This window comes from Enterococcus sp. CWB-B31, from assembly GCF_020567645.1.
Classification (GTDB): Bacteria; Bacillota; Bacilli; order Lactobacillales; family Enterococcaceae; genus Enterococcus_L.
The window spans coordinates 173,014-225,498 of record NZ_JAJDJW010000004.1 but is presented as its reverse complement, the minus strand read 5'-3'; the positions used below and the strand labels follow the sequence as shown (position 1 = coordinate 225,498).

Below are 52,485 nucleotides of genomic sequence, written 5' to 3'. Positions count from 1 at the left end.
TCATTGAAGCGTTCATGTAATGCCTGAGGCGTAATCGACAAGTGGAGATGTCGCGCTAAATGAGCAGATAATTCTACCAAACTTTCTGTCGCAATTGACTGAGAGAAAAAAGCACAGGCAAGTAATTCATTGCCGCTGAATTTACTGTTTCTAACGGAAAAATGAGTATCGCGAGCAAGTGATTGAAGTTTCTTTGTATCAAACAGTTGATGGAGTGTCTCGCAAAAGTGTTGGAATTGTCTCTCTTTTGATGTTTTCATAATGAGTCCTCCTATCAAAAATTTCTATCCTCACCTTATTTTACTTTGTTTTTTGAGATTTTTGATAGAGGTCTCTTTCGAAAAAATAGTTATTTCTTAGCTTGATGGCTATGTGCATGTTACCTACCTGGTTCTTGAGACAGAACACTTCTGTCACAACCTCGATTAAATAAAAGCTTAGTTAGCTACACATTTAGCTTATCTCCTTCAGCAAGGGAACGACTCACAGAAGTAAGGAATTATTACGGAAAACGCTCTGATTCAGCATTTTTGGAAGATATCATACAGAAGTTTTGGACAGAATTAAACAAGGAGGGTGACAAATGAACGATAAGAAACTATTACTAGTGACAATGGTGATTTGTAGCTTATGTTTACTTGCAGGATATTTAGGAAGTATTCTCATTATTGAATCTAGAAGCTCTATCATACCGTCTTTTGAGTCAAATGAAGATACTAAGGAAGAAAACTATTCAATGAAAAGCCACAACACTGAAGAGAAGAACCAAAAGAAATATAAATGTATTAATGATAACTATTTTATTACAGCGACAAATCAATACACGGAAGAAACTTATGGTCATTCAATCAAAATTGAGAAAAATTCAATTTGGAAGTTAGTCTCTGAGGGTGATAATGAATACATGCGTTTGGAAAAATATCCTTTCGATACAAGAGAACTATTTTTCATTTGGGATCAGAAAAATAAAATTGAGGAACACTTTGAGCTGATAGAGGATTAACAAGAAAGGATGGTTGTCATGAATTGGGTGGAGAAATATGTTGAGATGCAGCTGAGCAATTTAGAAGATCCTATCATTAATAAAATGCCTTTGTTCATGAATGGCGTTACTGTGGAACAAAAAGACAGTACAATGCAACTGCTAATATATCAAGAACCATTTTCTAACATAGTGGTAATGACTGTTTACGATGAAAATCATGATGAGCTTTACACAAATAGAATGGTGTATAGGCAAGCGAATAATGATTGGATAGTACTTTCGACAGATGATGGACGAATTTATTTGGATAGAGTTGATGAATAAAAACGACCGCTTTTGAGAAGAAATATTTTTATGAAATGAGGTATTGAAATGAAAGATATTGATAAGGAATTAATCCAAGCTTTATGTAGAAATAACATAAAGAAAGCGAAAGAAATTGCCAAAGAGAAACTAGTTACAGATAAGGCACAAAAAGATGTTCACTTTTGCAACCAGATGATAGACCTTTAAATAGAACGGAATTCCGAAGGTTAGAAGTGCCTACAAATATTAGTGATCTGATAATAATGGAAAATATAGCAGATTCTTTCAATGCTGATAGATATTATTTAAGCAAGAGAGAACAAAAGCTTACTAATAACATTTTAAAAGTAAGCAGAGCTGCAGAAAAACTTTCAGGGTTGGGTATTAATTATGTAAATTCAACAATGTTATACGGAGAGAGTGGAACTGGAAAAACTACTTATGGTAGATATTTAGCGTATAAATTAGGAGTGCCATTTGCATACATGACTTTTGCGAAATTAATTGATAGTAAGCTTGGTCAAACACAAAAAAACATTAATAATGTATTTGAGTATATAAAAGAGCTAAACTGTGTTTTTATGATTGATGAAATAGATGCTATAGCTAAAAAAAGAGGTATGGATTCTGAGGTAGGAGAAATGGCTCGTATAGTGATAGGGTTAATACAAAACTTAGACGAGTTGCATAATGGAGTAGTTCTTTTAGGTGCCACAAATCGCATAGATGTAATAGATGAAGCGGTATTACGTAGATTTTCGAGAAAACACGAAGTAATTAGGTTGGATAAAGATGAGCGATTTAATTTAGTAAACACCTTTATTTCTAATGTAGAAGGTTATTCTATTTCTTCTGTATCTATGAATCGATTGGCAACTGTTGAAGCAACACAAGCTGACCTAATGCATAGAATTGTCATGTTGATGGTTGATGAATTTTCAGCATAAAGACTTGTAAATACGATTCTTAAAAACGAGTTTTTTTGAACAGAGAAAGGTGGAGTTAATGTGGTATGGGAGCGAAGTGGATATAAACATACTTCTTTAGGAGAAGGAGGAAGATTCAAAGGAATCTATGTGCATGTTTATAATAATCAAAATGGTAAATATGGATTTGTTGAGTTAGGAACAAGTCACGATTTACGAAAACTAAATAGAATAGAAGCAGAACTAATGGAATATTTATTCTACCTATCAATCGACAAATATACCAAAAATGAGGATGCAGCTAGTCATGAAACCTATAAATATTCTATCGACTTTGTAGATGTGTTTAAAGCAGCACTAGAAATGGTTTGAAAAAATAAATCTGGGAGGATAAACTCATGAAAGACTCAAGTATTGCAAGAGTAAGAAGAACTAGTATGTTAGAAAATAGAATAGATCCTTTTTCTAGCGAAGAAGAGGTTATAATTATTGATTCTAAAAATGATTTAAGAAAAGAAAATTTTGAAGCACAAGGGTATGAGGTACAGGTGCTAGACTTATCTAATGAGAAGTCACAAAATGTGTGGAATCCATATCAAGCTTTAGAACAGTTGGCAAAAGAAGATCCAGATAGATTTAAAGTAGTTGTTGAAGAGTTGGAAAAGACCATTATGCAAAAGAATGATTAATGAAAATAACAAAGTGACTGGGATATAACTCTCTGAGTTACATTTCAGTCACTTAAGATCCCGATAAACGGTGGAATCAGAAGTATCCTCAGCCGAAATAAGCTGAAATTCTTTGGGCCGAACACTTCTGTACCAATCTCTTTAACAACAGAATCCGCATCAGAGTAAATAAAATCAAAGCTAGAGCAACTCAAGTCTCTATTTTTGGATTTTATATACAGCTTGATTTATAGTAACGATTTTCTACTGTCAAATCAGCTCAGATTACATCACCTGATCTTTCTATTTTTGTGTTAACCTCATTTTTTTTAATCGAGAAAGAGATATTCATTTTTTCAGCCGTAACAGGTTTCTCTCCAGTTATTTTGCCGGCTGAAATTCCTCCATCATTTTTTTTATGGAAAACACATCAGTTTCTCCGATATAAAAAGCCATATACAGCTTAACTACTGCCATATAATTTGACGCTAAAGAAATTTTCCCATTTTCTTTTTTAAACGTTAAGTCTACACTAGTTTGCTCATTACTACTTTTGTTTTGAGAAATGACATTTGAAAAATAAAGATAGACATCATCTCCTTTTTCAGTTTCCTTTAAATTTTTACTCAGCTCCTTTAACGAAATCCCTGAAATTCCCACAGTATACGTAAAGGAATTCTTTTTTGTCTTTTTTAAATTGGCATCAAAAGAAGTTTTTTGTTTTACTGATTCGTAATAAAGCTCAAATAACTTATCGATCTGTTCATTGCTTAGCTTGGTATCAGATTGAATTTTCTCTTTCAATGGTCCAACCACAACAGAAAAATCAGAAGGTACATCACTAAATTCTATCTCCGGCTTATCTTCAAAATTGCCATAAATATATCGGTCTAAATAAAGTTCTGCATAATTCACTTCTTTTTCCCTCCCTTTCTTCACGGATGTATTGTTATTAGTAGCAGCAATGCCCATGACCACTGCTATTAAAAGCAATATCCCTCCGCCTATCAGTAACCCTCGTTGCCTATTCATATCTCAATGACTCTGCTGGATCAAACTTACTGATTTTTAATACAGGAATAATCGCTGAGATAAACCCAATCCCTAATGCTAATAACCCTGAAAACAGAACTGAATAGCCACTTAACTGAAATACTTGTGTTATATTAGGAAATTCTTCTTTTACCACAGCATTTGCTACTGTACCGATTAACAATGAGGTTGAAACCGCTATAACAAACGCCGCTACTGTAATAATCATTGCTTCATAGTTGAAAATAGACTTAATGTCTTTATTTTGGTACCCTACAGCTTTCATTACACCAATCTCTTTCGTCCGCTCAATAATATTAATATACAAAATGACTCCTATCATAACAATTGAAACAATAATTGCCTGAAAAGACATAACAACTAACAGTCCTTGAATGATTTTGATAAAGGTAATCACCATTTCTAACATATTACTTTGAGAAAGAGCTGTATATTTTTTCGTAGCATTCAGCTTTTCTGTAATAGAAGCCGTATCTTCTTTATCTTTTGGTTGAAGAATCATGTAGGGAACAATCTTAGTAAACTGATTTTCTTTAATGATGCCCTCTAGTTCATAAGAAGACATAAAACTGTTATTATCGTCAGCTTCATCTTTTATGATACGAACTATCTTTGTTTTAAACTGTCCCATTTTATTTCCTTCACTCGTGGATTCATTAATATTCGCTACAATTTCTTTACCTAAAAATTTATTATAATCCAGTTGAACATTATTTGCTTTTTTAAAATCATCCAATAATGTCGTTGTAACTGTAAGCCCTTGTTCTTGAGCATCTGTATAGAGCTTTCCCGAAACAACTTCCTTTGAACTATTCGCTGACACAGAAATTTCTGTATTTGTATATAAGCTGACTACTTGTGCATAACTAGGCATTGATTCCATGAATGATAGATTCCCTAAATCAGAAATTGTAATATCTGACATGGTCACTGAGAAAGGACTCTCAAAATACTTTATCTTCTCAGCACCTATTAAATCTTCAATATATTTTCTGTCATCTTTATTCAAAACACCTGTGGCACCGGTTGCTTTATTTAATGATATTTGGATTTGTGAAGGGACATCTCCACTATCCATGTCTTCTTCAATTAAATTAATAATTCCTGTTCCTAGCCCTAAAGAAATTAAAATCCCTGAGATACCGATAGCAGTCGCAAAGGCAATCATAATATTCCGAAACTTCCGCTGCATAAAATTAGAGATGGCCAATTTTAAAGTCGCTGATCTTTTCAAGCTTCGCTTACGACTTTTCTGTTGTGTTTTAACAGTGTTGTCAGCAGCTGTCGTTATAGCTGTGGTTTCATACGAGTGGCTTTCAACATAGCCATCCTTCATCTTTATGATACTATCCGCATAGTTCGATACCTCAGAGCTGTGAGTTACAACGATAACCGTTTTACCTTTTTCTGTAATTTTCTTTAGAATATCCAGCACTATTTCTGCAGATTTAGAATCTAATGAGCCGGTTGGTTCATCTGCAATTACCAACTCAGGATCATTTGCCAATGCTCTGGCAATCGCAACCCTTTGTTTTTGTCCTCCAGACAGCTTTGTTACATTTTTATTTTCATATTTCTCCAGACCAACATCCTTCAGTAATTTTCTTGCATACTCGAGATTTTCATGTGTTTTTTTCTTGTTAAGATGCATTGGCATCATGACATTTTCAATAACAGATAGATGGGGAATCAAGTTAAAGTTCTGAAAAACAAAACCTATATTTTCCTGTCTAAAGTTAGTAATCTCTACCTCGTCCATATATTTAAGCGACATTTGATTAAATAAGACTTCTCCAGAATATTGCCTGTCTAGCCCACTAATAATATTTAATAAAGTAGACTTCCCACAACCGGATGGTCCATATATTGCCGTTAAGGAACCTTGTTTAATTGTAATACTGATATCGTTTAGGACTTGTTCAGATTCATCACCATCAATTACAAATTTTTTATTCAGCTCTTTTGTTTCAATTAATCCCATATTAAATCTCTCCTAAATAAGTAGATAATCTTTTTCGTTCTACTACTACAGGTACTATAAATAACATTCCAACAGCAATTAAAATAATTCCCTCATAGTTTTGTTTAATGAAATAATTCCCAACAATGACAATAATGGATATATAAACATTAATCAGGTACTTTGGTATTCTTAATTTTAACGGAATCTTATAGGCCTCAAGCTCATTGGCCTTTCTAAATCCTAATTCTCTTATTTTTTCAACTAATAAAAGCTGACCGAAATTCAATAAATTAAAAGATAAGCATAACCCTACAATTACAAAAAGAAAATTTACATCTGTCCACTTAAAATAAACCAGATTTAACAACCACAGAACCATAGTAACAACAGCTAATTGAAATAAATTCAAATAACGAATAATTAAATTAGCATAGTTTGGCACTGACATTCCCAAGGACTTAAAGAAAGGAAAATCATGATTTAAACAGATAAAGCCAAAGGAATGATGCTTACTTTGAAAGAAAATACTACCTCCCAAAATTCCAATGATAAACGCTTGTAAATAGTTATCAATTTCAATTAAATTTTGAGAAGAAAAACTAAGAAGAACAAAAATGCCTAACGAAAATACAGGAGCAAATGTATTTTTAAGAAAAAAGGCTGGTCCCAAAATAGAATAGACATAGCTGCTGTTTACAATAATGCTGGGTAGACGATAACTAACTGTATTTTTGCTCTTTGTTCTCTTCCTTACTGAAAGTAGTTTGGGGATAAAAAATAAACTTAAAAAATGTACTATACAAAAAAACACAACTACTCTGATTCCCTGATAAAAAACTAAAAACAGTACAGCTGGCAACACAATAGCTAAGTTTTTCAAAAATACAATGAACCTTAACTGCTTTATAGAGACTCTAAAAAATATATACAAACTGTTAATCGTATTAGATTGAATAATAAAATAATTTTCATAAATAATCCCTAAAAATAAAATGACATACAGACCATATACGATCAATGTATAATAAGACACCATTCCTTTGTAAGTCATTGACTCGAGTAACTCTTTTATTTTCCCATTAAATGGCAGCATTACACAAAAAATGACAGCGCTGATTACCAGATATTGGTACGTTAAATAAAATAAGCTTTTGCTGCTTACTTCATCTTCCTTTGACCAATAGCCTTGTCTTGCTAAAAATACTAAATACATATTTCTCATCAATTCATCCATCATGTCATCAAACTCCTAAATCGTTAAAATACTCTCCACTGGAGAAAACAACTCTGCATCATCATGACTTATAATTATAAATTTTTTCCCAGCCTCTATCAGCTTATTTATCATTACAAAAAGAGCTGTCACTGCTTCATGATCTAGACCCGACAACGGTTCATCCATAAGGTAAATATCAGGTGAGATCAAAAAAGAGCCTATTAGCATTACTTTTTTCTGTTCTCCTAAAGAAAGTGAATCTATTTTTCGATGTAACAAAGCCTCTGGAAATGAAAAACTTCTAATTAGCTCCATCAATTGTTTATCAAAAGATGAACTGTTTTTAGCTGTCTTTCTTAAAAAATTGAAATAAACTTTTGGAGAAATGCCTACAAAATATTTTTCTGATGAATCTGGTACATATGCTACTGATTCTTCGTTTATGATTTTTCCTTTACTAGGTTTTATAATTCCGGCTAAGGTTTTTATTAATGTCGATTTACCAGAGCCATTTTTCCCTACAACCAACAGTTTTCCAGAATGCTCAAATTCAAAGTTTAAATCATCAATTACCTGTTTCCCTTGAACTCTTACAGATAAATTTTCAACCTTCATTTTATCCCCCTCTTTTCTGAATCCCCTGACAGCTCTTGTGTACAATCACCACCACCCTTCAAAAGGGTGGTTTGCTCTGAAGCTATAAGCCTCTATATACTAGCCAGCGCCTCAAGACGCTAGCTTTCACTTTGTTCAAGCCACATTGGTATTGCCACCTTTGCTTCCTCTGAAGAGGTCGCTCTACTACCCTCTGACCCTTAAAAGGGTCGCTGTATTCTCGAACACTCAATTTATCTAGCACCATATCATGTTTTTCTTGTTCTTTAATATATTTTTTTATGGTCGCTTCATTGAGGCCTACTGTGCTCACATAGTAGCCTTCTGCCCAAAAATGACGATTGTCAAATTTACATTTCAAATTGGCATGCTTTTCAAAAATCATCAGCGTACTTTTCCCTTTTAGATAACCCATAACATTTGAGACACTTATCTTTGGCGGAACACTTAGCAACAGATGTACATGATCTGGCATCATATGCCCTTCTATAATTTCTACACCTTTATAACTACATAGCCGGCTAATTATCTCTTGTAAGCTCGCTCTGTATTGATTATAAATGATTTTTCTTCTATACTTTGGAGTGAATACAATTCCTTTCGTTTCATGTGGCCTGAACAACTACATTATAACGCTTATAAAGAGATTTTTTTGTCTAACTTTTCCCTTTCCACCCACATAGCAGGTGGTTTTTTGTTTCGCACGCTTCGCTTACTCAGCTGGGTCTAAAGACATAAATAAAAATAGTTCCATATGTTTATAATTTTTGATGAAATACAGTTTCTTTTATGTAAAATTTATAATATAATTAAACAGATGGTATGAACAGCTATCCAAATGCGCAAGTTTGGTGCAGAACTTGTAGTGTAGATAAAAATATCTGCTTACAAATTCCGCTTTGTTCATACCATCTATAATATGATTGCTAAACTATCTTACCAACCAAACCATTTTTTAACCCAACCCCAGATTGCTTCCCAAAGCCAGTTAATGAAGATCCATTTAATAATTACCCAGATCCATTTCCACATACAGTATCAACTCCTTTACCTAAAATTTGTGATGCTAGGATGATTTCATAAACCTATTTATCATGAAAATAAGTCTATCAAATCATCCTAGCCTCCATTCATCCTAACCTCATTTATATCCAGCAAAAAACATTGCCAATATACTTTTTAAAATGGCCATTTATTTAAACGATAAGGAATAATTATTCCATTCTGAAAAGCTTCATCACTAGACATATAAACTTCTGAGCTGTTACCAGAAAGCTGTATAACATTACTAGTGTTCAGATCTTGCTCTTTTTTTTCATTTTCCCAGCTATTTTGAAATGTTTCCCATAATAATTGTCTTTCCATAATCAATCTATCTCCTTCTTTTATATTCACTATAAAATATCTTTTAACACTAGTAATGAGTATATTGTGCAAAATGCAAAAAAAAGATAAATCCCTCGTTGTTTTATGTATTCTCAAATGTCAAATTAAGCTAGACAAATCATCATCAGATATGTAGCTCAAGAATACTTCTAATGGTGTCTATAATGTAGTGATTTTCTTGGTATATTGTTTCTCTTTGATGCGACTGATTGGATGAAGGATTCATTGACTAAATTGAAATCCATCGCTTTAGGTAATCCATCTTTACGTAATAAACCGTTAGAGTTTTCATTTAATCCTCGTTGTGAAGGTGTTCCTAGATCCGCAAAATAGACAGCGATATCATTTTTATTACTGATCTGTTTCCAATTTGAGAATTCTTTTCCACAATCAAAAGTGATGGATTTAAACAGATTTTTAGGCACAGATTCAAACCAACTAGTCAATCTATCTTCTATATCAGTTGCCTGTCTACCGGAAGGTTTTAGTGTAATGATGACTTTAGATAAACGTTCAACTAAGGTAATGACAGCACTTTTGTGTTTCTGCCCTACGATAGTGTCACCTTCAAGGTGACCAAACTCTTTCGTAAAAGAAGGATGATCATTGGAACGTTCATGGATAGAGCGTCTAAATGTTTGACTACCACGCTTTTCTTGATAGCCATTTGGTTTTCGTTTCCCTTTCATGGGTAAGTCAGAAAGAGGAAATACGCCAGCTCTAAACATTCTATATAATGTACGAACAGAACAATCAATAGGAAACTCAGCACGGCCAATTATCCCATCAGGAGTCCACCCTTGACCAACCCTGGTTCGAACATACTTTTCTTGTTCCACTGGCAAAACGATAGGATTTCTCCCACATTTTGATTTATTTTTTTGTAATTTTGATAGTAGTCTAGTGCTATATGTACCTCTTTTAAATAGGAGTAGACATTATGAATCGTTTGTCTGGAACGTTGCAGTATCTGAGCTGTTTTAGCAACCGATTGATTTATTTTTGCATAAGATTCTATGAGAACAAGTTCATCTGGTGTAAGATGAGTGCAGGTCATTTGTACTCACTCCTTATAATTCTTTCGTCGGAACTATCTTGAGTGTAGCACAAATGACTTTTTTATTGTCTAGCTTAATTTTACAATTGGTGTATAATCAAATTGAGGTGACCATGCATGAATACTAAACTCTCAGCTCTTATTTTTTCAAAATTAGAGGCCAATACCACAATAAAGAAGTATAATGAACTACTTACTATTAATATTCTTGAAATAATGAACTACAAAAAAAAGATGAGCTATTTTAGCTGGGGCGTTTACTATGCTCATATTTCAAAACTAAGCAATTCACAAAAAACAGATGATTTGAAAGTTCTCTATTCTATAGAACTTCTAGGGTTGTCCGCCAGATTAATAGATGATGCTCTGGATAAAGATAGTCTGCTTTTTGAGCGTATGACAACAGAGTACCTATTTCTGCTTTCTACCGAATTAATTGTTGAAAGTCTGGATCAACTCTGCCACCAGCCTTACTGGGACTATAGTTATTTAAACTCAGCCTTAAACGCTGAAAGAATTGATTATTCAACAACATTAAATTCAAATAACATTTCAATAGATTTTTATTTTGAAAACATTATTCCAAAGTCAACAGCCAGCTTTCAATTATTCACAAAAATGGCAAGCCACAATAACGAACAACTTAATCTTTTTTCCATACACTTTGGCACTTACTTACAAATAAAAAATGATCTTCTGGGTTTCTGGGAAGATGATTCCTTTGATATTCACAACCTAAAATGTACACTGCCTTTACTTACCGGAATTCAAACACTTCATCAAAAAAAGAACGATGCGCTAGTCACCTTACTAAACAGCTCATCTGACTTAGAGCTGATACGTAAAAAAATAGTTGAGACTGGTGCTATCAGATTCTGTTCTGATTTAATGCATGAAGAAAAAAATAAGGCCAGTGCAATATTGACTCATTTTAAGGACCAGCCATATTTCAATGAATTGAAAAACTATCTCAGACTGGAGTAACTTTTAATGTCAAAGCAAACAAACTATATCTTTTTTTCTTTCTTTTTTTTACTGATTTCTTTAGTACTTATTCAACAATACGATCACTTAAATAGCGTTCAGGCAGCTATCCTTGTTCCTATTATTATATTTTTAATTATTTTTTCAGATATTATTATTCTGCTTTCAAAGGACCCAAAAACTTCCCTTTGGTTTGGAGGAATTCTGTTTTTAATTGCTTTCTATATGGTAGCAACCTTACTGCCCTTTCCCATTGTATGGCCAATCGCTTCTTCTGCGATTTCTTTTCTACCATATTTAATGTTTCGTTTTTTTATGCTATTTAACAGAATTCCAATAGCAGCTCTTTCTCAAAAAATCGATTACTTTTTGAGATCTCTGGCGTTAGTAAGTACCATACTCCTTATAACAAGTCTCTCAACCTTTTATTGGATTATTCCAGTAGAAATTTTTATTAGCATCGGAAGCTGTTCATTGGTCTATTCAAAAGCAAAAGACCATTTAAGTGCAGCAACGAGAAAAGAACAACGGATCTTAGCAAACTCGTTGGTCTTTGCTTTTGCTCCCTTTGTTCTAGCCTTTACCATTTTTATTAATTATTTACCAGGTACTTTAAAACTATATTCTCTAGTTTTTATTTTAATTGTCCCTATTACAGTAGGTATCCTGCTTGTCAGAAGGAAAGAAACACGTATTGATAACTATACGATCCTTATCACCGCTTTCACAGCAATTGAAGGTGTCATCATCCTTTTAGGGATCAATCATTTTTTCCTGAACCTTTCTAAGAAAAAATTATTGTTTCTATTAATTTTATGTCTTTTCCTACTATATCTCGTTTACTTTAGACATTTATATTTAAATAAAATTCAAGTTCAAAGAATCCAGCAGTCCAAAAATGCGTTTCAAAAAGAAAAAATTCAATTAACTCAGAGAATTACGAAAGAAGAATTTCTTTCTTCTATCAGCACTTTAATCAGTAATTTATTGTTGCAAATTCATTCGATTGACAGCCATTTAGTAGTCTGGAATGAAGGTGAGCAGCCCTATATTTTATCAAATACCGGTATCTTTTCAAAAGTAACACTCACAAATGATTTATTGGAACAGATGAAAACAAATAGTTCTTTTATTCACTTTAACCATAGTGACTTTCTGATGTTTCCCCTAAACAGCGAAAATAAATTCCTCGGCTGGTTTATCATCGGCAATAAGTCAGAAGAAAAACTGACTGCAATAGACTACGAAATCATGCAAGAGCTGGCATTTAGTATCGGTGAAATCATCTTGATAAATGAACAGATTTACAATACCAAGCACGAGACATTTTTCATTGACAGCTTGAAATACGATGACTATGTTCATTACGAGTATTTAAATATGGTACAAAACTTTCAAAAAGAGTTTACAATATTTATTCACGACAATATTTTACAAGATTTTTTAGCCCTAAAAAAATTGACCGAGTCATTGAAAACTGAGCAGCTGGAAACAAAAAAATTGATTCTGGAAACTTATAATTCTTTAAACAGAACTTTTCGGGATAAAATGTTTGAACTGTATCCTTCAACAATTGAGGAAGCTCCATTGTCACAAAGCATTGAAAATCTATGCACTAAATTTAATGCTGACTATCCGAATGTTTCCATCAGCTTCTATTGCCCTGTCGAAATTGATTTACAAAAAGAGTTAAAATTTCACTCTTACAGAATCGTCCAAGAGCTGCTGACAAATGCACTGAAGCATTCCGAAGCGCAGAAAATTACGATTTCACTGATTCAAATTGGTTCACATATACGAAGTATTATTCAAGATGATGGGATTGGATTTGACTTTAATCAAATAAAAACCAATCGATTAGACCACCAGCATTTTGGCTTGCTATCCATTAATCAAGAGATCAATTCTTTAAATGGGGAGCTGCAAATCTTTTCTTCAAAACCACAAGGTACAAAGATTGTTGTTACCCTGCCCATTCCAAAGGAGAACTAACGAAATGAATATTTATCTACTAGATGATCATATCCTATTTTCTAAAAGCTTGGAAATTACCTTTTCGTCATTGGACGTCTCATTAAAAAGCTTTACCTGTCCCGAACGTCTCTTTAAACAGCTTGAAAGTCAAAAGCCTGATATCATCATTTTGGATATCCATATTGGTGAATTTAATGGTTTTGATATTTCAAAGGAGCTTTTTGCAAAATATCCTGACAGCAAGGTTGTTTTCTTATCCGGATTTGATTTATTTGAATATAAGAATCAAGCATTAAAATCTGGAGCTCAGGGCTTTTTCAATAAAAATTCTACAATAGAGGAGCTATATGACAGCCTGTTTAAGGTCCATAAAGGTATTAATTTGCTGCAGAAATCTCAGGATGTTCATGATATTCTCAGTGAGCGGGAAAAGGAAATTCTAAAGTTTGCTGCCGATGGTATTAAACAACAGGAAATTGCCGATCTGTTGCAAATAAGTAGACGAACAGTCAACAATCATCTTCAGTCAATCAATCAAAAGCTTTACGTGAATTCTACTGTTTCTGCTATTTTACAAGCAATAGAGCTTGGCATTATTCGGGTAAAAGGGTATTAAACGACTTCATTTTTCTAAAGCAAAAAGACTCATTCATAACTGTCCTCCTCATCTTCAGAGTTGGATAATTATGAATAAGCCTTCTATGTAATTAAATAAAGAAAGAAAACTAAAAATAGGCAAAATACCAGCATAATCATTGCTACTGTCTTTTGATCCTGATTGATGAGCATCACCTGCTTTCTATCAATTTTTGATTTTCTGATTGTACCGCAAATAAACCAGTTTGCCATGAGTAATATGGGAAATTGGTTTATTCTTATGTGATAATGCCGGAGAAATTCTCAAAGCTTGAGTTTAGCATATAAAAAGTATTCAAAGTGAAAGGGAAGAACCTTGATACCCCAGCTTCTAAAATTCAACCAAGCCGTGAAAATAAAAACTGATTACTAAAAAAGCTGGTATTCACAAAAATTTGAAAAACAACTTCAGTGAATACCAGCTTTTTTATTGAGATGGAGTGCTTTCATCCAAGTTTCTACTGTTCTAACGATGTTTAGTTTCAAATAATGGACTGACAGGCTTATTCTCATGGATCCGTTTAATGGCATCTCCAATTAATTCGCCTACGCTTACTTCATCAATTTTGGCAATTTTTCTGTCATCTGATAAATAGATAGAATCTGTTACCGCCAGGCGCTTGATTGCAGACTCTTCAATTCGCTGAAGTGCCGGACCAGATAGAACCGGGTGTGTACAAGACGCATAAACTTCTTTTGTGCCAGCTTCTTCTAAAGCATTTGCTGCTAAAGAAATTGTTCCTGCTGTATCGATCATGTCGTCAATTTACGTAACTAACGAAACAAAACCACATAAGCTATAACAAGTATTACGCAAACTATTCCAGTTTTAAGTATGTTTTTAATAAATAGTTGATCTCGCAAATATTGTTCACTGTTGCGATCTTCTTCAGAAGCAAAATAATTTTTTTGTTGCTCAAATTTCTGTTGTCGATCTTCTTTGTAATGCTTAAATTTTTCCTTGATAGTAACTTTTGGCTTTTTTGGTTTGTCTTCTTTTTTTCTTCTTCGCTTAAACATTCCTAGTACCTCCTGTACTATTGCAATGATCCATATCTTGCTACTTCACTAGCCATCAATTGTTGATTAAATACAATGTTTCCCACACCTGCAATATTCATGAACAGTTGTCCCTGTGAAAGCTGTGGTAGTGTTTCCAACTCAGATTGATTCATTGACCCAGCTAGAGCATTTGCCAATAGTGGTATGTCTGTTTCAGACGTTTGAGCAAAAATTCGATATTGCATCAAGCCAAAAATTCTTTTAACTGCTACTACGTATGGATCATTATGAGAACCAGCTCCACTTTCAAATAGAATTCCCTGCAAGGAATTTACTGATAGAATCACACCAGCAAAATTATCGCCCATTCCATCCATCATATCTGCAAGAAGATCCACGCTTCGTTGATATTTTGGATTAATTAAATGCTGAGCGTCTCCTATGTTTACAATATAGTGAGGTAAATCTGCTTCTTTCAATTGAGAATTCTGTCGCATCAATTGTTTACATTTTTTCCCATTGTTTGTTACGTCAGCTGAAACCAGAGAAAGAACAGAAAATATTTGTGCATTAAAGATATTAGATTGCCCTCTCAATGCTGCAAAATCAAAGGTAACTACTTTTTCATTTGAAATGTCTTGGAATTCTGTAGTCCCTTCAAATATTCCTGCATATGATTGAAGCATCGTTTCAAAAGTCTGCTTGATACGAGTTAATGAAGCAAGAATGAATGTACTAACATTTCTTTTACTTGTAATTCTTCTTTCTGTGTCATATAAAAAATTGACAAAATCAGATAAAATCGGACATTCTTCTTTAGCTATTCTTGTAGCCCTCAACTCATTTTTGTGGACGATTGGATTTCTGTACCAGATATGTTTTGAAATGTAAAAATCAGTTAGTACATTTTCAAATACTTTCATATCATCTCCTGTAGCCTCTTCATTTAGCATTTTAAACATGTTTTTCAATTTCTCAATATGAAGTTGGAAGCTTCGTATTTCATCTACTTCAGTTCCTGTTTCGTTTGTCATTGTAGGGAATACTTGAAATGGGTTGATTCTATTTTCATTTCCAGCCAAATTGAGAATTAGCCCATGTTGCTGCTTGGTTTGATTCATGAATGTTCCACTAGCATCAAAGTTTCTAACATAGTTTCCTTTAGCATATAACTCATCATTCAGTTTCAAAGAGAATGTCTTTTGTCCCATTTTTGGATTTCCACTAATAAACATAAATGAACGGGTTCGTTTGTGATCTCGTTCCAAAAAGTTAAAATTCACAGCACCATTGGTTGGAGTCCAGCCAAAGTAGCTTCCGTGTTTATCTTCTAATTTAGTGTGATTAAAGAAGTACCCACCAGCTAAATCGTATGCTCTAATAACAGTCCCTCTCCGTTTATTTGGCAGCTCAATTTGTTTAGAGGGTGGAATAAAGGGTGCTAAGTATTCAAAATCTAATTCCCCAATGAGAATAGTCATTTTGAACTGAGACGTGCGTTCCTTAATCTCATCAACTTTCTCAAACAGTTTCTCTTCAGTAGTGGCAGTTACAAAAATACGAACATAGAAACCTAACATTGCAATATTTTTCTTATCTATTTCTCGGTAAAGTTGCGCCATATCCGTTATTTCATCAACTTCTTTTTGATTTTGAGTGTGTTTAGCATTACCTGAAATTCGAGTTTCCTTTTCTTCAATTGACTTGTCCAATTTATCCTTTAGCATGTGATTATTTTCGTGATATTTCGATAAAAAAGCTCTAGTACCTTTGATTTGCATAACATCTAAAAGCCAAAAATTCTCTAATTCCTCTGTTGGATATTGATAAACATTTAATATAGTGTAGTACCCATCTCCACCATAATAATAGCGATCGGGTTTAAAACTCATATTCCCTTGAGGCTGAATGGTTTTCAAAAGCTCTAAATCATATCCTTCTGCTACTAACTCTTTTTGCTTTCGTTTTGATAATATAGCCATCTGCTTTGTAACGTAAGCGAGAAATAAACCAACGCATATCAATTGAAAGAAACAATCTCTATACTAAGATTATCAAGGAAAGAGATTGTTTCTTCTGTTTTATATTCTCCGTGTTCTCCCTCCTCTCCGCTACTCTTTTTTCTCCTCTGTGAAACAATTCTTTCTCAATTTAAAGGAGTGAATAACCTATGTTCGTTGATTTTTCCCGAGTAGATACTTGTTATGTAGTTTGTGGCTATACGGACCTTCGCAAAGGAATTGACGGTCTTTCTGCGATCGTTTCCGGAAAATTGGCACTCAATCTGTTTGAATCCTCTGTCTTTCTCTTTTGCGGAAGACGACCTGATCGTTTCAAAGCACTCTGGTTTGATGGCGAAGGCTTCTATTTACTTTATAAACGCTATGATCAGGGACGACTGGAATGGCCACGTTCAACAGAAGAAGCTCAGAAGCTTTCTCCTCAGCAGATTGAGTGGTTGTTTCACGGCTTCTCCATTTATCAGAAAATTCGTCCTGCTAAAATTGGGATACTGACCTAAAAAAATGTTTCTTCTTTTCTCTCTATGATATAAATAAATAGAGACCTTGGAGGAGCAGGAGGGCAGACCTTGACCGAACTGGAAAAACAACTGATGGTTCAAGTGGAACGTTTGACCATTCAAAATGAAAAACAGGCACAACAGATTCAGGAGCTGATCCATCAGTTAACAACGATGAATCGCCGGATGTTTGGCGTTTCCTCTGAACAGACACCTTCGGATCAGCTTTCTTTATTTGAGGACGAGTCTTCTTTTAAAGAGCCAGAGCCTACTGAAGAAAAAGCCGTTGAAATGGAGACTGTGTCTTATCAGCGTAAAAAGTTTAAAGGCCAACGGGCCTTTCTAACCAAAGACTTGCCCATTTTGAGGAAGACCATGAGCTTCCCTGTCATGAGCAGGTCTGTTTGTGTTGTGCTTCAACACTTCACTCTTTGGGGAGAAAAGAAGTACGGACAGAGTTGGAATTTATTCCCACACATTTGATTTTGCATAAGCACTACGAACATGCCTATGAATGTCTGAATTGCAAGAAGCAGGGACAGAATCAGATACGACGCCAAAAGGCGCCGGTCCCAGCCCTGCAAAAAAGCCTAGCTGGACCGAGTGTGCTGGCGTGGAATCTGTATCAAAAACTGGAAATGGGGCTGCCTTATCATCGACAGGAAAAGGAATGGCAACGATATGGCTTAGCTATTTCAAGAAGGACACTAAGCAACTGGTCAATTCGAATCTGTGAGGAATGGCTCTCTCTTATTTACGAGGCGATGCGACAGACATTAGTGACGGAACAGGTGTTGTCTGCCGATGAAACGGTCTATCAAATCCTTCATCGGGAAGATGGAAAACCTTCAACGAGTGATGCCCGAATCTGGGTCTTCCGCACCTCAGAAAAAGCAGTGCATCCGATTATCTTGTATCACTCCTCTGAAACGAGGAAATATGAGGTGGTGGAGAGCTTTCTAAAAGGTTTCAAGGGCTTCCTGCATTGTGACGGCTACTCGGCTTACAAAAAGTTACCGGAAGTACAGCTTCAGCTTTGTTGGGCACATGTCCGAAGAAAATTCTTTGAGACAAATGATCTCTATGCAAAGGAGCAGTAGGGGGTGATTTCTGTAATCAACTGTTCCACTTGGAAGCCTTATGGAAAGACCTGCCAGCAGAGAAGCGGTTGAAAAAGAGACAAGAGCATTCCGCACCTGTCGTGTCAGAGTTTTGGTCGTGGCTGGAGGAACTAGAAACGATGAAAGGTGGGCTGCAAAAAGCAGTGACCTATGCGATGAATCACAAAGAATCGTTGAACACTTTCCTGACAAACGGCGAACTGTCTCTGTCGAATAATTTAGCAGAGCGGAGTATTCGGCCAGTGACAGTTGGCAGAAAAAATTGGTATTTTTCTGCTAGTGTAGCCGGAGCTAAAGCCAATGCGCTTGGGTACAGCCTGATTCAAACCGCTAAAGAAAATGGATTGGAGCCCTATGCTTATTTGACGTGGGTATTAAATGAACTTCCGCAAGTAGATATTCTGCGACATCCCGATCGAATCCGGGCCTATCACCCGTGGAGTGCAGAGTCCCAGAAGGCTGTTCCTGCACTGAAGAAAGCAAACTAACCTTGGTATCTTCTGTTTTAGTATAAGATACTCAAGGTTAGTTGTCGTTGCGTTAGATTATTTCCCGCTTACTTTGTAACACTCCTTTACTGTAGTTTGTCATTCATGTTGTTGTATTGTTTTAGAATCTGAATTTTCTTCTCTCTAGTAATTTGTTCAGGGAAAAATTCTCCACTACCATAACTGCGAGCTTTCCTCACAACCTCATCCAATTCCTTTACTGAAGGTGCAAACAGAAACAAAATAAATTCTCCATTGTAAATTTCTTTTTTTATTTGTTCTTCAGTCTGTATAGCTGATAGTAGAATTTTTTCTCTATCTAGCAGCTGATTGTATTTTCTGCGATCACGACATTCTCTCATCTCTTTACGACATTCATTTAAACATCTCTTTTGATAAGCAATTTGTTCTTCCGTATTTGTTGGTAGATTAGTTGTGTAAATTGTCCAATCTGAGGTAAATTGTGTAACCCAATCATGAAAATTAAGTAACGTTCGTTGAACTTCGGCTTGTCCTAAAGAATTTAGATCCTTCCCTTGAATTTCTAATAGTTGTAGATAGCCATATTCCTTTAGTTCCACGTACTCTTGTTTGTTTTTCATAATTCGTTTAATAGGCGATTCTTCCACCCAAGAGTTAATATCTGTTGGAGAAAAATCATTAGCAGATTTATCTTTCTTTTTACTTTTTTTCTTTAGCCTAATCATAAGTAGTCTCCTTCTCTTCTCCAATCAAAACTTACCCAACGTTTCTTTCTACGCTTTATAACAATGAGTAACGAATGCCAATTCTTTTTCCCACCGTTTGCTGGTAGAACTAGATAAAAGGCAATAACTGCTGTTAAAATGACAAATACAACCATTTGAATAATTTCTGGAAGTGTTGTCATAGGAAAAAATTTTGGGGCTAGTAAAAATGCTAAAAAGCCTGATCCAAAAACAAAAAGTATATCCCAAACAATAAACCCTACTATTTTTATAGAAGCGAATATATCTCTTGGTACACCATAGTTTCCATTCACTAAAAATCTTCCTTTCTAATTTTTATTGTAATTTTAGTCTATTAGAATTAATGTACAGAGAAGAATTTGGGACAGTGTAAAAAAGAGTAAGAAGAATGATATGTAAAATGTTACGAAAAGAAAAGGAAATAAAATTTTATACCAGTGAAGAAGTACAACAGGTTCTTTCTTATTTGGAGACTAAAGTTAAACAGGTCAACAAAAAGAATTTACTCTATAAATATTTTGCGGAGTGGGACTTAACTATGTATAGGTTATTAGCATTTAGTGGTATCCGTGGTGGAGAAGCTTTAGCATTAACTTGGAAAGATATGGATTTTGAAAAAGGATTGCTAACAATCAATAAAACATTATCACTAACAAAAAATGGTTATTCTGTCTTACCTCCTAAGACAAAATCTTCTTATTAGGGTAATTTCTATTGACGATAAAACATGCAAAATTTTAAAACGATGGCAGCTTAGACAAAAAGAATTTTTTTCCAAGCTAATACAAAAAACAAGAATATCATATTCTCCGATTACAAAGGACAATATTCACAACGTCAAGCATTACATCAGCACTCTTCTAGATTATCTGCTTTTGTAGGATTGCCGAATATAGGTACGCATGGCTGGAGACACACACCTGCTTCCATGCTTTATGAAGCAGGTGTGCCTACGAAAGAAACACAAGAACGATTGGGACACGCTAGTTTGGAAATGACTAACTCTATATACACTCATTTAAGCAGCAAACAAAAAAATACCACAGCCGAAAAACTAGCTAAATTTGCTAATTTCTAAGCTGATGGCATTCAATCGCCTTATTATAAAAAGAAAAAGGCTAGAATCCTTATCGCATAAGGGTTCTAGCCGATTAAATAAAAGCTTAGTTAGCTACTGGATAAACGGATACTTGCTTTTTGTCACGGCCTTTACGTTCGAAACGTACAACTCCATCAACTTTTGCAAATAATGTATCGTCTCCACCGATTCCAACATTTACACCTGGATAAATCTTAGTACCGCGTTGACGGTATAAAATAGAACCACCTGTAACTGTTTGACCATCAGCACTTTTCGCACCTAGACGCTTAGATTCTGAATCACGTCCGTTGGAAGTAGAACCTCCACCTTTTTTATGGGCAAAAAATTGTAAATTCATTTTTAACATTTGGTTGCACCTCCTAATTTTCAGTAATAATTTGAACAAAATCAGAATACTTTTCCTGAATCCCCTGAAGACCAAGCAACAGGTTTTCCAATAATATCTGAGAAATATTCGTCTGCTCCTGGTTCACATCAAAAACTGTTTCAACGTACATGTATCCTTCTTCAACTTCATCAATATCAACAATCGGCTGAAATCCAGCTAATGCTTCAATTCCATTGACTGTATTAATTGTTAAAGCTGAAACAGCTGCACAGATGATATCTTCACCATACTCTGCTGCCGAAGCATGTCCGCTTAATTCAAATGAAACAATCATTCCTGTTTCATTCCGTTTGAAAGAACCTTTAATCATAAGTTACGCCTTCCTTCCTATTAATGAGGAATTAAGCATTGATTGCATCGATAACTACTTTTGTATAAGGTTGACGATGACCTTGTTTACGATGAGAATGTTTTTTAGGCTTGTATTTGAAAGTTACCACTTTCTTTTGTTTGCCGTGTTTTTCAACAGTTCCTTCAACAGTTGCACCTGCAACTGTTGGAGCGCCAACCTTTGTTGATTCGCCACCAACTAAGATTACTTCATCAAAAACAATTTTTTCTCCAGCTTCTACATTCAGTTTTTCAACATAGATTGCTTGACCAACTTCAACTTTTACTTGTTTACCACCAGTTTTAATAATTGCGTACATGCTATACAGCACCTCCTTCGTTTAGACTTAGACTCGCCATCCCAAGTGACAGATTGTTGTGCTTAAAAACTTGTTCAGAGCGGTTGTAGCTGTGAAGACCACAATTACAACATTAACATCATACCAAAAACAGGAATCACAGTCAACGAAAACTTATATAAACCATTCTATTTTACCGCTCTCTGACTCTATTCCTCCAGGTTTCCTTTATCTATAATTTCCAGGCACATAGTTTCTGTCATTATTTGAATCCCCGTACGAAACAGATGTTCCGTAACAGTAATTTTTTTGTCAAGTCAAAGTCAGACGCAATCTTATCTGCCATTTCAACTACAATGACCGTTCCTCCAGAAGATGTTGCCGTTTCAAGCTCAACCAGTCAGACGCCGACCACAATCATTTTTCCCGATAATTGTTGCATGCCCATAAGAATCTCTGCATAGCTATAATCATGAGTTTGATCAATTCCTTTGGGAGCATATGTCCTTATTGTTCAACTTTCTTTAGAGCACAAAAAAATACATTACACTTTCTAACCATTATTCACGAAAATGCTCTAAAAGATATTTATCAAGAGAACATGATTATCTCTGAATTGACAAAGATCACCTTGTATTTTAAACAGACTGCCTGCCGTTTGGAAAGTCCTACAATTTATGCAGCTGTTATTTTAATTAAGAAATTGATGCAAAGATAGTTGCTCGGCAATTCTATCTTTCCGTGGCTATATTGCCAATTATGTACACTGCAATACTTTACGAAGCTCCAACTAAAATTTTAAGAACTCTGGGTATTTCACCAAGACAGTCCCGAAAGGAAACCAGTGCACTCAGTAAAATCTCCTAAAAACTGCAAATATATACAGGGTTGCTTATATATACATTATCGATTCATTCTGCACCAAAAGTTGAGCTGTTCGAATGTTCATCAAAGCTGTAAACAGTCAGACTGTTTACTTAAGTTAACCACTAAGCCAAGTAAAGCATTCACAGCTTACAGAAATATTTTTGCTCCTTCGGCGATTTATGGTAGGATTAAAATGAATCACTAAAGGAGGGGAAAGATGAAAGACTCATACTTTGACGGAGGTCTGGCGACTTATATTGGAACAGCTATTATTGCATGGCTAATCACAGCTCTTACATTTGGTATCTGTGCACCATGGGGGATTTGTATAATGTATCGCTGGAAAATTGAACACACAGTCATAGAAGGCAGACGTTGTCAGTTCACAGGAACGGCAATCGGACTGTTCGGAAATTGGATTAAATGGCTGCTGCTGACTGTTATCACCTTGGGTATCTATGGATTTTGGTTGAATATCAAACTGGAACAATGGAAGGTCAGTCATACACGTTTCTACTAATTCGTTAATTAATCTGTTATAGCAAGCAGATCAGACTTATAAATACTCGGTCTGCTTGTTTTCAAACAAAGACTCTGATAGCGATTCGCAAGAGTTCCTTTAATCGCCCAAATCGTCTTTATTTCCACTCTTTTCTAATAGTTTCAGCTTCTTTTTTTAGTCTGTTTTTCCTTATCTCACTAAAGAATCCAACAGTTATTTTTAAACTTCATTTTTCTCTTGCAACTGTCTTCGTTTTCTGATAACATATTGATGTTGCTGATTTTGAGAGAGCAACATATTTAAATAGTTTTCACTCAACTGTCACAGTAGCTCAGCTGGATAGAGCATCCGCCTTCTAAGCGGACGGTCGGGGGTTCGAATCCCTCCTGTGATGTATTTTTATGCCAAGAAACCTTGTTATTGTAGGGTTTCTTTTTTATTTTGTGCCAAACACTGTTTTTCTATTTTTTTTACAACTGCTCCACAATAAACACTGATTTTTGACAACCACCATACCACAATGTTAACACTTACCTTTTTGATGAAAAAATGTAAATAAAAATAGAGGTAGTACTTCGTTTCTTATTTAATATTTTTGAGCTTTCTGTATTTGGACATTATAATTCTTGATTTGTCAAATTAAACTAGACAATTGTTTCTCATTTATGTAGCTCAAAAATACTTCCAATGGTGTTCGATAATTTAAGGATTTCCTTGGTATGTGATTTCTCTTGGAGGCGACAGCCGCAACAAACGCTTGGTCAACTTGATTAAAATCCATTGTTTTAGGCAACCCATTTTTACGTAATAGACCATCGGCGATATATAAAATGGTTTCCTGTAAGTTTTCTGTCAACGTCATTTTCTCATTCTCCTTATCTTTTCATCATTAATTTATGTATTCTACTCAGTCGTTCGAAAATTCTTTATTGATGAAAATCAGCTGTATTAAGAAAAATTTCCACACATTACCTCTCGCCTTCTCCATAAATTTTTCTAACCAAATTGCTGTAGACAACATCCACCATGACGGCTATAAGCAAACCATATGCATACATTCCACAGGCAATACATAGACCAATAATAATCGGTCTATCTCCTAAAAGTCCTTGACCAATAAATGGTACTGGCCGTCCCCATAACAAAACAGTCACTGTTAACCCAGTAAATGTTGCCGGTAAGCGCCCAGGTAATTTTTTATCAAACAAAATCAGCGCCCCAGCGCTTAATAGGAAGATGAGTATGCCACCATCAATAAAATTGATAGCAAAATAGGTCAATGAATCAGAAAAATAATGCCAAAGCATATTGGAAAGCTGCCCCCAAAAAAGTCCCACGGTAAACGAAGCAAGTAATTCAAAACAAGCTCTCTTTTGCATAGCAATATTTCCTATAAAATAAAATTGTAATGCAAGGAAACTGATCCAAATAAATTGACCGATAGCTAACTTTCCAATCAACAAGGTGCCTATCAAGTTTATTGAAGCGATTACAATACATAGTAATAGATTGTTTTTCATTAAATCCTCCCGCCCTTTCCCACAGCTCTGCTTTTTGTTTTTATTTCTTAATCAAATTGTTTCATCTCTTTTTCGGTTGGCATTCCACCTTGTGCGCCTTTTTTGGTTACTGAAATAGCTGCCGCTTTATTAGCCAGTTGAATAGCTTCTGCAATTGATTTTCTGCGAATTATTTCTAGCGCAAAAGCGCCATTGAAGGTGTCTCCAGCACCCGTTGTATCTATTGCCTTAACCTTATACGCTGGAATCTGACGAATTGTTTGTCCATCATGAAAGATAACGCCCTCAGAGCCTAGTGTCACCACCAACTGATTCGGAAATTTCTCAACAGCTTCTGTTATAGTCAATTGAGGAAAGATTTGTTTACACTCATTCTCATTAGGTGTTAAAAAGGTTAAGTCATCCATCAAAGCTCTCGCTGTTTTATCAGCTGGGGCTGGGTTATATAAAACAGGGACATCCTCTTCTTTGCAATGCTTCACAATAAAATGAATCGTCTCATTCGGAATCTCATTTTGTAGAATAACCATTCCGTAAGCAGAAAGCGGCTTGGTTAATTTCTCTTCAACAAATTCAGGCGTTACCTCATTATTTGCTCCGGGAACTACAACAATACGATTGTCATGATTAATTAAAAATATGTGAGCAGTTCCCGTTAAAGCCGAAGAACTCATACTAATCATCTCTGTATCCACTTGATTTTCTCTCAGATTTTCCACTACCATTTCACCATGGGCATCTTGACCGACACAGCCAAGAATGTCCACTGCCCCACCTAAACGAGCAATTGCGACAGCTTGATTTGCTCCTTTCCCACCACAAAATAGTTCAAGAAAATCAGCTTTTATCGTTTCACCTTGTTCTGGCATACGATTTGTTTCAATCGTTAAATCAACAGACATTGAGCCGATTACAAGAATTTTCTTCATTTACTTTCCTCCTATGCATCCAATCTATCTAATGCGTCCATCAACAGTTTTACAAATTTTTCTCGGTCAACTTCCTGTAAAACAAGGGTATTCTTTGGTAAATCAAAAGCACGTCTAAAATCACCATAAGTCAACCCTCTAGCTAGCGAATCATCTGTAATTACATGGATATCAGCAGCTGTACCCGTAAAAATTTCAGGCATCAATAAATACGCAATTGTACATAAATCATGAAGAGGTGAGTCAATAAACCCAAATTGACGGCCAGAGGTATTATAAAATGACAAAAGTTCATAAGCCAGTTGATTGACACGCCCTCGACCGTGTAACTGATCAATTTCAGCTACGGTAATGACTGCTTTTTCTGTTACATCTAACCCTGCCATAACGATTTGTAAGCCACTTTGAAAAACAATCTCAGCTGCTTCAGGATCAACATAAATATTAAATTCAGCTAACGGAGTTTGATTGCCATGACTGATTCCCCCACCCATCAACACAATCTCTTCTATCAACGGAAGAACCTCTGGATGGCTTTTAAGAAGTAAAGCTATATTAGTTAACGGACCTAAAGCCGCAATCATCACTTTCCCTTCTGCCTGCATTATTTTTCGATAAAGAAACTCTACACCATTCATCTGACTTACAGGATACTCTGCTCCTTCAAAATAAGGTCCTTCCATTCCACTTTCGCCATGAGCTTCAGGTGCCGTCTTCAATGACTTTACCAACGGCCCTTCTTGTCCTGCTGCTAATGGGATTTCTGAGTGCAGAAAATGTAAGATATTTCGCGCATTCTTTGTCACCTTGGCTAAAGTCTGATTTCCACCAATCGTTGTTATGCCTAAGACCTTTAATTTTTCAGCATTAGCCAATGCCATTATAATCGCAAGCGCATCATCATGACCAGGATCGCAATCAATCAGAATTTTTTTCATGTCCAAGTACCTTCTTTCCTAGTTCTTCCATCGTCAAAATATTCTTAAATCCTAACGCTTTGGCTAATTGACAAATATAAGGCTGCTTTAGTCCACTCAAAGTCAATAGACTTTCATCCCAAAATACGTCTCTAGGTGTTCCTTCTTTGCGTAATTGTTTATCTGCAAAAACCAATACACGCGGAAACTCTTTTACTACGAACTCCATATCATGAGTAATCGTTATGACAGCTTTATTTTTAGCAGATAATTCTTTAATAATTCTGCCCAAAAGCTCAGTGGATTCTCTATCTTGCCCTGCTGTTGGTTCATCCAAAACAATAACCTCTGGATCCATCGCTATGATTGCAGCAATTGTAATAAACTTTCTCTTAGAGTAAGACAAATTATAAGGATGCTCATTTAAGACCTCCGTCAATCCACATGTCTCAGCGGCCTCCTTAACTTTCTTTTTGATAACCGAAACAGCTAATTTTTGACTTTTAGGACCAAAAGCAATCTCCTTTTCGATAGTCTCTTGAAAGATTTGGTCATCGGGATTTTGAAAAACATAACCCACATGCTTCGACATTTGAGCTGCAGTAAAGACATTCGTTGATTTCCCATCAATCAAGACTTCCCCTTTCGTTGGCCGTAACAAGCCATTCATCAGCTTAACTGTGGTCGTTTTTCCGGCACCATTTTGACCAATAATTGCAACAGCTTCACCTAGTTGAAACTCCATTGAAACCTTTTGAGTTGCTTCAAAACCATTTGGGTAGCTATAACTAACTTCACTTAATTTTAAGAAACTCATTTTGAAGCGACCTCCTTTAATTTTACAATTGCTTCGTCCATTGTAATTGGTATTTGTGTATCATACCCTAGCTGCTCCAAAAAGAACAATGCTACTTGTGGCAAAGAACCCCCATGCTGCAATATCGTTCTGTCGTTCAGCAGCTGGTGAGTTTCGCCACTCTTCACCACATGTCCATTCTCCAACAAAATGATTGCATCACAATATTCCGCCAGTAAATCCACCTTATGCTCCACCACGATAATTGTCTTACCTTGATCTTTTAACATCGAAATAATTTGAAAGACTTCCTCCGTACTCTGAGGATCAAGTTGAGAAGTCGGCTCATCCAAAATGATGACTTCAGGATCTAAAGCCACAACAGAAGCCAATGCAACACGTTGTTTTTGACCGCCAGATAACTCATACGGATTTTTTTCTTTAAGTATTTCTAGAGTAAACAGTTCCAACAATTCTTGTACTTTAACTTTCATAATCTCCGGTGCAATCCCAATGTTTTCCATACCATAAGCAATCTCTTCTTCTACAGTATCCTTAACCCCAGAAATTTGAGTAAATGGATTTTGCGAAGAGTACCCAATCTCAGCAGCTAATGCGCCTACATTGTATTCTTGAACAGATTTCTCTTTATAAGTCACTTCACCTGTTAACTCACCAAAGAACAAAGTAGGAATAAAGCCACGAATAATATTACAAAGCGTTGTTTTCCCTGCTTGGTTATTTCCGATAAGTCCGTACACCTTGCCTTTTTCAAATGATAGCGATACATCTTTAATTACTGGTTCAACATCTAACGGATATTTATACGTCACATTTTTCAATTCGATTAAACTCATAATGGTCCCCCCACAAAATACACAATCAACGCAGCTAAACAAAATATGACAATCAAATAATCCGATGGTGTTTTTTTGATAGAATAGTACGTTGTCTTTTTCATTGGTGCTGAAAACCCTCTTGCCTCTAAAGTTAGTACGCGTTCATCCGTTTGTTGAATGGATGTTAACACTAGTGGACCCATCATAGGCACAAAAGCTTTCATACGTATAAACACAGAACCTTCCGTTTCAATTCCTCTTGCCCTCTGTGCATCTGTTATAGTTTGCGACAATTTTGACATCTGTGGGATCAATTGAATGGTTGCTGCAATCACAAAAGTTACTTTCTTAGAAATGCGGGCTTTTTCTAAAGCGGCAACAATATCTTTGACGCTAGTTACTTGAAAGAACCAGATAATAATCGAGCTAATCGCCACAATTCGAGAAGTTAGTCCAACACTTGTATCCATTCCCATCTGAGAATATCCAATAAACCACCATAGCGATTGACTATCCTCATTTTTAACGATGAACACTTGAACTAAGAAAATAAATAAAACAATTACAAAAACTGATTTAAAGAAAGTATTAAAAAAGTTAGTTATTGTTCCTGAAAACAGGCTTAAAACCAACGCGACTCCAAAAAGCACATATTGAACAGTTGGTAACGTTGAAAACATACTAACAATTATTACAGTTAAAACAATCATTAATTTAGTCGAAGGATGCCATTTTCCAACTATACTATCCATGCTTCAACGCCTCCTTTTTAATATATGGAAGCCCATAATTTAACTTAATTAAAAATCGTGGAGGGATTCGTTTAACCACTAAATAACTGATAAAGAAATTTAAAATAGTATTGATTGTTCCAGTCAATATATTGGTAGAAAATACAGAATCCCATAATTGTTGACCTGCTGCCAAAAATGCGGCTGTAACTAAATCTGTGCCTGCTCCTGTAATTCCACCAAACATAAAGACCGTTACTATAGCTGCCGAACCAGCTGAAACGATAGTCAGTACAGCGCAAGCAATCAGTATGCCAAAAATATTCTTAAAAAAATTAAATCTTGAGAAGTATCCTGCAAATAGGCCAATGCTTATTGAGACAATCCCGTACGGAATCGCTACTGGATTCAACATCCCATTGACAACATTTCCTAAAAATCCTGTTACTAGCCCTACCCAAGGACCGGCCACCATCGCTACTAAATACGTACCAATCTGATCAATAAAGACTGGGAATTTCAAAATTGTACACAGCTGATATCCGACAACGTTTAAAGAAACGCCAACTGGAATCAGCATTAATGCCTGTAAACCAAAGTCATATCTTATTCCTCGCTTCATATCTTTTCCCACTTTCAATTTTTTTCTCACACAAATGTAAGAGCTTTCTTAATTTCATCATCAGTATAATCAGAAATAAAAAATCACGAAAGGTCACATGTCCCTTCGTGATAAAAATCAATGAATTCATTTTTAAAAATATTGCAATTGCTCTTTGAGTCGGTGATATTCCTCAACACCAATATATATTTTCCGTTGCTCGCTTATAATCTCATGATTCTCGCGTAGATTTCTTAATGAACGTCCTACTGTGCGTACACTCATTCCTAATTTGTTACCAATTTTTTCACGAGTTTCTTGTACTTCGACTAACTTAACTTCACTATTTCGTTTTTCCTCATAATAAGAGACAAGAAAATAACGCAATCGGTTCACTCCTTCAAAACGATAAAGTAAGCCATCATTCCCCGAACGATCATATAAATCTTTTGCTAAGAGCCCTGCACTCAACTGTAACAATTCTATGTCCTCCATCACCCATTCATAAACAACCGAGGAAGGAACTCGAACCGCCTCTACTTTGGTCAAGCAAGTAATCGTTGCGATAGTTTCCTCTTTTTGAGCCAAAATTTCGAGTAAGCCCACGCTTCCATTACTTTTTTCTAATTGGAAATAATCATATTCGTTCCCATCTTCATAGTTTCGAGCACCAACAACAATTCCACTAAGAATAAAGTAGACATATTCTGGAAAATCGCCACGCATGATAATGGTTTCCTTTGGCTCAAAGCAAATCACAGGATATTGTTCGACTCCCTTATTTTCTATACTGCTAAAATTAATCGTACTTTTCTGATTATAATGCTGCCACTTTTCCCTAAGAACGTTCTTTTCCATAATTTGACTAACTCCTTTCCTAAAAAGTTTATATTCAAATATTATGATCCAATCGACCAAGTGCATTCTTCACATAACCAAATAATTTTCTATTCATACTATACCACTTTATCTAAAAGATAACCTGTTTGTTCCAAAAGAGAGATTAATCCATTTTCTCCATACAAATCTCCTGCTCCAACAGCTATAAAAATCGGAGCTGTTTCATTTAATTCTTTTTCAAGAGTATCTAACCAAGCAATGTTTCGCTTTGTTATTAATAAATAATTATACTCTTCACTAGCATTTACTAACAGGTCTGAGAAATTATTTTCTATATTTCCATCAATATAATTGTCAATTACATCCTCATTTCTTTTTTGAGCTTCATCTAAGCTCAATATTTGTTTTATCCACTATTTATTTGTGATGTTATAAACACGCTTGAAACGTTGGTTTCAAGCGTGTTTTTGTTTATTAGATACAGAGCTTTCCGTTCTTCGTTTAAACAGCGAGTGAGTCGCATGATAGATACTTCTGGCAATATCTGATTGATTCATCGTATATAAATGGACACCGGAAACTCCCTGAGTAACTAAATCAACAATCTGATCAATAGCATAAGCCAGTCCTGCAGCCCGCAATGCCACCGGATTATCTGCATACTTATCCAGGATAGCGAGAAATTTCTTAGGCAGCTGAACCTCCGCCGTACGAATAATACGTTCTGCCTGCTTTTTGTTGACAATCGGCATGATCCCAGCCAATATCGGTACTTGAATCCCTGCAAGGCAGCATTTTTCCTGAAAATGATAAAAGCGTTCATTATCAAAAAACAGTTGCGTAATCAGCTGGTCTGCTCCGGCATTAACCTTTTCTCTCAGATGATAAATATCCTCCAGCGTATTTGCCGACTCAGGATGTCCTTCGGGATAACAGGCAGCGGTAACAGAAAATTCTGGGTCCCATTCCTTGATATAAGAAATTAGGTCAGCTGCATAAAGAAACTCTTTGCTGCGGGGAACCTCCGGATAGAGGTCCCCTCTTAACGCCAAAATATTTTGAATTCCTTTTTGATGAAGCAATTCCAAAACCTCGTCAACGTTTGTTTTACTCAAATAAGCCGCACTTAAATGAACAATACTCGGAACTTCGTGATGGCTCTGAATGTGTTCCGCAATTTTAACGGTCGTGTCTTTTAAGGAAAGCAGCTTGTTGCTGCAGGTCACACTGATAAAATCAGGACGCAGGTCCTCCATCTGATGTAATGATCTATACAAGCTGTCAAATGTTGCCTGTGAACCTGGAGGAAAGACTTCAAAAGAAAGTCTGGGACTTTCATTCTCTGACTGGTTCATAAACAAGCGCCTCCCTTGTCTGAATAGCAGCTTTAGTTAGATTTGCCAGGCTTTTAACTGTTTCTTTTTCACCGCGTGTTTTTAATCCGCAATCAGGATTGATCCACAATTTTTCTGCCGAAATCTTTTTCAGCAGTTCTTCAATTGTCGCAGTCAGCTCAGCAACAGAAGGAACTCTTGGCGAATGAATATCGTACACACCGGGTCCCACCGCTGTCTGGAACTTTTGAGATTTCAACTCATCCAGCAAAGCCAAATTTGAACGAGAGGCTTCAAAAGAAATAACATCTGCATCCATTTGATCAATCGCAGGTAATATATCCGCAAACTCGCTGTAGCACATATGCGTATGAATCTGTGTATGCGGAGCTACTTTGCTGTGAACCAGTCGAAACGCAGGAATGGCCCAGTCCAGATATTCTTTATACCAGTCACTCTTTCGTAATGGGAGTTTTTCCCGTAATGCAGCTTCATCAATCTGGATAATTTTGATACCATTTGCTTCCAGATCCAACACTTCTTCCTGAATAGCCAAAGCAATTTGAAGAGTGCTGTCTTTCAGTGATATATCCTCACGCGGAAATGACCAGTTTAGAATCGTTACCGGTCCCGTCAACATGCCCTTCACTGGTTTGGCAGTCAGCCCCTGAGCATAGGCAGACCATTCAACGGTAATTGCCTGTTTTCTTGAAACATCTCCCCAGATAATCGGCGGCTTCACACAACGTGTGCCATAAGACTGAACCCAGGCATTTTTTGAAAACAGGAAGCCTTCCAAATTTTCACCAAAATATTCAACCATGTCATTCCGCTCAAACTCTCCATGCACCAGTACATCCAGATCAATATCTTCCTGAAATTCGATACAGTCAGCAATCTTTTTCCGCAAAAAGCTCTTATAGGATAGCTGATCAAGTTCCCCTCTTTTGAATCTTGCCCGAGCGGCTTTCACATCACGAGTCTGAGGGAAAGAGCCTATGGTTGTAGTCGGCAGCAACGGAAGATTCAGCTCAATTTTCTGAGTCTGAGCTCTCTCCTCATAAGATATTTGACGATGAAAATCCTGCTCAGTTAAAGCTGCCAGCTTATCAGCCAGAGCCTCATTTTTCTGAACTCGTTCTTTTTGAAAAAGCTGCTGATTTTCGGTTACTCTTCCTGTTGATTGGCTGACAATTTGAGACAGCTGCGACAACTCCTTCAGCTTCTCCTTTGCAAAAGAAAAATGCTGAGAGACTTCCTCAGGAAATTCTTCCTGCTCGATAGAAAACGGTACATGAAGCAATGAACAGGAGGTCGATAAAATAACCTGCTCTTTTGGCAAGCCGTTTAGTAACGCAACAGTCTTTTGATAATCATTCCGCCAAATATTTTTCCCATTTATAATACCAGCAAATAACACTTTATTCTGAGGAAAGCCGAACGACCGAACGAATTCTTCTGTCTGTTTCCCTTCAACAAAATCCAGTCCGATACCGTCTACATCAAGTGTCAACAAATCAGCATAAACATCTCGGACATCGCCAAAATAAGTCTGCAGCAGCAGTTTGATTTCTCTTGGTTCTTTGGTGAACGACTCGTAAATTGCTAAAAACAAGTCACGATCTTCATTTGACAAATCTTTTACCAGAGCAGGCTCATCCAGTTGCAGCCAGTGCGCACCTAAACTGTTCAGCTTTAAGATAATCTCTTTATATGCAGAAATCAGTGCCGGAATATGCTTTGCCTTTTCTGTTGTTGTAAAATCAGCAAGCTGAATCAAAGTAAACGGTCCTAAAATAACAGGTCTGGTTTCAATTCCCAGTTCCTTTGCTTCCAGATATTCATCAAAAATCTTGGTTCCGACAACTCGGACTTCGGTGTCCTGCTCAAATTCAGGTGTCAGATAATGATAATTGGTGTTAAACCATTTTTTCATCGGCAATGCAGTCACATCACCTGCTGCTGCCTGATACCCTCTCGCCAAAGCGAAATAAGTATCTAAAGGAGAAAGCTTCAGCTCCAAAAATCGCTTCGGAATAATATTCAACAAAACAGCAGTATCCAACACTGTATCATAAAAAGAAAAATCATTACTTGGAATGTATGAGATTCCTGTATTCCTCAAAAGCTGCCAGTGCGTCTTTCTTAATTGTCTGCCCTTTTCTAATAACTCTTCTTGTGTGCTGTCTCCACGGAAATAATTTTCTGTCGCTGCTTTCAATTCACGATTTTCTCCAATTCTTGGAAATCCCACAACCGTTGTTTTCATAGATACGCCTCCTCAATAGTTATGGGGAACACTTTATCACAGCCGTCTGTATCCTGACTAACTGTTAAAATTTATAACCTGTAATAGATTTTAATTATAAGAAAAAAATGAGAATTCAATGGATAAATCATTTGACAGGAAGATAAGTTTTGGCTATAGTAGAAACCAATAGTTAATGCGTAGAAAAGAAGAGTACATTTAGAGAACCTTATACAGAGAGCTCCCAGTGGTGAGAAGGAGCATTGGCAATCATTTGGAAGATGGTCTTTGAGCATTCAGCAGTGAGTGGATTTATGAACTGCTGACGGAGGTGCCCGATATCGCAACGCAGTATCAGTTTTTTATGAACTCGTACTGGCTAAGGTTGCTGACTGTGAAGCAGTAACAAACAAAGGTGGTATCACGAAATTATTCGTCCTTTTTCTTATACAGAAAAAGGGCGTTTTTTTTTACCAATTAATGAAAGGAGCAGACATATGCGTATACAGCAGTTGGAGTATCTTGAAAAAGTAGCAGAAATCGGATCTATTAATGAAGCGGCGAAAAGTCTATTTTTATCACAGCCTGCTTTATCTAATGCCATCAAGGAGCTGGAAAATGAAATGAACATCTGTCTTCTTCATCGAAGCAAGCTCGGAGTTGCATTAACTGAAGAAGGGCGGGAATTTTTATCTTATGCCAGACAGATCATCGATCAGGTAGATCTTCTGGAAAAGAGATACAAGCATTCCGAAAAACAAGCTTCTCGACTATCAATTTCTTCTCAGCATTATGCTTTTTCTGTTCATGCATTTGTGGAGTTTATTCAAACATATGAAGATGACAGCTATCAATTCAGTTTGAGAGAGACGGAGACAAAGAATATCCTCGAAGATGTTGCAGGCTTCCGCAGCGAGATTGGTATCCTCTTTTTAAATAATTTTAACCGACAGGTACTTGAAAAGCTGTTTGAAGAAAAAAATTTAGCCTTTTCTTCTTTATTTTATGCTGCACCGCATATTTTTATCAGTAAAGATAATCCGCTGGCTCACAAGAACAAGGTTACTCTTGAAGAATTGTCAGAGCTTCCCTATCTCTCTTTTGAGCAGGGCAACAGCAACTCCTTTTATTTTGCCGAAGAAATTTTAAGTACACGTACCTGTAAAAAGCATATTAAAGTAAGTGATCGGGCAACTATTTTCAATTTGATGATTGGGCTTAATGGATACACATTCAGCTCCGGAATTATCAGTCGTGAATTAAATGATGACAGCATTGTTGCTATTCCACTGGATGTTCCTGAACGTATTGAAATCGGCTGGATTAGAAGCCGGCGCAGCCACTTGTCTCTGCTGGGACAGCGCTATTTGGATACACTAAAAAAACATATCCGAGATTATGGATTTAATACAATTGAGGAGGAAGCTTATGAAGAAAACTATTGAAAAAAAGGATTGGAAGGAAGCTACAAAATTGGCTCAAATTGGCAATCATACGGATAAACAGACTGGTGCAGTCAGTACACCAATCTATCTCTCTACAACATACGCCCATCCCGAGCTTGGTCAAAGCACCGGCTTTGATTACACACGAACCGCCAACCCAACCCGTCAAGTTTTGGAAACGGCCTTGGCTGAATTGGAACAGGGCCGTTATGGATTTGCCACAAGTTCAGGAATGAGTGCCATTCAGCTTGTCTTTGAATTGTTCCCCTGCAACAGTCATTTTTTGGTTTCCAGAGATCTCTATGGCGGAAGCTATCGATACTTTCATTCGCTGGAAGAAAACGGCCAATATCAGTTTACTTATTTCAATTCTATTGCCGAACTTCACGCAGCAATCAGTTTAGACATTGCCGCTGTTTTTATTGAAACCCCAACGAATCCATTGATGTCAGAGCTATCTATAACTGAAGTCTCTGAACTGACAAAAGCCAATCATACCCTGCTGATTGTTGATAACACCTTTTTAACACCGATTCTGCAAAAGCCGCTGCGTCTTGGTGCCGATCTTGTTGTTCACTCTGCTACCAAATTTCTCGGAGGACACAATGATCTGCTTGCTGGGGCTGTAATGACAAACTCAGATAAATTAGGAGAGAGATTAGCATTCGCTTTAAACACAACGGGCGCCGTCCTGTCTCCTTTTGACTCATGGCTGCTGATTCGCGGATTAAAAACCTTATCCCTTCGCATTAGGCAACAGGAAAAAAATGCCCAAACACTCGTCCAATTTTTACGCCAGACGCCGCTCATTAAAGAAGTATTTTACCCAGAAAAAGGAAGCATGATCAGTTTGAAGCTGCAGAACGCAACACAGATTCCCGCATTCTTAAAAGCATTGAACATTTTTACCTTTGCAGAAAGTCTCGGAGGTGTTGAAAGCCTTGTTACTTATCCAAGCACACAGACCCATGCTGATATTCCTAAAGAATTGCGGGAATCTTATGGCTTAACGGACGATTTACTTCGATTGTCCATCGGAATTGAAGCTATTGAAGACCTGATTCAAGATCTTAAACAGGCCTTGATTAAGTCGGCTGATTAATCCCAATGAAGGATACAATAAGAATAGATTGAACTAAGCAGTTTATTTGGTTATCTAAAAATGCATCCTCTGCCAGATGAAAACAGAGAATGCATTTTATTAATAATTATCTTTATAAGCCAAAGACCCTTTGACGACCTATTGCCAGCTCCTTATATTTTCTCATAATGACCACAGCTGAACTCACTCTGATAATGCTTTTCTTCGTCTCGTTTTGGTTATTTTTCCAAGAGCTTTGGTCAGCTGAAAACTACCAACTATTTGCTCATCAGAAGGAATTCCAAAGCTTAAGCGAAGCTCGCTGTCAAAGAAATTTTTAGTTGTCCGCCAGGCTATATCTATACCTCTTTCCCAAGTCAAAAGCTGAATGTTCTGTATTAATAATGAGGCAGCTGCCCAGGCTGCTTCAAAAGCTTCTTTCTCCTCATACCTTTACTGGACCTGGTTATAGTCATTAAAGCAGGAACACTTTCAAAATAAGTATGTGTTTTCCCTTCCATATTTGTAATCCTTTCAAAATCAAATTTATTCCATAAACCCGTTCTGGAATAACTGCTCAATACTTTTTCTATATATCTTGTGTACTTCCTTCCCAAGAATCAGGTAAACCTTCCAGGGTTATTTTGAAGAATGAAAAGTGCCACAAGAAATTGCCTATAAAATTCTATTGGCGGTTACATCAGGATTTTCATCAAGAAGAAGCTTCTCTGAGGGGGCTTCATGTTCGAATTGTTCTATCTATCGTTCATTCTATTCATTTCCTGCTTTTCAATTGCTTGTCATTCTCAACTTAGAAAGAATATATCAAAATAAAAACAGAGTGTAAAAATCCTTTCTGCTATAACAGTCAGGATTTTTACATTCTGTTTTTTTATTTATTCCCCGTATTCTGCCTCTAATTCAGCAGATAAGCGACTTATCTCATAATATAGCTGATTTTCACGAGCTTCCAGTTCTTCTCCTTTAACATCTAATATCTCTTTTTCAGCTTCAGTCCTCCTGCAAAGACATTCCTGCTCATTTTTTGCTTCTATAAATAATTCATCAAACACCCGCTTTGATCTGCTGTTTTGAAACATCTTTGTCAATTGCTCAAACAGCTGATCTGAATGAGAGAACTGATCCCCATAACTTTTCTGAATGTCAGCTATCTCCTTCTTGCTTCGTGCCACTTTATAATGTTGTGTTGCTACAAAATCTTCTTCCTGCTTCAATTTCAGCAATTCAGTGATTTTTTGCTTGTCTTCCATTCCCTCATCTCCCTTTTCAATTAGCCGCTTCATTTTTAGTTTACTTAATAATAACATAAATATAATTGATTTCATACTTAAAGTTAACAACGGATGCTTTGGAACTGGAGAAGCTTCCCTATATCAATCGTTTGAGAAAATAATAGGTTATTACAATTTTTTATAGTTTATTTTAAAAAAATAAAAAAATACTCATCCTTATAAAATAAGGATGAGCAAGGAGTTAAATGAAAAATAAAAAGGGTTGTTAGTTGTTGTGTCACTATAATACTATCAATAAAATGAAAAAGCAAACAATAACCCTCGAAAATCTCATTTTTTTATTATTTAGATATTTATTCTATTTGATCTCTTAGTCAACCAGAAGAACCATTAAGTGAACATCCAAAAATTCTCCGTCATCTGTCTTTGCGCCTCGAGGCATAATGGTCTCAGTTATAAAACCCATTTTTTCATATAATTGGACAGCACGAATATTTCGATGTTGAACTGTCAATTCCAGTCGTCGAATAATGCCGCCTTCTTTCGCCCAGATAATCAGCTCTTCCATCATCAGACTGCCTAAACCAAATCCCCAGTAATCTTTTAAAATACTGATACCGATTTCACCAATATGTTCCACCCTTTTCTTATCAGAAGCACTCACTGAAGCAGTTCCCACAATCTGATCTCCTAACAGCGCAACCATTAGTATATTATTAGGTGATTCATATAGATCCTCCAAGTTATGCGCCATTTCCTCAACGGTAACTGCCGGACCGTTCCCGTCCATTACCAGAAAAGCTGTTTCCCGACCGACTCTTCCCAACACATCCACCAGCTGCTCAGCATCATCAGGAATAGCTTCTCTCACCGTGATCTCTATTTGTTCTTTATCCATAAATTCTTTCCCGCACTTTCACTGATTCTGCTTAGAAAAGCTTGACCATTACAACCAATCCCATCAATCAAAATCATCCGTTTTTCTTCTTTTGCAGAGTCTTTATTTATTTGAATTCTCAAATACTCATTCGGTAATTCTTCTTTTAACATTTCTCCCCATTCTACGATACTCAGTCCAGAGCCTTCAAAATATTCATCAAGAGCAAGGTCTTCTATTCCACTCTCTACCCGATAAACATCCATATGATAAAGAGGTAGACGCCCATTGAGATATTCTCGTACAATCGTATAAGTAGGACTTTTGATCATTTGAGTAATACCCAACCCCAAAGCAATTCCTTTAGTCAGTGTTGTTTTACCTGCACCCAGATCACCAGATAAAATAATAATATCCCCGGCGTTTGCAGCCCTGCCAATTGTTTTTGCCAGCTCTTCTGTTTCCTGACTGCTGTCCACTATAATTTCCATATAATCACCCTCCCATTGTTCTTCTTTAACTTGATAATGCAAAAGGGCTTATTACTCCCCATAGCAACTACATACAGTGTCAGTTCAACGCATACAATGCTGCACTTTCCGCATGAATCTTTGCGGTATCAAATAGCGGTACATCCGTATCCTCAGACTTTACCAGCAAACCTATTTCTGTACAGCCAAGAATAACACCTTCTGCTCCGGCACTATTCAATTTGGCAATAATCTCCAGATAAATCTTTTTTGATTTTTCAGAAATTATTCCCAGACAAAGCTCTTCAAAAATAATTTGATTGATTTTGTCCATATCCTGCTCTTCCGGAATCAAAACATCTATTCCAAAATCTATTAATTTATTTTTATAAAAATCTTCCTGCATTGTGTATCTGGTTCCAAGAAGCCCAACCTTACAGATATTTTGTTTATTCAGATGCTCAGCCGTTTCTTCAGCAATATGAAGAATTGGAATAGAAAGTGCTGCCTGTATTTCTGGGGCAACTTTGTGCATTGTATTCGTACAAATTACAATAAAATCAGCTCCTGCCTGTTCCAGTTTAACAGCAATTCCAGTTAATACTTCTCCGCTTTTTTTCCAATTTCCCTGGCTTTGATACTGTTCAATTTCAGCAAAATCTACACTGTAAAGCAGACATTCTGCAGAATGGAGACTTCCAGCTTCTTTTTTTACTATCTCATTAATCTGCTGATAATAACTGACAGTGCTCTCCCAGCTCATCCCACCGATAAGTCCAATTGTTTTCATATGAATCGCCCCTTTTTGAGAGTATAGCATACATAAAGCTTCTGAATAAACAGTATTTCATTTGCCACTTAGAAATATTTTCACTAATTCCTCCTGAACTGCTGGTTCCTGTCTCCGGAAACCAAAAAAACACCGAAGCAAAAAATTGTTTCCGTGTTTTTTCTTATAGCTATTCACTTTTGGAGCTCAAACTAGGTTGTTTAAGTACTCCCATCTTTTTATCAGCAATCTACTCGACTATTTTGTTATTAAATATAGTAGGAGTTCCCTTAAAAAGCAACTGACTCTATATACTTCCCCAGTTTTCAAAATACACGACAATTGTTTTTGAATCTCAAAAAAGCAGTATTCACTGATATTCCCGGATAAATTCTGTTGTCTGCAGCAGATACCCAAGTAAAAGACACATTTATTCTACTACCATATTTTAAACAGGAACAGCAATATCCCTCATAAAAAAAGAAAATTCTAATAAATCATTCTTGGAATGAATTGATCCGTTTAACCCGCTATAAAAAGCTGTTAATCAGGTAAAAATTCAACTCTCTCAAGCAAACTTAGTTCACTACCGGATAAATAAAAAAATCAAATTAGTAAAATAAATACCTCTTTTTTGATTTACCAAACTTTTTAGACCGGCTTTTGATAATAAAAGAGTCACAGCTTATACTGAATAACTTTCTATCCACTCCAATAAGTATAATCCCTTTAATTTCTAAAAAGGGAATGTGACATAAGTATGTCTGAGATTCCTAAAACCAAATAAACGGTGTTCCGAATCCCCTCTCTATGCTTCGAGGACGGAACGAAGTCCTTCAATTCTTAGTGGCTAATTGATGAGATCGAAACAAAGTGTAGTGTAGTGAGAACCGAAGACGCAGAAAAACGGATACAGCGTAATGTTTTGTCTTGAGAATCGTTAGACTCGTAGAGACAGCAGTTCTTCTACACTCTGCTACGCATACAGTTCTACTACATCAAATGAGCTAGTTTCATTCAAGGAATACTTATCGAAACTACGCGTACCATTCTGCTAAAGTACGAATATAAGCAGAAGTGGTAAAGTAGAACTAGCACTTGTCGGTCCTAATCTGTGCCGAGTAATCGCAGGCAACATCTCGGAAATAAGGAAGAACGTTACTGAAAATATAAGCAGCTTCAGGGAGGTATCAAGGAACACTAGTCATAAAATGACTAGTGTTCTTTGTCAATTTCCATATATTCCGACTTAGTGTCATAAATCACTACGATTGACCTGTCAGAGTAGATGATGCATGATACCTACTTGATTCTTGAAGGGGAACACTTCTGCTCCTGCGGTTACTCGTCGCAGTTAAGTTCGTGTACATGCTCCTGCGGTGTTACTCGTCGCATGGAGAAGCTTTGTCACAACCTCTTTTAACTACCTGAGAGAAGTATTTATCTCTTACTTTCAAACGTAATAGAAACTTTTTTAGCTCAGATTTTATTTATCCATTAATGCTTGAGCAGCTGTAATAATAGACAATTTATAAATGTCTTCTTCATTAGCCCCACGGGATAAATCTGATACAGGTTTATTCAACCCTTGTAAAATTGGACCAATCGCTTCAAAATTACCCAAACGTTGAGCAATTTTATACCCGATATTTCCAGATTGTATTTCCGGGAATACAAACACTGTTGCTTTTCCAGCAACATTTGAATTTGGTGCTTTTAATTGTGCAACAGAAGCTACATAAGATGCATCAAACTGTAATTCCCCATCAATTTCATATTCAGGAGCCATCTGCTGGGCAATTTTAGTTGCTTCCACCACTTTGTCAACTTCTGGAGATTTCGCAGAGCCTTTAGTTGAAAAGCTCATCATGGCAACTTTTGGTTCAATATCAAATAATTCAGCTGTTCTTGCACTGTCTACAGCAATTTCAGCCAGTTCCTGTGCTGTAGGGTTCACATTGATGGCACAGTCAGCAAAAATATATTTTTCCTGATCACGACCGCGAACCATAATCATTGCACCACTTGTACGGCTGATGCCTGGTTTTGTTTTAATGATTTGCAGTGCCGGACGTACAGTATCTCCCGTTGAATGAATAGCTCCACTGACCATTCCGTCAGCCAGTCCCATATATGTCAGCATTGTACCAAAATAATTCACATCTTTCAGAATCTTTTCAGCATCTTCCTTACTAACTTTTCCTTTACGACGCTCAACAAATACCTCTACCATCTCATCCCATTTATCATAAGTATCAGGATCAATAATTGTGAAATTGGATGTTTTAATCCCGCGGGCATGAGCAGCTTCAACAATTTCTTCCGGATTGCCAATCAAAATCGGTTCCATTAATTCTTCCGCTTTCAATCTAGCAGCTGCTCCTAAAATACGTGAATCAGTCGCTTCTGGAAAGACGATTTTGATATTCCTACGAACAATTTTAAATTTTAAGTTATCGAATAATTCCACGATATACCCTCCAATATTATTTTTACAGAATTAATCATACACCATAATGAAAGAAAATAACAGTTTTTTCTTGCTGTACTAATGGAAAACTCCTATTCTGATAACATTTTCACAAACCTAGGAATTCTATACTATAACAGTTACTCGCTGTTTTAAGACACTGTTTCAGGAAGCTGCCAGTTAATTGGCTCTTCCCCCAGAGCTAGTAAGGCATCATTTGTCTTCGAAAACGGCTTTGAACCAAAGAACCCGCGATGAGCTGATAAGGGACTTGGGTGCGGTGCTGTAATAATCACATGCTTACTGGTATCTATCATTCGTGATTTTTCCTGTGCCGGCTTTCCCCATAAGATAAACACAATTGGTTTTTCCCGCTCATTCAGTTTCTGGATGACTGCATCCGTCAACTTCTCCCAGCCCTGTCCGCGGTGTGAGTAGGCTTGTCCGGCCCGTACAGTCAACACAGCATTCAACAGTAGAACGCCCTGCTTCGCCCAACTTTCCAGAAACCCATGGCTAGCAGGTGTATATCCTAAATCATCCTGAAGCTCTTTATAGATATTTACAAGAGAGGGCGGTGTTTTAATTCCAGGTTGAACGGAAAAACTCAATCCATGAGCTTGATTCGGTCCATGATAGGGGTCCTGTCCCAGAATAACGACTTTAACCTCTTCATAAGGGGTTAGTTCCAATGCTGAATAAATGTGATACATATCCGGATAAATTACCTGAGAAGCATATTCTGTTTTCAAAAACTCTCTCAGTTCGCTGTAATAAGGCTGATTAAATTCATCTTCCAGCATCTCCTGCCAGCTGTTATGAATAATTGTCTTCATCTGATGTCACTCCCTGTTTGTTTTTTCTCAGCACACCGTTCATTTTTTTAATCGATTTTCAAAAAATATATATAAAGCTGAGAATAGCGTTATTCCTTTACCTATTAAGCATATCTGACTTTTTTCCAACATTCAAGGGAATTTTATTATAACGGTAAAATCGAAAACATGGTAAACTATACATAAGTAAAATGAATAATGAGGTGGAAATAATTTATGATTAAGTTGATTGCATCAGATATGGATGGGACACTATTAGATTCAAGAATGGCTATTTCAGAAGACAATGCTTCTGCTATTCGGGAAGCAGCTCGTCAGGGAATCGAATTTATGGTCGCAACAGGCCGGGCCTACGCAGAGGCAAAACCTCCATTGGATGATGCCGGAATCGAGTGTGCAATGATCACTTTAAATGGTGCTCAAGTTTTTGATAAAACAGGAAGATCAATTTTTACTTCCGGGATTGAAAAAGATACGGTCTATGAAATCCTTGACTTACTGGACCAAACAGAGATTTATTATGAAATTTCAACAAATGAAGGAATTATTTCTGAAAGACAGGAAAAAAGAATTGAGAATTTTGCGGCTCACATCGCCGATACAATGCCTCATCTTACCTATAAAGTAGCAATTGCCATGGCAGCAGCTCACCTGTCTTTATTGGAAATTACTTATGTAGACAGTATCCGTGAAGCGATTAAAAAAGAAGACATTCAGGTTCTGAAGATTATTGGCTTTAGTATTGAAGGACCAAAAGTTTTAGGTCCTGTCGGTCTAAAAATTGAAAAGCTGCCGGATATTGTCATTACTTCCTCCGCGCAGAATAATATTGAAGTGAATCATAAAAATGCACAAAAAGGAATCGCTGTTGCCAATATTGCTAAAAAGCATGGTATTGACGCCGAAGAAGTTATGGCCATTGGAGACAACTTTAATGATGTCAGTATGCTTCAATGGGCGGGTGTCAGTTTTGCAATGGGTAATGCTGAAGTTGAAGTGAAAGACTACGCAAAATATACTACATCAACAAACTTGGAAAATGGAGTCGGAGAGGCAATTTTACAGGCGATTCGTGAAGACTTGTAACACTTGTCGATGAATCTGAAAAGAGGTGGAGCTTCGTGTCTGAATATTTTATTCAGGAAAAACAATTAAGTAATGTGACTCGGACTCTTGTGAAAGACGAAAATGGAAAATCTTTATTTTTGCTGGTGGGACGTTGGGGAACTCGCGGAGATGCTCTTTCTCTTTATGCCATGAATGGTGAACTGGTTGCCAGCATCAAACAGCTTTCTCTTTTTTTCGGTACTCGTTTCGATATCTATAAAGGCTTTGAAAAAGTCGGCACGTTAAAAAAAATATTAAACCTTTCAACTGATTTTTATTATATTAACCAGCTTCGCTGGACGGTGATCGGTGATATCCGAAATCATTACTATACGATTCATCATAATAATCACAAGATTATGGAAATGAGCAAAGCAACACTGTTTTCCGGAAATTATTTTTGTCTGGAAGTGGAAAATGATGAGGATGCTCCCTTATGTATTTGTATTGCTGCAGTGCTGGATTACTGGCTGTATAACAAGAAGAAATGCAGCAGCAGAAACAGACAGATGATGATTGACTGGGAAGATGGTGCTTGTTAAGAAAAGTAAAGAGGTTGTACCAAACACTCATGAGTGTTTGGTACAACCTCTTTACTTTTAAAATGAAATTTCAATCAATTCTTTTTTGCATATGATCATAGAGATGTCCGCTGATCATTCTCTCTTCAACTACTTTGAACCCTTTACGCTCATATAGCCTCTTTGCTTTAGGATTCATTTTGTCCACACTGAGACCAATAATCTTTTTACCGTTTTGTTCAGCCATCTTGGGCAGTGCTTCCAGCAATTTTGAACCAATTCCGAAACCGCGGTATTTTTCACTGACAGAAATTGTATCCAAATACCATTCACCCGGCAAGGTTTCCACATCTACAAAAAGTTGAGTATTCTCATTAAAACCAAATTTTTTCAATATTTGAGCCAGCGGTTTATCAATAACTGGTTCATCTTCGGCCGGATAACCAAATGCAATACCGGCAACTTCTCCATTCTGTTCGTACACCAGACCACGCGTATATCCATATCGATAGACCGGATCTGCAATAGCTTCTTCAAGTATTGCTAAAATTGTTTCTTCTGAAGCCGCATCCAAGATAGGCAGCTCCATATCCTTTAAAATAACAAGAATGAGTGGAGCAATTGCTGCTCCGTCTTCTTTTTTTGCAAAACGAATCATCAAATCCCCTCACTTTCTAAAATGAGTGTATCACGTTTTCCAAAACATTTCATTGACAGTCTCCGGAATTTTTTCTTTTTTCAACGTTCACATTTTTCCAAAGGACAAGTGTGTTGCTTCTCGTGAGAATTTATATCGCATTTCTTAACAGCTTCTCTAATACCAGTATTTTCTCCAGCAAGAATCGCTACTTCGTAATCTTCTTCCAACTACTTCATTCCCTTAGCTATCCCATGATATTTTTTTAATACTCCTTTTCATAGTCTGACTGCTTGAGAAAGTCTGTGCTTCTTACATTTTCCTTCATTTATCCTCTTGCTTAGTATGACAGATGATTGGTCCATAGTTGAGTGCTTTTTTGCATTCCATTCTGTAGTGCATTATAGGTGCCATTCATATATATCACACCCTCTTTTCATAGTTGAAAAAGACACCGAGACAGATTTCATTAGTGAAATCCATCTCAGCATCTTTTTAATTTATATCAGTTCTTTTTTGTCTGCTATTTCCTTATACCAGTAGGCACTTTTTTTAGGATAGCGCTGTTGTGTTTCAAAATCTACATAAAACAGACCATAACGTTTATTATATCCGTTTGTCCAGGAGAAGACATCCATCAGAGACCAGATAAAATAGCCCTGGACATTTACTCCCCGCTCTACTGCATCTAGGATTGCCTCTAGGTGCTGACGTACATAATCAATCCGTCCCACATCCTGAACGGTTCCATTCACCAAAATATCCTTATCACCCATCCCATTTTCTGTCACATAAATTTTCTTATAGTTCGGGTAAGTTTCCTTTACATTCAGCAGCATGTCCAGCAGCCCTTGTGGGTAAATCGGCCAGTCCCAATCTGTTGTAGGTATTTCCACATTGTTAACACGTTCGCCGATACCTTTTAAAGCAAAGATGCTGCTGCCTTTCTCACCTGTACCATTATGATGAATCTGACTCTCGCCTTCATATGCTTTTAAGAAATGGCTGGCATAATAATTAATCCCCAGAAAGTCAATCTTCTCAGCAGCGTAAGCCAAAAGTTCAAATTCCTCTGGTCTTGTTTCCAGTTTTCCATTATTTTGTTCCAAAATATCTTGAATCACACACATCACATCTGCCGAATATCTGCCCATAAAGGTTGCATCCAGCAGGAATCTATTGGCCAGTATGTGTTCTCTCTCAGCAGCATCTCTATTTTCAGGAGTATCAGTGATTGGATATTTTGATTCCAGAATATGAACAATTCCAATTTCTCCTGCATACTTGTTTTCTTTAAAAGTTTTCACAATTCTTGCATGAGCCACCATCATGTTATGCATAGACTGTACAGCTTTTGGAATGTCATACTGAATATTTGGCGGAAAATGACCAATAATATATTGACCGGCAACGACTGACCACGGCTCATTAATCGTAATCCAATAGCTGACTTTTCCGCCGTATTCCTCGAAACAGAATTCAGCAAATGCTACAAATGCATCCAGCATCTCCTGAGCCAGCCAGTCTCCTTGCTTATATAAAGGATAAGGGGTATCAAAATGATGCAGCGTTACAAAAGGCTCTACTCCGTTTTCCAAACAGGCATCAATCAGCTTATGATAATAGTCCACACCAGATTGGCTGATTTTCCCTGTTCCCTCTGGAAAAATTCTGGTCCATGCAATCGAAATACGAATACCGTTTATCCCAAAAGCATGCGCCTGTTTCAAATCCTCTTCATATTTATGATAAAAATCACTGGCAGTATTCGGATTAAAGGTCCCTTGTTCTTTCAGATAGTCATCCCAATAAGTTTTCCCTTTACCGCCTGTCTGCGTTGCTCCTTCCGCCTGATAAGCAGCAGTTGCTGCACCAAAGATAAATTGTTTTGGGAATTTTTGCATAATTTCCTCCTTGAATTTTTTTAGAGTCAGCTGTTTTCCCTCACCCTTTCCAGGAAAATGCTTTCTTCTTTTTACAGCTAAGCCAGATTTTCAAACACAAAATTCACAGCCTGTTCCGGCGTTCTGGCTAAAGCCACATATTCTGCACCAGATGTTGATGCTGCCTTCGTATGATAATTCTTCACATCTTCCTGAAGCTCACCCAGCATGGAAGCCATCTGAGGAGCTAAAATGATTAAGTCAAATTCACTGATTAAATCCTTATGCTGACCATAAGCCATCGCAGTGGAATCCAGCAGAATATTTTTCTCCTTTGCACCCTTTTTAATTGCATTTGCCAGCATGGCACTGGTCGCACCATTCGCACACAAAACTAAAATCTTTTTCTCTGTCGTCGTTTCTGCCATAGCTTCAGCCGCAGCTGCAGTAACTTGCTTTGCTTCCACTGCTTCCAGCTTTTCTTCAACTACTTCATTTTCCTGATTACGTTCTTTTTCCAACAGTTCGTTGTCATAAACTTTGAAGAACGGAAAATAAACAGCAAAATCTACCACCAGTAATACCAGCATTAAAATAATTGCCTGCAACGCAAAGCCAGTTCCCATAATCAATCCAATAGGCCCTGGTGTTGTCCACGGGAGATTATAAATAAAGCCATTCATACCTAGAACATCTACAAAAAATTTGAAGAGCCAAACATTCAAAATCGGTGTTAAAATAAACGGAATAAAGAAAATCGGGTTCAATACAATCGGTGCTCCAAACAGCATTGGTTCATTTACACCAAACAAAACCGGAACAGATGATGCACGTCCAATTGTTTTTAATTGCTTCGATTTGGCCAGAAAAGCAAACATTAGTGTAATAACCAGAGTTGCTCCGGTTCCACCCAATGTTGCAACGAAATATTGAGTACCCTGTGCCAAAATACGGGAGGCGTGCTCCCCATTTTGATAAAGCTGCAGATTTGTTTCTACATTCGTAATGTAAATCGCAGCAACAGCCGGTTCAACAATAGACGGTCCATGAATCCCAACAAACCAGAAAAATGCCATCGCACCGAAAATCAGAGCCAAGCCAAAATACCCATCCGCCGCACTAAAGATCGGCTGGAACAACTCAATAATTTTTTCAGAGAAATTTGTTCCAACCAAGCTTCTGAATCCTAAGTCAAATAACCAAAAAAAGACTGCAGATAAAGAAATAGGAATCAGATCTTTGAATGTCTGAGAAATATTTCCGGGAACCTCTTCAGGCATTTTTACAGTGATGTTATTCTTGACACAGAAGCGGTAAATATTAGGTACAACAAAACCTACCACAAACGCTGACAACAGTCCTTTCGTCCCCATATAGCCAGTCGCCAGGCCTCCGTCCAGCGGATCTACACCAATTAGTAAAAATGAAATAATAGCTGCAACCATTGTCGATACATTATTAATCTGATTTGTTTTCGGTAGTTTGCTGTTAAAATTGTCTGTTAAGCTCTTTGCAACTGTTGCCGACATCAGCAAACCCAGAATTCCCATTGAATAGTTGTAGGCTTTCATAATCGCTTCTTCTACTCCAGAACTCCAATAAAAATTAAAAATATTCGGTACATATGCAACTAAAAGAAAAATACTGGAAAACAATATTACCGGAATCAAACTGATAAACCCATCTCTGATTGCCCGTAAATAAGGATTATTTGAAATTTTCTCAAATGTCGGTTTCATTTTTTCAATTCGCGAAACTAATGCATTCATTGCTAAATTCCCCCTTTTTCTCCATTTATTTTTTATAAATATTGAATAGATGCTTGATCGTATCCTTCAACAACATGGTTGTCATCAAATGGTCCTGCGCATGAACCATAATAAAACCTACTTCAATCGATTCACCCCGTGCTTCAGCAGCCAGCATCTGAGTCTGTGACTTGTGCGCTTCAACTAAGCTAGTGTTTGCTTCCTCCACTAAACGATCAGCAACATCAAAATTTCCTTTTTCTGCTTCACCTAAAGCTTCAATTAATTTGGATCGTGCTTCTCCGGCAAATGCGACAACTTCAAAACCAATCATTGCAACTTCTTCTTTGTTCATAACTAAGTCCTCTCTCCTTTGTTCGAATTTGTTTTATTTTGTTCTTCACAAACAAATGATATACCGCTTTCATATAGATGTCAATCAAAAATAATAAAAAAACAAAAGATATTAGCATTGACAGAATTGATTTTTGATGATAAGTTCTATTTAAACATAAACGAACATTTAAAAACAAAAAGGAGGAGCAAAGCTTGATCAAAGAAGAACGTCAAAAAGCTCTTTTAGCTTTTTTAGATAAACAGGAATTTGTCAAAGTCAGTGATATCACTGAAAAGATCAAGGTAACTGAAATGACAGTCCGAAGAGATTTAAAAGAGTTAGAGAAGCAAGGCAAGCTGATTCGTGTTCACGGCGGTGCAAAAGCAATGAATAAAAAGGAATTAAGCTTCTTTGAACTGAGTCACATTGAAAAGAAAAATATTCATTTGAAAGAAAAAGAAGAAGTTGCAAAGAAAATTGCCGAGCAGATTAAAACCGGAGATACAGTTTTTTTAGGTCCTGGGACAACCATCGAGCTGGTTTATGATTACTTAACCTGTGATTTCGCCAAATTTGTGACAAACTCTATTCACGTATTTGATAAATTCAAAAATGACAATCGGTTTGAACTGATTTTAATCGGCGGCTCTTACCGCTCAAAGACCGGCGCTTTTGTAGGAACCATTGCCAATGATACAGTTGCCAGCATTCAGGTACACAAAGCATTTATTGGTGTCAATGGTATCTTAAATGATGCGGTTACAAACTCAAATGAAGACGAGGGTGTCACTCAGAGAATCATTCTGCAAAGTGCACATAAAAAATATATTATTGCCGATCATTTCAAATTGGACAGACAGGATTTTTACAAATTTTATTCTCTGTCAAAAGCAGATTACCTAATTACGGACAGCAGTATTTCAGATGAGTTATCAGCTAAATACGGAGAAATTATTAAAATTATTCATTAGGAGGAACAGATATGCAAGTAATACTGGGTGCAGATAGAGACGGACAGCAAATGAAACATATGATTTTGACTTATCTGCAGGAAAAAGGATTTGATGTATTGGACACAACAGCCGATGACTCTGTAGACTTTGTTGAATCGACAGAACGAGTGGTTGAAAAAATCAGAGAACAGGAAGATGCATTTGGTATCTTATTTGACCGCTACGGAGCCGGCAGTTTTATTGCTGCAACCAAGCATAATGGTATCATTGCTGCTGAAGTGTCAGATGAACGCTCAGCCTATATGACACGGGAACATAACAATTCCCGTATTATTACGATTGGCAGCGGCATTGTTGGTGAGGATCTTGCCAGAAATATTGTTTATGCGTTTCTGACTTCTCACTATGAAGGCGGACGTCATCAAATTCGTGTAGATATGCTTAATGAAATGTTTTAGGAGGAGAATGGAATGAAAATAGCTATAGGCTGCGATCATATTGTAACAGATACAAAAATTGCGGTTTCCGACTTCTTAAAAAGTCAGGGACATGAAGTACTGGATGTTGGAACCTATGATTTTTCAAGAACTCACTACCCGATTTACGGACGCAAAGTAGGCTTGTTGGTCTCAAGCGGGCGAGCGGATCTTGGAGTAACCATTTGCGGAACAGGAGTCGGCATTACAAATGCTGTCAACAAAGTCCCTGGTATTCGTGCGGCACTGGTCAGAGATATGACAACTGCTGTATATGCCAAGCAAGAGCTTAATGCCAATGTCATTGCATTTGGCGGAAAAATTGCCGGAGAACTTTTAATCTGTGATATTATTCAGGAATTTTTAAAGACAGATTATCAGCCTACTCCTGAAAATAAAAAATTGATTGAACGAATCAAAGAGATTGAAACAAAAAATGCAGATAAAATCAGCGATGAACATCTTTTTGACGAATTTCTGGAAAAATGGGACCGTGGAGAATATACAGATTAGGAGTCGGACAAATGATTTTAACAGTCACACTTAATCCATCTATTGATATTTCTTATTTTGTTGATCATTTTCAACTGGATACCGTTAATAGAACAACCAAAATAACTAAAACACCCGGCGGAAAAGGACTGAATGTTACCAGAGTCCTAAAGCAGATGAACATCCCTGTTCTCGCGACCGGCTTTATCGGCGGCCATATTGGCGAACTCTTAAAAGAAGGATTGGACTATGCAAAAATTCAACATTCTTTTTCACCAATTAAAGGCGAAACCCGCGACTGTATTGCCATATTATCAGAGAATAAGCAAACAGAAGTTTTGGAAGCCGGTCCTACCATCTCAGAAGAAGAAATCAGTGCTTTTCTTGAGCATTTTTCTGTATTGATTAAAGATACAGAGTTAATTACGATTTCAGGAAGTTTGCCTGAAGGATTTTCTCCGGATTTTTATCAGCAATTATTAGCACTGGCTGCAAAAGAAAAGCGCCCAGTGCTGCTTGATACTTCCGGAAACTATATGTACCATGCACTTGCAGGAAAACATAAGCCTTTTCTAATTAAACCAAACCATCATGAAATTGCTGAATTTCTACAAAAAAAGGCAAGCAAGGATATCGAAGTACTGAGAGATTATCTGAACGATCCATTATTTGACGACATTGAATATATCATTGTCACACTTGGCAGCGAAGGAGCCTTGATCAAGAATAAAGAAACGCTTTTTAAAGCTTCTCTGCCGAAAATTGATGTCGTCAGTCCGGTTGGCTCAGGCGATGCTTCCCTTGCAGGAATTGCTGCTGCTCTCTTCAAACAACAGGACTTGGAAACTGCCATAAAAACCTCAATGACAGCTGGTCTGCTAAATACGCTGGAAGCTCAGACTGGCTCTATCAATATAAAAAAATTCGATGATTATTTCAAACAAATACACATAAAAGAACTCTAGGAGGAAACACATTGACTTATTCAAAAGAAAAACAGGCTGCCATGGATAGACTGGCAAATAAGGATGGTATCATCGCAGCACTGGCAATTGACCAACGCGGTGCCCTGAAAAAAATGATGACAGCTTTTCAGCCCTCAGCTGAAGCTGAAGAAATCGAAACATTTAAAGCTCTCGTTTCAGAAGAGTTAACTCCCTATGCTTCTTCTATTTTGCTGGACCCCGAATATGGTTTGCCTGCAAGTAAAGTACGATATAATGAAGCTGGACTTCTTCTGGCTTATGAAAAAACAGGG

Annotated in this window: 57 protein-coding genes, 1 tRNA gene, 7 pseudogenes and 2 other annotated features (1 of these 67 only partly in view); of the genes and pseudogenes, 25 read left to right on the top strand and 40 right to left on the bottom strand. The window is 36.7% G+C overall.

Annotation, left to right across the window (positions count from 1 at the left end):
* Positions 1–260 (bottom strand): annotated as a pseudogene (locus tag LI954_RS06455) (hypothetical protein); the annotation flags it as partial.
* Positions 261–583: 323 nt separating this feature from the next.
* On the opposite strand from LI954_RS06455, the gene LI954_RS06450 reads away from it, so the two are divergent.
* Genes LI954_RS06450 through LI954_RS06425 form a run of 6 tightly spaced genes read left to right on the top strand, consistent with a single transcriptional unit; the run spans position 584 to position 2,906 of the window.
* Entirely contained in the window at positions 584–1,003 is a 420-nt protein-coding gene (locus LI954_RS06450; RefSeq protein ID WP_229444002.1) for a hypothetical protein, read from the top strand.
* Between the two features lie 18 nt (positions 1,004–1,021).
* Positions 1,022–1,309: a hypothetical protein gene (locus tag LI954_RS06445; RefSeq protein WP_229444001.1), complete on the top strand. Its 288-nt coding sequence runs from the start codon at positions 1,022–1,024 to the stop codon at positions 1,307–1,309.
* Between the two features lie 48 nt (positions 1,310–1,357).
* A complete protein-coding gene (locus tag LI954_RS06440) occupies positions 1,358–1,498 on the top strand; it encodes a hypothetical protein (RefSeq protein WP_229444000.1) in 141 nt (46 codons plus the stop codon).
* A 26-nt stretch (positions 1,499–1,524) separates the two neighbouring features.
* Positions 1,525–2,238, top strand: a complete 714-nt coding sequence (locus LI954_RS06435; protein ID WP_229443999.1) for an AAA family ATPase — start codon at positions 1,525–1,527, stop codon at positions 2,236–2,238.
* 60 nt (positions 2,239–2,298) lie between these two features.
* Positions 2,299–2,589, top strand: a complete 291-nt coding sequence (locus LI954_RS06430; protein WP_229443998.1) for a hypothetical protein — start codon at positions 2,299–2,301, stop codon at positions 2,587–2,589.
* Positions 2,590–2,615: 26 nt separating this feature from the next.
* A complete protein-coding gene (locus LI954_RS06425; RefSeq protein WP_229443997.1) occupies positions 2,616–2,906 on the top strand; it encodes a hypothetical protein in 291 nt (96 codons plus the stop codon).
* Positions 2,907–3,266: 360 nt separating this feature from the next.
* Here the strand turns inward: LI954_RS06425 and LI954_RS06420 are convergent, their stop codons facing one another.
* The 7 genes and pseudogenes from LI954_RS06420 to LI954_RS06390 form a co-directional block, all read right to left on the bottom strand.
* Complete coding sequence (locus LI954_RS06420; protein WP_229443996.1) at positions 3,267–3,917, bottom strand: hypothetical protein; 651 nt, start codon at positions 3,915–3,917, stop codon at positions 3,267–3,269.
* Positions 3,910–5,919, bottom strand: a complete 2,010-nt coding sequence (locus LI954_RS06415) for an ATP-binding cassette domain-containing protein (protein WP_229443995.1) — start codon at positions 5,917–5,919, stop codon at positions 3,910–3,912. Before LI954_RS06415 ends, LI954_RS06420 begins: the two co-directional genes overlap by 8 nt.
* 1 nt (position 5,920) lies before the next feature.
* Positions 5,921–7,138, bottom strand: coding sequence for a hypothetical protein (locus LI954_RS06410; protein ID WP_229443994.1), 1,218 nt, complete (start codon positions 7,136–7,138; stop codon positions 5,921–5,923).
* Between the two features lie 12 nt (positions 7,139–7,150).
* A complete protein-coding gene (locus LI954_RS06405; protein ID WP_229443993.1) occupies positions 7,151–7,732 on the bottom strand; it encodes an ATP-binding cassette domain-containing protein in 582 nt (193 codons plus the stop codon).
* A 196-nt stretch (positions 7,733–7,928) separates the two neighbouring features.
* Positions 7,929–8,354, bottom strand: a pseudogene (gene tnpA, locus LI954_RS06400) (IS200/IS605 family transposase); the annotation flags it as partial.
* 557 nt (positions 8,355–8,911) lie between these two features.
* Positions 8,912–9,097: a hypothetical protein gene (locus tag LI954_RS06395; RefSeq protein WP_229443992.1), complete on the bottom strand. Its 186-nt coding sequence runs from the start codon at positions 9,095–9,097 to the stop codon at positions 8,912–8,914.
* A 120-nt stretch (positions 9,098–9,217) separates the two neighbouring features.
* Positions 9,218–10,175 (bottom strand): annotated as a pseudogene (locus LI954_RS06390) (IS30 family transposase).
* A gap of 117 nt (positions 10,176–10,292) precedes the next feature.
* On the opposite strand from LI954_RS06390, the gene LI954_RS06385 reads away from it, so the two are divergent.
* From LI954_RS06385 to LI954_RS06375, 3 genes are read left to right on the top strand one after another with little or no spacing between them, the layout of a single operon-like run.
* Positions 10,293–11,159 (top strand): polyprenyl synthetase family protein, encoded by an 867-nt coding sequence (locus LI954_RS06385; protein ID WP_229443991.1) that lies wholly within the window; start codon positions 10,293–10,295, stop codon positions 11,157–11,159.
* Positions 11,160–11,165: 6 nt separating this feature from the next.
* Complete coding sequence (locus LI954_RS06380) at positions 11,166–13,151, top strand: sensor histidine kinase (protein ID WP_229443990.1); 1,986 nt, start codon at positions 11,166–11,168, stop codon at positions 13,149–13,151.
* A 4-nt stretch (positions 13,152–13,155) separates the two neighbouring features.
* On the top strand, positions 13,156–13,749 hold the full coding sequence (locus LI954_RS06375; RefSeq protein WP_229443989.1) for a response regulator: 594 nt from the start codon (positions 13,156–13,158) through the stop codon (positions 13,747–13,749).
* 486 nt (positions 13,750–14,235) lie between these two features.
* Here LI954_RS06375 and LI954_RS06370 read toward each other — a convergent pair.
* The 3 genes and pseudogenes from LI954_RS06370 to LI954_RS06360 all read right to left on the bottom strand — a co-directional run.
* Positions 14,236–14,535: pseudogene (locus LI954_RS06370) on the bottom strand (ribose-phosphate pyrophosphokinase); the annotation flags it as partial.
* Positions 14,536–14,543: 8 nt separating this feature from the next.
* Entirely contained in the window at positions 14,544–14,789 is a 246-nt protein-coding gene (locus LI954_RS06365; protein WP_229443988.1) for a hypothetical protein, read from the bottom strand.
* Positions 14,790–14,806: 17 nt separating this feature from the next.
* The gene (locus tag LI954_RS06360; protein ID WP_229443987.1) at positions 14,807–16,753 is read right to left on the bottom strand and encodes a virulence factor; all 1,947 of its coding nucleotides are present in this window, start codon (positions 16,751–16,753) and stop codon (positions 14,807–14,809) included.
* Positions 16,754–16,941: 188 nt separating this feature from the next.
* Here LI954_RS06360 and tnpB point away from each other — a divergent pair, with 188 nt between their 5' ends.
* The 4 genes from tnpB to LI954_RS16045 all read left to right on the top strand — a co-directional run bounded on the left by tnpB (position 16,942) and on the right by LI954_RS16045 (position 18,901).
* Positions 16,942–17,292: an IS66 family insertion sequence element accessory protein TnpB gene (tnpB, locus tag LI954_RS06355; protein ID WP_229443986.1), complete on the top strand. Its 351-nt coding sequence runs from the start codon at positions 16,942–16,944 to the stop codon at positions 17,290–17,292.
* 69 nt (positions 17,293–17,361) lie between these two features.
* Positions 17,362–17,775, top strand: a complete 414-nt coding sequence (locus LI954_RS06350) for a transposase (protein ID WP_229443985.1) — start codon at positions 17,362–17,364, stop codon at positions 17,773–17,775.
* Positions 17,697–18,392, top strand: a complete 696-nt coding sequence (gene tnpC, locus LI954_RS06345; protein ID WP_267491438.1) for an IS66 family transposase — start codon at positions 17,697–17,699, stop codon at positions 18,390–18,392. The genes LI954_RS06350 and tnpC overlap by 79 nt, the downstream gene beginning before the upstream one ends.
* Positions 18,393–18,412: 20 nt before the next feature.
* Positions 18,413–18,901, top strand: coding sequence for an IS66 family transposase (locus LI954_RS16045; RefSeq protein ID WP_267491440.1), 489 nt, complete (start codon positions 18,413–18,415; stop codon positions 18,899–18,901).
* A gap of 86 nt (positions 18,902–18,987) precedes the next feature.
* Here the strand turns inward: LI954_RS16045 and LI954_RS06335 are convergent, their stop codons facing one another.
* Complete coding sequence (locus tag LI954_RS06335) at positions 18,988–19,608, bottom strand: hypothetical protein (RefSeq protein WP_229443984.1); 621 nt, start codon at positions 19,606–19,608, stop codon at positions 18,988–18,990.
* Complete coding sequence (locus LI954_RS06330; protein WP_229443983.1) at positions 19,605–19,922, bottom strand: hypothetical protein; 318 nt, start codon at positions 19,920–19,922, stop codon at positions 19,605–19,607. The genes LI954_RS06335 and LI954_RS06330 overlap by 4 nt, the downstream gene beginning before the upstream one ends.
* Before the next feature lie 95 nt (positions 19,923–20,017).
* Between LI954_RS06330 and LI954_RS06325 the strand changes: the two are divergent.
* Positions 20,018–20,707, top strand: a pseudogene (locus tag LI954_RS06325) (site-specific integrase).
* Positions 20,708–20,792: 85 nt separating this feature from the next.
* Here LI954_RS06325 and rpmA read toward each other — a convergent pair.
* The 3 genes from rpmA to rplU are packed head-to-tail and all read right to left on the bottom strand — an operon-like array spanning position 20,793 to position 21,769.
* On the bottom strand, positions 20,793–21,077 hold the full coding sequence (rpmA, locus tag LI954_RS06320; protein WP_202064294.1) for a 50S ribosomal protein L27: 285 nt from the start codon (positions 21,075–21,077) through the stop codon (positions 20,793–20,795).
* Between the two features lie 13 nt (positions 21,078–21,090).
* A complete protein-coding gene (locus tag LI954_RS06315) occupies positions 21,091–21,429 on the bottom strand; it encodes a ribosomal-processing cysteine protease Prp (protein ID WP_229443982.1) in 339 nt (112 codons plus the stop codon).
* A gap of 31 nt (positions 21,430–21,460) precedes the next feature.
* Positions 21,461–21,769, bottom strand: a complete 309-nt coding sequence (gene rplU, locus LI954_RS06310; RefSeq protein ID WP_202064290.1) for a 50S ribosomal protein L21 — start codon at positions 21,767–21,769, stop codon at positions 21,461–21,463.
* A 19-nt stretch (positions 21,770–21,788) separates the two neighbouring features.
* Positions 21,789–21,864, bottom strand: a sequence feature (ribosomal protein L21 leader region).
* 968 nt (positions 21,865–22,832) lie between these two features.
* Between rplU and LI954_RS06305 the strand changes: the two genes are divergently transcribed.
* Together LI954_RS06305 and LI954_RS06300 are read left to right on the top strand one after the other, a co-directional pair.
* Positions 22,833–23,135: a DUF898 domain-containing protein gene (locus LI954_RS06305; protein WP_229442740.1), complete on the top strand. Its 303-nt coding sequence runs from the start codon at positions 22,833–22,835 to the stop codon at positions 23,133–23,135.
* A 302-nt stretch (positions 23,136–23,437) separates the two neighbouring features.
* Positions 23,438–23,511 (top strand) — tRNA-Arg (locus LI954_RS06300).
* Positions 23,512–23,751: 240 nt separating this feature from the next.
* Here LI954_RS06300 and LI954_RS06295 read toward each other — a convergent pair.
* The 12 genes and pseudogenes from LI954_RS06295 to metE form a co-directional block, all read right to left on the bottom strand.
* Positions 23,752–23,937 (bottom strand): annotated as a pseudogene (locus tag LI954_RS06295) (IS30 family transposase); the annotation flags it as partial.
* 148 nt (positions 23,938–24,085) lie between these two features.
* Complete coding sequence (locus LI954_RS06290; protein ID WP_229441809.1) at positions 24,086–24,637, bottom strand: DUF1097 family protein; 552 nt, start codon at positions 24,635–24,637, stop codon at positions 24,086–24,088.
* A 47-nt stretch (positions 24,638–24,684) separates the two neighbouring features.
* On the bottom strand, positions 24,685–25,566 hold the full coding sequence (gene rbsK / locus LI954_RS06285; protein WP_229441810.1) for a ribokinase: 882 nt from the start codon (positions 25,564–25,566) through the stop codon (positions 24,685–24,687).
* A gap of 11 nt (positions 25,567–25,577) precedes the next feature.
* Positions 25,578–26,504, bottom strand: a complete 927-nt coding sequence (locus LI954_RS06280) for a nucleoside hydrolase (protein ID WP_229443981.1) — start codon at positions 26,502–26,504, stop codon at positions 25,578–25,580.
* Positions 26,485–27,300: an energy-coupling factor ABC transporter ATP-binding protein gene (locus LI954_RS06275; protein ID WP_229443980.1), complete on the bottom strand. Its 816-nt coding sequence runs from the start codon at positions 27,298–27,300 to the stop codon at positions 26,485–26,487. The genes LI954_RS06280 and LI954_RS06275 overlap by 20 nt, the downstream gene beginning before the upstream one ends.
* Complete coding sequence (locus tag LI954_RS06270; RefSeq protein ID WP_202064264.1) at positions 27,297–28,136, bottom strand: energy-coupling factor ABC transporter ATP-binding protein; 840 nt, start codon at positions 28,134–28,136, stop codon at positions 27,297–27,299. The genes LI954_RS06275 and LI954_RS06270 overlap by 4 nt, the downstream gene beginning before the upstream one ends.
* Positions 28,133–28,870: an energy-coupling factor transporter transmembrane component T gene (locus LI954_RS06265; protein ID WP_202064262.1), complete on the bottom strand. Its 738-nt coding sequence runs from the start codon at positions 28,868–28,870 to the stop codon at positions 28,133–28,135. The genes LI954_RS06270 and LI954_RS06265 overlap by 4 nt, the downstream gene beginning before the upstream one ends.
* Positions 28,863–29,471, bottom strand: coding sequence for an ECF transporter S component (locus LI954_RS06260; RefSeq protein WP_229443979.1), 609 nt, complete (start codon positions 29,469–29,471; stop codon positions 28,863–28,865). The genes LI954_RS06265 and LI954_RS06260 overlap by 8 nt, the downstream gene beginning before the upstream one ends.
* Positions 29,472–29,603: 132 nt before the next feature.
* Complete coding sequence (locus LI954_RS06255; RefSeq protein ID WP_229443978.1) at positions 29,604–30,308, bottom strand: Crp/Fnr family transcriptional regulator; 705 nt, start codon at positions 30,306–30,308, stop codon at positions 29,604–29,606.
* 98 nt (positions 30,309–30,406) lie between these two features.
* Complete coding sequence (locus LI954_RS06250) at positions 30,407–30,688, bottom strand: TraB/GumN family protein (protein WP_229441816.1); 282 nt, start codon at positions 30,686–30,688, stop codon at positions 30,407–30,409.
* Positions 30,689–30,745: 57 nt separating this feature from the next.
* Positions 30,746–31,645 (bottom strand): methylenetetrahydrofolate reductase [NAD(P)H], encoded by a 900-nt coding sequence (metF, locus tag LI954_RS06245; protein ID WP_229443977.1) that lies wholly within the window; start codon positions 31,643–31,645, stop codon positions 30,746–30,748.
* A complete protein-coding gene (metE, locus tag LI954_RS06240; protein ID WP_202064252.1) occupies positions 31,626–33,893 on the bottom strand; it encodes a 5-methyltetrahydropteroyltriglutamate--homocysteine S-methyltransferase in 2,268 nt (755 codons plus the stop codon). The genes metF and metE overlap by 20 nt, the downstream gene beginning before the upstream one ends.
* Positions 33,894–34,064: 171 nt before the next feature.
* Positions 34,065–34,316 (top strand) — a binding site (T-box leader).
* 53 nt (positions 34,317–34,369) lie between these two features.
* Between metE and LI954_RS06235 the strand changes: the two genes are divergently transcribed.
* Both LI954_RS06235 and LI954_RS06230 read left to right on the top strand, forming a co-directional pair.
* A complete protein-coding gene (locus tag LI954_RS06235; protein ID WP_202064251.1) occupies positions 34,370–35,317 on the top strand; it encodes a LysR family transcriptional regulator in 948 nt (315 codons plus the stop codon).
* The gene (locus LI954_RS06230; RefSeq protein ID WP_229443976.1) at positions 35,301–36,419 is read left to right on the top strand and encodes a PLP-dependent transferase; all 1,119 of its coding nucleotides are present in this window, start codon (positions 35,301–35,303) and stop codon (positions 36,417–36,419) included. Before LI954_RS06235 ends, LI954_RS06230 begins: the two co-directional genes overlap by 17 nt.
* A 183-nt stretch (positions 36,420–36,602) precedes the next feature.
* Here LI954_RS06230 and LI954_RS16320 read toward each other — a convergent pair.
* The 7 genes and pseudogenes from LI954_RS16320 to LI954_RS06200 form a co-directional block, all read right to left on the bottom strand.
* Positions 36,603–36,836, bottom strand: a pseudogene (locus tag LI954_RS16320) (hypothetical protein); the annotation flags it as partial.
* A gap of 458 nt (positions 36,837–37,294) precedes the next feature.
* Positions 37,295–37,669 carry a DUF3958 family protein gene (locus LI954_RS06225; protein ID WP_202064248.1) on the bottom strand — a complete coding sequence of 125 codons (375 nt, stop codon included), beginning with the start codon at positions 37,667–37,669 and terminating at the stop codon, positions 37,295–37,297.
* A 352-nt stretch (positions 37,670–38,021) separates the two neighbouring features.
* Entirely contained in the window at positions 38,022–38,549 is a 528-nt protein-coding gene (locus LI954_RS06220; RefSeq protein WP_229443975.1) for a GNAT family N-acetyltransferase, read from the bottom strand.
* Positions 38,531–39,019, bottom strand: coding sequence for a tRNA (adenosine(37)-N6)-threonylcarbamoyltransferase complex ATPase subunit type 1 TsaE (gene tsaE / locus LI954_RS06215; RefSeq protein WP_229443974.1), 489 nt, complete (start codon positions 39,017–39,019; stop codon positions 38,531–38,533). Before tsaE ends, LI954_RS06220 begins: the two co-directional genes overlap by 19 nt.
* Before the next feature lie 79 nt (positions 39,020–39,098).
* The gene (locus LI954_RS06210; protein WP_229443973.1) at positions 39,099–39,788 is read right to left on the bottom strand and encodes an aspartate/glutamate racemase family protein; all 690 of its coding nucleotides are present in this window, start codon (positions 39,786–39,788) and stop codon (positions 39,099–39,101) included.
* 1,465 nt (positions 39,789–41,253) lie between these two features.
* Positions 41,254–42,237 (bottom strand): phosphate acetyltransferase, encoded by a 984-nt coding sequence (gene pta, locus LI954_RS06205; RefSeq protein WP_202064239.1) that lies wholly within the window; start codon positions 42,235–42,237, stop codon positions 41,254–41,256.
* Positions 42,238–42,389: 152 nt separating this feature from the next.
* Positions 42,390–43,073: a uracil-DNA glycosylase gene (locus LI954_RS06200; RefSeq protein ID WP_229443972.1), complete on the bottom strand. Its 684-nt coding sequence runs from the start codon at positions 43,071–43,073 to the stop codon at positions 42,390–42,392.
* Positions 43,074–43,289: 216 nt separating this feature from the next.
* Between LI954_RS06200 and LI954_RS06195 the strand changes: the two genes are divergently transcribed.
* Together LI954_RS06195 and LI954_RS06190 are read left to right on the top strand one after the other, a co-directional pair.
* A complete protein-coding gene (locus LI954_RS06195) occupies positions 43,290–44,159 on the top strand; it encodes a Cof-type HAD-IIB family hydrolase (protein WP_202064236.1) in 870 nt (289 codons plus the stop codon).
* A gap of 35 nt (positions 44,160–44,194) precedes the next feature.
* On the top strand, positions 44,195–44,722 hold the full coding sequence (locus tag LI954_RS06190) for an LURP-one-related/scramblase family protein (protein WP_202064235.1): 528 nt from the start codon (positions 44,195–44,197) through the stop codon (positions 44,720–44,722).
* Between the two features lie 70 nt (positions 44,723–44,792).
* Here the strand turns inward: LI954_RS06190 and LI954_RS06185 are convergent, their stop codons facing one another.
* The 5 genes from LI954_RS06185 to LI954_RS06170 form a co-directional block, all read right to left on the bottom strand.
* Positions 44,793–45,359 carry a GNAT family N-acetyltransferase gene (locus LI954_RS06185; RefSeq protein ID WP_202064229.1) on the bottom strand — a complete coding sequence of 189 codons (567 nt, stop codon included), beginning with the start codon at positions 45,357–45,359 and terminating at the stop codon, positions 44,793–44,795.
* Positions 45,360–45,439: 80 nt separating this feature from the next.
* Entirely contained in the window at positions 45,440–45,568 is a 129-nt protein-coding gene (locus tag LI954_RS16040) for a hypothetical protein (RefSeq protein ID WP_267491437.1), read from the bottom strand.
* Between the two features lie 270 nt (positions 45,569–45,838).
* Positions 45,839–47,242, bottom strand: coding sequence for a 6-phospho-beta-galactosidase (gene lacG / locus LI954_RS06180; RefSeq protein ID WP_229443971.1), 1,404 nt, complete (start codon positions 47,240–47,242; stop codon positions 45,839–45,841).
* Between the two features lie 77 nt (positions 47,243–47,319).
* Positions 47,320–48,990, bottom strand: a complete 1,671-nt coding sequence (locus LI954_RS06175) for a lactose-specific PTS transporter subunit EIIC (protein ID WP_202064223.1) — start codon at positions 48,988–48,990, stop codon at positions 47,320–47,322.
* Between the two features lie 25 nt (positions 48,991–49,015).
* On the bottom strand, positions 49,016–49,324 hold the full coding sequence (locus tag LI954_RS06170) for a PTS lactose/cellobiose transporter subunit IIA (RefSeq protein WP_202064221.1): 309 nt from the start codon (positions 49,322–49,324) through the stop codon (positions 49,016–49,018).
* Between the two features lie 194 nt (positions 49,325–49,518).
* Between LI954_RS06170 and LI954_RS06165 the strand changes: the two genes are divergently transcribed.
* The 5 genes in view from LI954_RS06165 to lacD are tightly spaced (at most 12 nt apart) and all read left to right on the top strand, a layout consistent with a single transcriptional unit that may run on beyond the window.
* Positions 49,519–50,277, top strand: a complete 759-nt coding sequence (locus LI954_RS06165) for a DeoR/GlpR family DNA-binding transcription regulator (RefSeq protein ID WP_202064219.1) — start codon at positions 49,519–49,521, stop codon at positions 50,275–50,277.
* 11 nt (positions 50,278–50,288) lie between these two features.
* Positions 50,289–50,717, top strand: a complete 429-nt coding sequence (gene lacA, locus LI954_RS06160; protein WP_202064217.1) for a galactose-6-phosphate isomerase subunit LacA — start codon at positions 50,289–50,291, stop codon at positions 50,715–50,717.
* A gap of 12 nt (positions 50,718–50,729) precedes the next feature.
* The gene (gene lacB, locus LI954_RS06155) at positions 50,730–51,248 is read left to right on the top strand and encodes a galactose-6-phosphate isomerase subunit LacB (RefSeq protein WP_202064209.1); all 519 of its coding nucleotides are present in this window, start codon (positions 50,730–50,732) and stop codon (positions 51,246–51,248) included.
* Positions 51,249–51,259: 11 nt separating this feature from the next.
* Positions 51,260–52,192, top strand: a complete 933-nt coding sequence (locus LI954_RS06150) for a hexose kinase (RefSeq protein WP_229443970.1) — start codon at positions 51,260–51,262, stop codon at positions 52,190–52,192.
* Between the two features lie 11 nt (positions 52,193–52,203).
* On the top strand, positions 52,204–52,485 hold the start of the coding sequence (gene lacD / locus LI954_RS06145; protein ID WP_267491436.1) for a tagatose-bisphosphate aldolase. 687 nt of this gene lie beyond the right edge of the window; only the first 282 of its 969 coding nucleotides appear in the window; its start codon is at positions 52,204–52,206; the stop codon falls past the right edge of the window.

Excerpts from the sequence above, each read along its gene's own strand:
- LI954_RS06380 (WP_229443990.1), top strand. The coding sequence starts at position 11,166 with ATGTCAAAGCAAACAAACTATATCTTTTTTTCTTTCTTTTTTTTACTG.
- LI954_RS06185 (WP_202064229.1), bottom strand. The coding sequence starts at position 45,359 with ATGATTCGTTTTGCAAAAAAAGAAGACGGAGCAGCAATTGCTCCACTC.
- tsaE (WP_229443974.1), bottom strand. The coding sequence starts at position 39,019 with ATGGAAATTATAGTGGACAGCAGTCAGGAAACAGAAGAGCTGGCAAAA.
- LI954_RS06195 (WP_202064236.1), top strand. The coding sequence starts at position 43,290 with ATGATTAAGTTGATTGCATCAGATATGGATGGGACACTATTAGATTCA.
- LI954_RS06200 (WP_229443972.1), bottom strand. The coding sequence starts at position 43,073 with ATGAAGACAATTATTCATAACAGCTGGCAGGAGATGCTGGAAGATGAA.
- LI954_RS06235 (WP_202064251.1), top strand. The coding sequence starts at position 34,370 with ATGCGTATACAGCAGTTGGAGTATCTTGAAAAAGTAGCAGAAATCGGA.
- rpmA (WP_202064294.1), bottom strand. The coding sequence starts at position 21,077 with ATGTTAAAAATGAATTTACAATTTTTTGCCCATAAAAAAGGTGGAGGT.
- LI954_RS06210 (WP_229443973.1), bottom strand. The coding sequence starts at position 39,788 with ATGAAAACAATTGGACTTATCGGTGGGATGAGCTGGGAGAGCACTGTC.
- lacG (WP_229443971.1), bottom strand. The coding sequence starts at position 47,242 with ATGCAAAAATTCCCAAAACAATTTATCTTTGGTGCAGCAACTGCTGCT.
- LI954_RS06280 (WP_229443981.1), bottom strand. The coding sequence starts at position 26,504 with ATGAAAAAAATTCTGATTGATTGCGATCCTGGTCATGATGATGCGCTT.
- LI954_RS06275 (WP_229443980.1), bottom strand. The coding sequence starts at position 27,300 with ATGAGTTTCTTAAAATTAAGTGAAGTTAGTTATAGCTACCCAAATGGT.
- LI954_RS06230 (WP_229443976.1), top strand. The coding sequence starts at position 35,301 with ATGAAGAAAACTATTGAAAAAAAGGATTGGAAGGAAGCTACAAAATTG.
- LI954_RS06410 (WP_229443994.1), bottom strand. The coding sequence starts at position 7,138 with ATGATGGATGAATTGATGAGAAATATGTATTTAGTATTTTTAGCAAGA.
- LI954_RS06420 (WP_229443996.1), bottom strand. The coding sequence starts at position 3,917 with ATGAATAGGCAACGAGGGTTACTGATAGGCGGAGGGATATTGCTTTTA.
- LI954_RS06335 (WP_229443984.1), bottom strand. The coding sequence starts at position 19,608 with ATGATTAGGCTAAAGAAAAAAAGTAAAAAGAAAGATAAATCTGCTAAT.
- LI954_RS06425 (WP_229443997.1), top strand. The coding sequence starts at position 2,616 with ATGAAAGACTCAAGTATTGCAAGAGTAAGAAGAACTAGTATGTTAGAA.
- LI954_RS06375 (WP_229443989.1), top strand. The coding sequence starts at position 13,156 with ATGAATATTTATCTACTAGATGATCATATCCTATTTTCTAAAAGCTTG.
- LI954_RS06365 (WP_229443988.1), bottom strand. The coding sequence starts at position 14,789 with ATGTTTAAGCGAAGAAGAAAAAAAGAAGACAAACCAAAAAAGCCAAAA.
- LI954_RS06290 (WP_229441809.1), bottom strand. The coding sequence starts at position 24,637 with ATGAAAAACAATCTATTACTATGTATTGTAATCGCTTCAATAAACTTG.
- LI954_RS06445 (WP_229444001.1), top strand. The coding sequence starts at position 1,022 with ATGAATTGGGTGGAGAAATATGTTGAGATGCAGCTGAGCAATTTAGAA.
- tnpB (WP_229443986.1), top strand. The coding sequence starts at position 16,942 with ATGTTCGTTGATTTTTCCCGAGTAGATACTTGTTATGTAGTTTGTGGC.
- LI954_RS06315 (WP_229443982.1), bottom strand. The coding sequence starts at position 21,429 with ATGATTAAAGGTTCTTTCAAACGGAATGAAACAGGAATGATTGTTTCA.
- rbsK (WP_229441810.1), bottom strand. The coding sequence starts at position 25,566 with ATGAAGAAAATTCTTGTAATCGGCTCAATGTCTGTTGATTTAACGATT.
- LI954_RS06150 (WP_229443970.1), top strand. The coding sequence starts at position 51,260 with ATGATTTTAACAGTCACACTTAATCCATCTATTGATATTTCTTATTTT.
- LI954_RS06270 (WP_202064264.1), bottom strand. The coding sequence starts at position 28,136 with ATGAGTTTAATCGAATTGAAAAATGTGACGTATAAATATCCGTTAGAT.
- lacA (WP_202064217.1), top strand. The coding sequence starts at position 50,289 with ATGCAAGTAATACTGGGTGCAGATAGAGACGGACAGCAAATGAAACAT.
- LI954_RS06440 (WP_229444000.1), top strand. The coding sequence starts at position 1,358 with ATGAAAGATATTGATAAGGAATTAATCCAAGCTTTATGTAGAAATAAC.
- LI954_RS06395 (WP_229443992.1), bottom strand. The coding sequence starts at position 9,097 with ATGGAAAGACAATTATTATGGGAAACATTTCAAAATAGCTGGGAAAAT.
- LI954_RS06175 (WP_202064223.1), bottom strand. The coding sequence starts at position 48,990 with ATGAATGCATTAGTTTCGCGAATTGAAAAAATGAAACCGACATTTGAG.
- LI954_RS06405 (WP_229443993.1), bottom strand. The coding sequence starts at position 7,732 with ATGAAGGTTGAAAATTTATCTGTAAGAGTTCAAGGGAAACAGGTAATT.
- LI954_RS06220 (WP_229443975.1), bottom strand. The coding sequence starts at position 38,549 with ATGGATAAAGAACAAATAGAGATCACGGTGAGAGAAGCTATTCCTGAT.
- LI954_RS06170 (WP_202064221.1), bottom strand. The coding sequence starts at position 49,324 with ATGAACAAAGAAGAAGTTGCAATGATTGGTTTTGAAGTTGTCGCATTT.
- LI954_RS06415 (WP_229443995.1), bottom strand. The coding sequence starts at position 5,919 with ATGGGATTAATTGAAACAAAAGAGCTGAATAAAAAATTTGTAATTGAT.
- LI954_RS06225 (WP_202064248.1), bottom strand. The coding sequence starts at position 37,669 with ATGGAAGACAAGCAAAAAATCACTGAATTGCTGAAATTGAAGCAGGAA.
- metF (WP_229443977.1), bottom strand. The coding sequence starts at position 31,645 with ATGAACCAGTCAGAGAATGAAAGTCCCAGACTTTCTTTTGAAGTCTTT.
- LI954_RS06305 (WP_229442740.1), top strand. The coding sequence starts at position 22,833 with ATGAAAGACTCATACTTTGACGGAGGTCTGGCGACTTATATTGGAACA.
- LI954_RS06450 (WP_229444002.1), top strand. The coding sequence starts at position 584 with ATGAACGATAAGAAACTATTACTAGTGACAATGGTGATTTGTAGCTTA.
- LI954_RS06360 (WP_229443987.1), bottom strand. The coding sequence starts at position 16,753 with ATGGCTATATTATCAAAACGAAAGCAAAAAGAGTTAGTAGCAGAAGGA.
- LI954_RS06260 (WP_229443979.1), bottom strand. The coding sequence starts at position 29,471 with ATGAAGCGAGGAATAAGATATGACTTTGGTTTACAGGCATTAATGCTG.
- lacB (WP_202064209.1), top strand. The coding sequence starts at position 50,730 with ATGAAAATAGCTATAGGCTGCGATCATATTGTAACAGATACAAAAATT.
- LI954_RS06385 (WP_229443991.1), top strand. The coding sequence starts at position 10,293 with ATGAATACTAAACTCTCAGCTCTTATTTTTTCAAAATTAGAGGCCAAT.
- LI954_RS06255 (WP_229443978.1), bottom strand. The coding sequence starts at position 30,308 with ATGGAAAAGAACGTTCTTAGGGAAAAGTGGCAGCATTATAATCAGAAA.
- rplU (WP_202064290.1), bottom strand. The coding sequence starts at position 21,769 with ATGTACGCAATTATTAAAACTGGTGGTAAACAAGTAAAAGTTGAAGTT.
- LI954_RS06265 (WP_202064262.1), bottom strand. The coding sequence starts at position 28,870 with ATGGATAGTATAGTTGGAAAATGGCATCCTTCGACTAAATTAATGATT.
- metE (WP_202064252.1), bottom strand. The coding sequence starts at position 33,893 with ATGAAAACAACGGTTGTGGGATTTCCAAGAATTGGAGAAAATCGTGAA.